The sequence below is a fragment of the Streptomyces sp. NPDC058239 genome (assembly GCF_042882185.1).
Taxonomy (GTDB): domain Bacteria; phylum Actinomycetota; class Actinomycetes; order Streptomycetales; family Streptomycetaceae; genus Streptomyces.
On record NZ_JBHVWS010000003.1, the window covers coordinates 285,185 to 341,829 of the forward strand.

The 56,645-nt window shown below is 70.5% G+C and carries 52 protein-coding genes and 1 pseudogene (1 of these 53 cut by a window edge); 38 read left to right on the forward strand and 15 right to left on the reverse strand.

Annotated elements, in window-relative coordinates:
• From ACFVYE_RS06280 to ACFVYE_RS06315, 8 genes are all read left to right on the forward strand, one after another.
• Window positions 1-243: the final stretch of an urease subunit alpha gene (locus ACFVYE_RS06280; protein ID WP_389604334.1), read on the forward strand. It extends 1,443 nt beyond the left edge of the window; 243 of the gene's 1,686 nt are visible here — the last part of the coding sequence; its start codon lies off the left edge, out of view; its stop codon occupies window positions 241-243.
• A 19-nt stretch (window positions 244-262) separates the two neighbouring features.
• Window positions 263-2,005 carry an amidohydrolase gene (locus tag ACFVYE_RS06285; protein WP_389604336.1) on the forward strand — a complete coding sequence of 581 codons (1,743 nt, stop codon included), beginning with the start codon at window positions 263-265 and terminating at the stop codon, window positions 2,003-2,005.
• The gene (locus ACFVYE_RS06290) at window positions 2,002-3,324 is read left to right on the forward strand and encodes an MFS transporter (RefSeq protein WP_383974779.1); all 1,323 of its coding nucleotides are present in this window, start codon (window positions 2,002-2,004) and stop codon (window positions 3,322-3,324) included. Before ACFVYE_RS06285 ends, ACFVYE_RS06290 begins: the two co-directional genes overlap by 4 nt.
• 138 nt (window positions 3,325-3,462) lie before the next feature.
• Window positions 3,463-4,626 carry an ATP-binding protein gene (locus tag ACFVYE_RS06295; RefSeq protein ID WP_383974782.1) on the forward strand — a complete coding sequence of 388 codons (1,164 nt, stop codon included), beginning with the start codon at window positions 3,463-3,465 and terminating at the stop codon, window positions 4,624-4,626.
• Window positions 4,627-4,772: 146 nt separating this feature from the next.
• Window positions 4,773-5,900, forward strand: coding sequence for a phenylalanine--tRNA ligase subunit alpha (pheS, locus tag ACFVYE_RS06300; protein WP_383974786.1), 1,128 nt, complete (start codon window positions 4,773-4,775; stop codon window positions 5,898-5,900).
• Window positions 5,900-8,413, forward strand: a complete 2,514-nt coding sequence (pheT, locus tag ACFVYE_RS06305) for a phenylalanine--tRNA ligase subunit beta (protein WP_383974789.1) — start codon at window positions 5,900-5,902, stop codon at window positions 8,411-8,413. Before pheS ends, pheT begins: the two co-directional genes overlap by 1 nt.
• 350 nt (window positions 8,414-8,763) lie before the next feature.
• Entirely contained in the window at window positions 8,764-10,113 is a 1,350-nt protein-coding gene (locus ACFVYE_RS06310; protein ID WP_389604340.1) for a transcriptional regulator, read from the forward strand.
• Between the two features lie 87 nt (window positions 10,114-10,200).
• Window positions 10,201-10,731: an NUDIX domain-containing protein gene (locus ACFVYE_RS06315; protein ID WP_383974794.1), complete on the forward strand. Its 531-nt coding sequence runs from the start codon at window positions 10,201-10,203 to the stop codon at window positions 10,729-10,731.
• Between the two features lie 96 nt (window positions 10,732-10,827).
• On the opposite strand, the gene ACFVYE_RS06320 is transcribed toward ACFVYE_RS06315, so the two are convergent.
• Window positions 10,828-11,688 carry a 3-hydroxybutyryl-CoA dehydrogenase gene (locus ACFVYE_RS06320; RefSeq protein ID WP_383977379.1) on the reverse strand — a complete coding sequence of 287 codons (861 nt, stop codon included), beginning with the start codon at window positions 11,686-11,688 and terminating at the stop codon, window positions 10,828-10,830.
• Window positions 11,689-11,905: 217 nt separating this feature from the next.
• On the opposite strand from ACFVYE_RS06320, the gene ACFVYE_RS06325 reads away from it, so the two are divergent.
• The gene (locus tag ACFVYE_RS06325; protein WP_383977399.1) at window positions 11,906-13,168 is read left to right on the forward strand and encodes a glycoside hydrolase family 10 protein; all 1,263 of its coding nucleotides are present in this window, start codon (window positions 11,906-11,908) and stop codon (window positions 13,166-13,168) included.
• A 107-nt stretch (window positions 13,169-13,275) separates the two neighbouring features.
• On the opposite strand, the gene ACFVYE_RS06330 is transcribed toward ACFVYE_RS06325, so the two are convergent.
• Entirely contained in the window at window positions 13,276-13,485 is a 210-nt protein-coding gene (locus ACFVYE_RS06330) for a DUF1918 domain-containing protein (protein ID WP_266362966.1), read from the reverse strand.
• 86 nt (window positions 13,486-13,571) lie between these two features.
• Window positions 13,572-14,510 (reverse strand): DMT family transporter, encoded by a 939-nt coding sequence (locus ACFVYE_RS06335; protein ID WP_389604343.1) that lies wholly within the window; start codon window positions 14,508-14,510, stop codon window positions 13,572-13,574.
• On the opposite strand from ACFVYE_RS06335, the gene ACFVYE_RS06340 reads away from it, so the two are divergent.
• The 5 genes and pseudogenes from ACFVYE_RS06340 (at window position 14,509) to ACFVYE_RS06360 (ending at window position 18,316) form a co-directional block, all read left to right on the forward strand.
• Complete coding sequence (locus tag ACFVYE_RS06340) at window positions 14,509-15,978, forward strand: PLP-dependent aminotransferase family protein (RefSeq protein ID WP_383977385.1); 1,470 nt, start codon at window positions 14,509-14,511, stop codon at window positions 15,976-15,978. The genes ACFVYE_RS06335 and ACFVYE_RS06340 overlap by 2 nt on opposite strands.
• A gap of 205 nt (window positions 15,979-16,183) precedes the next feature.
• Window positions 16,184-16,234, forward strand: a pseudogene (locus ACFVYE_RS06345) (GNAT family N-acetyltransferase); the annotation flags it as partial.
• 16 nt (window positions 16,235-16,250) lie between these two features.
• Complete coding sequence (locus ACFVYE_RS06350; RefSeq protein ID WP_383977402.1) at window positions 16,251-16,421, forward strand: hypothetical protein; 171 nt, start codon at window positions 16,251-16,253, stop codon at window positions 16,419-16,421.
• Between the two features lie 61 nt (window positions 16,422-16,482).
• Window positions 16,483-17,058, forward strand: coding sequence for a histidine phosphatase family protein (locus ACFVYE_RS06355; RefSeq protein WP_383977387.1), 576 nt, complete (start codon window positions 16,483-16,485; stop codon window positions 17,056-17,058).
• Window positions 17,059-17,140: 82 nt separating this feature from the next.
• Window positions 17,141-18,316 (forward strand): serine hydrolase domain-containing protein, encoded by a 1,176-nt coding sequence (locus ACFVYE_RS06360; RefSeq protein WP_389604345.1) that lies wholly within the window; start codon window positions 17,141-17,143, stop codon window positions 18,314-18,316.
• A gap of 77 nt (window positions 18,317-18,393) precedes the next feature.
• Here ACFVYE_RS06360 and ACFVYE_RS06365 read toward each other — a convergent pair whose 3' ends face one another.
• The 3 genes from ACFVYE_RS06365 to ACFVYE_RS06375 form a co-directional block, all read right to left on the reverse strand.
• On the reverse strand, window positions 18,394-19,134 hold the full coding sequence (locus ACFVYE_RS06365; RefSeq protein ID WP_389604347.1) for a Clp protease N-terminal domain-containing protein: 741 nt from the start codon (window positions 19,132-19,134) through the stop codon (window positions 18,394-18,396).
• A gap of 83 nt (window positions 19,135-19,217) precedes the next feature.
• A complete protein-coding gene (locus ACFVYE_RS06370; RefSeq protein ID WP_389604349.1) occupies window positions 19,218-19,718 on the reverse strand; it encodes a hypothetical protein in 501 nt (166 codons plus the stop codon).
• A gap of 127 nt (window positions 19,719-19,845) precedes the next feature.
• A complete protein-coding gene (locus ACFVYE_RS06375; protein ID WP_383968002.1) occupies window positions 19,846-20,343 on the reverse strand; it encodes a peptidylprolyl isomerase in 498 nt (165 codons plus the stop codon).
• Between the two features lie 168 nt (window positions 20,344-20,511).
• Here ACFVYE_RS06375 and ACFVYE_RS06380 point away from each other — a divergent pair, with 168 nt between their 5' ends.
• Window positions 20,512-22,371, forward strand: a complete 1,860-nt coding sequence (locus ACFVYE_RS06380) for a glycoside hydrolase family 15 protein (protein WP_389604460.1) — start codon at window positions 20,512-20,514, stop codon at window positions 22,369-22,371.
• A gap of 190 nt (window positions 22,372-22,561) precedes the next feature.
• Here the strand turns inward: ACFVYE_RS06380 and gap are convergent, their stop codons facing one another.
• On the reverse strand, window positions 22,562-23,560 hold the full coding sequence (gene gap, locus ACFVYE_RS06385; protein ID WP_383968004.1) for a type I glyceraldehyde-3-phosphate dehydrogenase: 999 nt from the start codon (window positions 23,558-23,560) through the stop codon (window positions 22,562-22,564).
• A gap of 101 nt (window positions 23,561-23,661) precedes the next feature.
• The gene (locus ACFVYE_RS06390) at window positions 23,662-24,618 is read right to left on the reverse strand and encodes a GlxA family transcriptional regulator (RefSeq protein ID WP_389604352.1); all 957 of its coding nucleotides are present in this window, start codon (window positions 24,616-24,618) and stop codon (window positions 23,662-23,664) included.
• A gap of 213 nt (window positions 24,619-24,831) precedes the next feature.
• Between ACFVYE_RS06390 and argC the strand changes: the two genes are divergently transcribed.
• The 5 genes from argC to ACFVYE_RS06415 are packed head-to-tail and all read left to right on the forward strand — an operon-like array spanning window position 24,832 to window position 29,650.
• Window positions 24,832-25,860, forward strand: coding sequence for an N-acetyl-gamma-glutamyl-phosphate reductase (gene argC / locus ACFVYE_RS06395; protein WP_383968010.1), 1,029 nt, complete (start codon window positions 24,832-24,834; stop codon window positions 25,858-25,860).
• The gene (gene argJ / locus ACFVYE_RS06400; protein ID WP_383968013.1) at window positions 25,857-27,011 is read left to right on the forward strand and encodes a bifunctional glutamate N-acetyltransferase/amino-acid acetyltransferase ArgJ; all 1,155 of its coding nucleotides are present in this window, start codon (window positions 25,857-25,859) and stop codon (window positions 27,009-27,011) included. Before argC ends, argJ begins: the two co-directional genes overlap by 4 nt.
• Entirely contained in the window at window positions 27,008-27,910 is a 903-nt protein-coding gene (gene argB, locus ACFVYE_RS06405; protein ID WP_383968015.1) for an acetylglutamate kinase, read from the forward strand. The genes argJ and argB overlap by 4 nt, the downstream gene beginning before the upstream one ends.
• Window positions 27,907-29,103 carry an acetylornithine transaminase gene (locus ACFVYE_RS06410; protein WP_383968016.1) on the forward strand — a complete coding sequence of 399 codons (1,197 nt, stop codon included), beginning with the start codon at window positions 27,907-27,909 and terminating at the stop codon, window positions 29,101-29,103. Before argB ends, ACFVYE_RS06410 begins: the two co-directional genes overlap by 4 nt.
• Before the next feature lie 10 nt (window positions 29,104-29,113).
• Window positions 29,114-29,650, forward strand: coding sequence for an arginine repressor (locus ACFVYE_RS06415; protein WP_327276208.1), 537 nt, complete (start codon window positions 29,114-29,116; stop codon window positions 29,648-29,650).
• Between the two features lie 23 nt (window positions 29,651-29,673).
• Here the strand turns inward: ACFVYE_RS06415 and ACFVYE_RS06420 are convergent, their stop codons facing one another.
• Window positions 29,674-30,375, reverse strand: a complete 702-nt coding sequence (locus tag ACFVYE_RS06420; protein WP_383968018.1) for a L,D-transpeptidase — start codon at window positions 30,373-30,375, stop codon at window positions 29,674-29,676.
• Between the two features lie 56 nt (window positions 30,376-30,431).
• Complete coding sequence (locus ACFVYE_RS06425; RefSeq protein WP_389604356.1) at window positions 30,432-31,031, reverse strand: pyridoxamine 5'-phosphate oxidase family protein; 600 nt, start codon at window positions 31,029-31,031, stop codon at window positions 30,432-30,434.
• Between the two features lie 266 nt (window positions 31,032-31,297).
• Between ACFVYE_RS06425 and ACFVYE_RS06430 the strand changes: the two genes are divergently transcribed.
• The 4 genes from ACFVYE_RS06430 to ACFVYE_RS06445 all read left to right on the forward strand — a co-directional run bounded on the left by ACFVYE_RS06430 (window position 31,298) and on the right by ACFVYE_RS06445 (window position 36,088).
• Window positions 31,298-32,491 carry an argininosuccinate synthase gene (locus ACFVYE_RS06430; protein WP_383968024.1) on the forward strand — a complete coding sequence of 398 codons (1,194 nt, stop codon included), beginning with the start codon at window positions 31,298-31,300 and terminating at the stop codon, window positions 32,489-32,491.
• A gap of 88 nt (window positions 32,492-32,579) precedes the next feature.
• Window positions 32,580-34,013, forward strand: coding sequence for an argininosuccinate lyase (gene argH, locus ACFVYE_RS06435; protein ID WP_389604358.1), 1,434 nt, complete (start codon window positions 32,580-32,582; stop codon window positions 34,011-34,013).
• 125 nt (window positions 34,014-34,138) lie between these two features.
• Window positions 34,139-35,110 carry an aldo/keto reductase gene (locus tag ACFVYE_RS06440; protein ID WP_389604360.1) on the forward strand — a complete coding sequence of 324 codons (972 nt, stop codon included), beginning with the start codon at window positions 34,139-34,141 and terminating at the stop codon, window positions 35,108-35,110.
• A gap of 78 nt (window positions 35,111-35,188) precedes the next feature.
• On the forward strand, window positions 35,189-36,088 hold the full coding sequence (locus ACFVYE_RS06445; RefSeq protein WP_383968033.1) for a sigma-70 family RNA polymerase sigma factor: 900 nt from the start codon (window positions 35,189-35,191) through the stop codon (window positions 36,086-36,088).
• A gap of 27 nt (window positions 36,089-36,115) precedes the next feature.
• Here the strand turns inward: ACFVYE_RS06445 and ACFVYE_RS06450 are convergent, their stop codons facing one another.
• Window positions 36,116-36,640, reverse strand: coding sequence for a hypothetical protein (locus ACFVYE_RS06450; RefSeq protein ID WP_383968035.1), 525 nt, complete (start codon window positions 36,638-36,640; stop codon window positions 36,116-36,118).
• 82 nt (window positions 36,641-36,722) lie between these two features.
• On the opposite strand from ACFVYE_RS06450, the gene ACFVYE_RS06455 reads away from it, so the two are divergent.
• Together ACFVYE_RS06455 and ACFVYE_RS06460 are read left to right on the forward strand one after the other, a co-directional pair.
• On the forward strand, window positions 36,723-37,274 hold the full coding sequence (locus ACFVYE_RS06455; RefSeq protein WP_389604362.1) for a TetR/AcrR family transcriptional regulator: 552 nt from the start codon (window positions 36,723-36,725) through the stop codon (window positions 37,272-37,274).
• The gene (locus ACFVYE_RS06460; protein WP_389604364.1) at window positions 37,271-38,815 is read left to right on the forward strand and encodes an MFS transporter; all 1,545 of its coding nucleotides are present in this window, start codon (window positions 37,271-37,273) and stop codon (window positions 38,813-38,815) included. Before ACFVYE_RS06455 ends, ACFVYE_RS06460 begins: the two co-directional genes overlap by 4 nt.
• Before the next feature lie 102 nt (window positions 38,816-38,917).
• Here the strand turns inward: ACFVYE_RS06460 and ACFVYE_RS06465 are convergent, their stop codons facing one another.
• Window positions 38,918-39,589, reverse strand: a complete 672-nt coding sequence (locus ACFVYE_RS06465; RefSeq protein WP_327366338.1) for a lysophospholipid acyltransferase family protein — start codon at window positions 39,587-39,589, stop codon at window positions 38,918-38,920.
• Between the two features lie 234 nt (window positions 39,590-39,823).
• On the opposite strand from ACFVYE_RS06465, the gene ACFVYE_RS06470 reads away from it, so the two are divergent.
• From ACFVYE_RS06470 to ACFVYE_RS06480, 3 genes are all read left to right on the forward strand, one after another.
• Window positions 39,824-41,002, forward strand: coding sequence for a glycerophosphodiester phosphodiesterase (locus ACFVYE_RS06470; protein ID WP_383968042.1), 1,179 nt, complete (start codon window positions 39,824-39,826; stop codon window positions 41,000-41,002).
• A 94-nt stretch (window positions 41,003-41,096) separates the two neighbouring features.
• Entirely contained in the window at window positions 41,097-41,660 is a 564-nt protein-coding gene (locus ACFVYE_RS06475; RefSeq protein WP_383968045.1) for a sigma-70 family RNA polymerase sigma factor, read from the forward strand.
• A 36-nt stretch (window positions 41,661-41,696) separates the two neighbouring features.
• Complete coding sequence (locus tag ACFVYE_RS06480) at window positions 41,697-42,200, forward strand: GNAT family N-acetyltransferase (protein WP_383968048.1); 504 nt, start codon at window positions 41,697-41,699, stop codon at window positions 42,198-42,200.
• Between the two features lie 25 nt (window positions 42,201-42,225).
• Here ACFVYE_RS06480 and ACFVYE_RS06485 read toward each other — a convergent pair whose 3' ends face one another.
• Window positions 42,226-42,663, reverse strand: coding sequence for a hypothetical protein (locus tag ACFVYE_RS06485; protein WP_383968051.1), 438 nt, complete (start codon window positions 42,661-42,663; stop codon window positions 42,226-42,228).
• Window positions 42,664-42,665: 2 nt separating this feature from the next.
• Window positions 42,666-43,025, reverse strand: a complete 360-nt coding sequence (locus ACFVYE_RS06490; RefSeq protein ID WP_383968054.1) for a hypothetical protein — start codon at window positions 43,023-43,025, stop codon at window positions 42,666-42,668.
• 92 nt (window positions 43,026-43,117) lie between these two features.
• On the opposite strand from ACFVYE_RS06490, the gene ACFVYE_RS06495 reads away from it, so the two are divergent.
• The 9 genes from ACFVYE_RS06495 to ACFVYE_RS06535 all read left to right on the forward strand — a co-directional run bounded on the left by ACFVYE_RS06495 (window position 43,118) and on the right by ACFVYE_RS06535 (window position 54,965).
• Complete coding sequence (locus ACFVYE_RS06495; RefSeq protein WP_383968057.1) at window positions 43,118-43,765, forward strand: HAD family hydrolase; 648 nt, start codon at window positions 43,118-43,120, stop codon at window positions 43,763-43,765.
• Window positions 43,766-44,161: 396 nt separating this feature from the next.
• Entirely contained in the window at window positions 44,162-45,223 is a 1,062-nt protein-coding gene (locus ACFVYE_RS06500; protein ID WP_383968060.1) for a methionine ABC transporter ATP-binding protein, read from the forward strand.
• On the forward strand, window positions 45,220-45,891 hold the full coding sequence (locus ACFVYE_RS06505) for a methionine ABC transporter permease (RefSeq protein WP_383968063.1): 672 nt from the start codon (window positions 45,220-45,222) through the stop codon (window positions 45,889-45,891). Before ACFVYE_RS06500 ends, ACFVYE_RS06505 begins: the two co-directional genes overlap by 4 nt.
• Before the next feature lie 73 nt (window positions 45,892-45,964).
• Complete coding sequence (locus tag ACFVYE_RS06510; RefSeq protein ID WP_383968066.1) at window positions 45,965-46,831, forward strand: MetQ/NlpA family ABC transporter substrate-binding protein; 867 nt, start codon at window positions 45,965-45,967, stop codon at window positions 46,829-46,831.
• A gap of 102 nt (window positions 46,832-46,933) precedes the next feature.
• The gene (locus tag ACFVYE_RS06515; RefSeq protein WP_383073787.1) at window positions 46,934-47,620 is read left to right on the forward strand and encodes a GNAT family N-acetyltransferase; all 687 of its coding nucleotides are present in this window, start codon (window positions 46,934-46,936) and stop codon (window positions 47,618-47,620) included.
• A 107-nt stretch (window positions 47,621-47,727) separates the two neighbouring features.
• Complete coding sequence (gene cbiE / locus ACFVYE_RS06520) at window positions 47,728-48,966, forward strand: precorrin-6y C5,15-methyltransferase (decarboxylating) subunit CbiE (RefSeq protein ID WP_383968070.1); 1,239 nt, start codon at window positions 47,728-47,730, stop codon at window positions 48,964-48,966.
• Window positions 48,967-49,299: 333 nt separating this feature from the next.
• A complete protein-coding gene (gene cobT / locus ACFVYE_RS06525) occupies window positions 49,300-52,539 on the forward strand; it encodes a nicotinate-nucleotide--dimethylbenzimidazole phosphoribosyltransferase (RefSeq protein ID WP_389604370.1) in 3,240 nt (1,079 codons plus the stop codon).
• Window positions 52,540-52,792: 253 nt separating this feature from the next.
• Entirely contained in the window at window positions 52,793-54,046 is a 1,254-nt protein-coding gene (gene cobA, locus ACFVYE_RS06530) for a uroporphyrinogen-III C-methyltransferase (RefSeq protein ID WP_389604372.1), read from the forward strand.
• Window positions 54,047-54,146: 100 nt separating this feature from the next.
• The gene (locus ACFVYE_RS06535; protein ID WP_383968079.1) at window positions 54,147-54,965 is read left to right on the forward strand and encodes a TrmH family RNA methyltransferase; all 819 of its coding nucleotides are present in this window, start codon (window positions 54,147-54,149) and stop codon (window positions 54,963-54,965) included.
• Between the two features lie 4 nt (window positions 54,966-54,969).
• Here the strand turns inward: ACFVYE_RS06535 and ACFVYE_RS06540 are convergent, their stop codons facing one another.
• Complete coding sequence (locus tag ACFVYE_RS06540) at window positions 54,970-56,292, reverse strand: serine/threonine-protein kinase (protein ID WP_383968082.1); 1,323 nt, start codon at window positions 56,290-56,292, stop codon at window positions 54,970-54,972.
• Between the last annotated feature and the right edge of the window lie 353 nt (window positions 56,293-56,645).

Here is a 56,645-nt window from a genome sequence, read left to right on the forward strand (position 1 = left end):
CGGATCTTCGTCGCCGAGGCCGCGCTGGCGGACCGGGCCGCCCGGGCGGCGCTGCCCAAGGGACTCACCTACGCGCCGATCCGCGGCTCCCGCGGCCTCACCCGCGCCGACATGCTCCACAACACCGCGACCCCGCACGTCCTGGTGCCCCGCGAGCCGGCACCGGTCCTGGTCGACGGCGTCCCCACCACAACCCCCGCCGCCGACGCCGTGCCGCTCGCCCAGCTGCACCACCTCGCCTGAGCCCGAAAGACCCTCGCCCGTGAAACTCGATCTGCTGGTCCGCAACGCGAACATCCTGACCCTCGACGACGCCCGGCCCACCGCCCGCACCCTCGGTGCCCTGCACGGCCGCATCGTCGGGCTCGACGAGGAGGTCGAGCACCTCCCCGCCGCACGGGTCATCGACGCGGGCGGTGCCACGGTCGTGCCCGGCTTCAACGACGCCCACTGCCACACCGCGTGGTTCGGCCTCACCCTCACCCAGCTCGACGTCTCCGGCGCACGGACCGTCGACGAGGTGTACGACGCCGTGGCCGAGTACGCCGCCACGCTGCCCGGGGACGCCTGGGTGATCGGCGCCGGACTCGACCACAACCGGACCGGCGGGCGCTACCCGCACCGCGACGCCCTCGACCGGGCCGCGGGCGGCCGACGGGTGTGGCTGAAGCACACCTCCGGGCACGCCTGCGTCGTCAACACCCCGGTGCTGCGCCTCGCGGGCATCCTGGCCGGCGGCTTCACCGATCCGGACGGCGGGGTCGTCTCCCGCGACGAGGACGGCCGGCCCGACGGACTCCTGGAGGAGACCGCCCAGCGCCTCGTGCAGCGGCACGTGCTCCCGTACCCCGTGGAGACCGTCGCCGACGCCGTCGGAGCCGCCACCCGGCACTACCTCACCGAAGGCATCACCAGCTTCACCGAGGCCGGCATCGGCGGCGGCTGGATCGGCCACACCCCGGTCGAACTCGCCGCCTACCAGCTCGCCCGCGACACCGGCAGACTCCACACCCGCGCCCAGCTGATGGCCGCCTCCGACGTCCTGCACCCGCTGGTCTCGCACATCGACGACGGCATCGGCCTCGGGCTCGACCTCGGGATGCGCACCGGCTTCGGCGACGACCGGCTCTCCCTGGGGCCCGTCAAGATCTTCCTGGACGGCTCCCTGCTCGGGCGGACCGCCGCCGTCACCGAACCCTTCTGCGGCTGCCCGCACAACGAGGCAGAGGCGGCCAACCCCACCGGATACCTCCAGAACGACGCCGACGCCATGACCGAAACCGTCGTCGCCGCCCACCGCTCCGGCTGGACCGTCGCCGCCCACGCCATCGGCGACCGGGCCGTCGACCTCGCGCTCGACGCATTCACCCGCGCTCAGCGCGAGCTCCCGCGCCCCGGCGTGCACCACCGCATCGAACATGCCGGAGTGGTCCGCCCCGACCAACTCGGCCGGTTCGCCGAGCTCGGCGTGATCCCCGTACCGCAGCACAACTTCCTGCCGGCGTTCGGCGACGCCATGGCCGAGTCGCTCGGCGCGCAGCGCACGGCCTGGTCCTATCGGCTGCGCTCGCTGCTCGACCTCGGCCTGCCCGTACCCGGCAGCTCCGACCGGCCCGTCGCCCCCGGAGCCCCGCTGCCCGCCATCCAGGCCATGGTCCAGCGGCGCACCGGCTCGGGCGCCGTGTACGGGCCCGACGAGCGCGTCCCGGTCCTCGACGCCCTGCGCGCCTGGACCGAGGGCTCCGCCCGCGCCACCGGCTTCGGCGGCCGCAAGGGACGCCTCGTCCCCGGGCAGCTCGCCGACCTCACGATCCTCGACGCAGACCCGCTCCGCACCGATCCGGACCGGATCGGCTCGCTCCAGGTCCTCGCGACCGTCGTGGACGGCGATCCCGTCCACGACCCGCACGGCCTCGCGGCCCAGGCCGCCCCCCTCACACCCGTACAGCCCGTTCCCCCGTCCCCTCAAGGCCACCAGGCCCTCCGTCCCCAGGAGAACGTGTGAGCTCGCCCGACATCAAGGACATCCGGCGACTGCTGATCGCCGCCTTCACCGGCACCGCCCTGGAGTGGTACGACTACTTCCTCTACGGCACCGCCGCCGCCCTGGTCTTCAACCGGCTCTTCTTCCCCGAGCTGGACCCGGCCGTGGGCACCATCGCGTCCTTCGTCACCTTCGCCGTGGGCTTTGTCGCCCGGCCCATCGGTGCGGCCGTTTTCGGTCACATCGGAGACCGCTACGGCCGCAAGGTCGCCCTGATCATCACCGTCGTGATGATGGGCGTCACCACCGGCTGTATCGGCCTGCTGCCCAGCTACGCCACCATCGGCATCTGGGCCCCCGTCCTGCTCGCACTCCTCCGCTTCCTGCAGGGGATCTCGGTCGGCGGTGAGTGGAGCGGCGCCATGCTGCTCACGCTGGAGCACACGCCGAAGGAGAAGCACGGCAGCTACTCCTCGATCCCGCAGCTCGGCTCGCCCGTCGGCACCCTGATCTCGTCCGGCGCGTTCGCCCTCGTCGGGATGCTGCCCGACGACTCCTTCTACTCCTGGGGCTGGCGCCTGCCGTTCCTCGCCGCGTTCCCGCTGCTCGGCTTCGCGCTCTACATGCGGCTGCGGATCGAGGAGTCGCCGGTCTTCCACGCGATGCTCGCCGACGCCGAGAAGAACGGCCCGAAGCCCGCACCGCTCATCGAGGCGTTCCGCCGCACCTGGGGCCGCATGATCATCGGCATCGGCGCGGCCCTGCTCGGCGTCGGCGGCTTCTTCCTGATGACCACGTTCATCATTTCGTACGGCACCGACGAGCTGGGCATCGACAAGTCCGTGATGCTGAACGCCACCGTCATCGGCTCGATCGTCGAGATCGTCGTGCTCGTCGTGGCGGGGCGGATCGCCGACCGGATCGGCGCCTGGACGGTCTGTGCCATCGGCGGCCTCATCACGATGGCCGTCGCCTTCCCGGCCTTCTGGCTCGTCGACACCGGCAAGCCCGCACTGGTCTACCTCGGGGTGGGGCTCGGGATCGGCGCACTCTCCATTCCGTACGCCCCCATCGGCGCCGTGGTCTCCGGAATGTTCCCCGAGGCGTTCCGCTACAGCGCCGTCGCGATGTCCTACAACCTCGCGGGCGTCGTGGCCGGATTCGTACCGCTGCTCGCCACCTCGCTGACCGGCGCGGCGAACGGTGCCTCGTGGGGTGCGGCCCTGCTCCTGATGGTGATCGCGGCCTGCACGGCCGCCGGATCGTTCGCTTCCGGATCGCTCATGAGGCGTGAACGGGCGGCCAGGCCGGCCGGTGACCGCGTCGAGGTCGCCGTCTGACCGACGCCACGCCCCGTACCCCGCCGAACGGCGGACCGCAGCAGTGCGCCCCCGCAGGGTGTCGCTCCGTCACCGACGACTAGTAGGGTGACGAACTCGGGGGCCCACTGCACCGGTTCGAGAGGTGGGGTACGGGATATGGCTGTCGGCATGAGCAGGCCGCGCGAGACACACGCGGCCGTCGTGCGCGCCGGTGAAGGCCCCGGCACGGCGGGCGAACCGGCCGAAGGGCCGGACCTCGGACCCGTCGATGCGACCGTCGATCCCGACGACCTCCCCGACGGCCTGGTCATCGCCGACGAGACCGGCCGGGTCATCTGCTTCAACTCCGCGGCCGCCCGGATCACCGCCGTGCCCCGGGCCGCCGCTCTCGGCCGCCCCCTGGAGCACGCGCTGCCGCTGGAGGACCTCAAGGGCCGCCGCTGGTGGGCGCTGACCGATCCGTACGGCGGCCTCGCCACCCGGGTCGGTCAGCCCGAGCGCAATCTGCTGCTGCCCGGCGGCCGCGAGGTCCTGGTCTCCGCACGGTACGTACGAGAGCACCCGACCGGTCCCGTACGCCGTCTGGTGATCTCGCTGCGCGGCACCGAGGCCCGCCGCCGCACCGAGCGCAGCCACGCCGAGCTGATCGCGACCGTCGCCCACGAGCTGCGCTCCCCGCTGACCTCCGTCAAGGGCTTCACAGCGACCCTCCTCGCCAAGTGGGAACGGTTCACCGACGACCAGAAGCGCCTGATGCTGGAGACCGTCGACGCCGACGCGGGCCGCGTCACCCGGCTCATTGCCGAACTGCTCGACATCTCCCGGATCGACTCCGGCCGGCTGGAGCTGCGACGGCAGCCCGTGGACCTCTCCGCCGCCGTCGAACGCCACATCCAGGCCCTCACCGCGAACGGCCAGACCCCCGACCGCTTCCTCGTCCGTACCTGCCAGCCGCTGCCCGCGGTCTGGGCCGACCCGGACAAGGTCGACCAGGTGCTCGGCAACCTGCTGGAAAACGCGGTGCGCCACGGCGAGGGAACCGTCACCATTGAAGTCGCACCCGCACCCGCGAAGAGCGACGAGAAGGGAACGGCCGTCACCGTGAGCGACGAAGGCCCCGGCATCCCCGAGGAGTCGATGGGCCGTGTCTTCACCCGCTTCTGGCGGGGGAGCAAGCGCGGCGGTACGGGCCTGGGCCTCTACATCGTCAAGGGCATCGTCGAGGCGCACGGCGGCACGATCACGGTCGGCCGCGGTCCCGGCGGCGGCGCGGAATTCCGATTTATTCTGCCCGTGAGCACGCCGGCCTACCTGGTCTGAGCAGCCCACGGGCCTCCCACACATCCTGTGACCCTTAGACTCGACCTTTGGCACCTTTGCGTCCTCCAGTCGTCGAGCGGGGCCATGGGGGTCCGGGGGTATTCCCCGGTAAGCGCAGTACCAGCCAATCGGAAGCACGGGAAGAGATGTCGGCACCGAACAAGTCGTACGACCCAGTCGAGGTCGAGGCACTGAAACCGGAAGAGATCGAGCGCATGCGGGACGAGGCGTTCGCCGCCTTCGCCGCCGCCGGTGACCTCGACGCGCTCGCCCAGGCGAAGACCGCGCACACCGGTGGTACCTCGCCCCTGTCGCTCGCCAACCGGGAGATCGGCGCCCTGCCGCCGCAGGCCAAGGCCGAGGCGGGCAAGCGCGTGGGCCAGGCCCGCGGCGCCGTGAGCAAGGCCCTCGCCGCCCGTCAGGCGGAGCTGGAGGCCGAGCGGGACGCCCGCGTGCTGGTCGAGGAGGCGGTGGATGTCACGCTGCCCTACGACCGCATCCCGGCCGGCGCCCGCCACCCGCTGACGACCTTCATGGAGCGTGTCGCGGACGTCTTCGTGGCCATGGGCTACGAGGTCGCGGAGGGCCCCGAGGTCGAGGCGGAGTGGTTCAACTTCGACGCCCTGAACTTCGTGCCCGACCACCCGGCCCGGCAGATGCAGGACACCTTCTTCATCCAGGGCGCCGACGGTGCCAGGAACGACGAGTCCGGTGTCGTGCTGCGTACGCACACCTCGCCGGTACAGGCCCGCACCCTGCTCGACCGTGAGCCCCCCGTCTACGTCGTCTGCCCCGGCCGCGTCTACCGCACCGACGAGCTCGACGCGACGCACACCCCGGTCTTCCACCAGATCGAGCTGCTCGCCATCGACGAGGGCCTCACCATGGCCGACCTCAAGGGCACCCTCGACCACATGGTCCAGGCGCTCTTCGGCCCGGACATGAAGACCCGGCTCCGGCCGAACTTCTTCCCGTTCACCGAGCCGTCCGCCGAGATGGACATGGTCTGCTACGTCTGCCGCGGCGCCTCCGTCGGCAACCCGGACCGCCCCTGCCGCACCTGCGGCAGCGAGGGCTGGATCGAGCTCGGCGGCTGCGGCATGGTCAACCCCAAGGTGCTCATCGCCTGCGGTGTCGACCCCAAGAAGTACAGCGGATTCGCCTTCGGGTTCGGCATCGAACGGATGCTGATGTTCCGCCACAACGTCGAAGACATGCGAGACATGGTCGAGGGTGACGTCCGGTTCACCCGGCCGTTCGGGATGGAGATCTGATGCGCGTCCCGCTTTCCTGGCTGCGGGAGTACGTCGACCTGCCGGCGACGGAGACCGGCCGTGATGTACAGGCCAAGCTCGTCGCCGTGGGTCTGGAGGTCGAGACCGTCGAGCAGATCGGTGCCGGCCTCAAGGGCCCGCTGGTCGTCGGACAGGTACTGACCATCGAGGAGCTGGAGGGTTTCAAGAAGCCCATCCGCTTCTGCACGGTCGACGTCGGCAACGCCAACGGCACCGGCGAGCCGCAGGAGATCGTCTGCGGAGCCCGTAACTTCTCCGTCGGCGACAAGGTCGTCGTGGTCCTCCCGGGCGCCGTCCTGCCCGGCGACTTCGCGATCGCCGCACGCAAGACGTACGGCAAGACCTCGCACGGCATGATCTGCTCCACCGACGAGCTCGGCATGGGCGACGACGGCACGCACGGCATCATCGTGCTGCCGCCGGAGCACGAGGTCGGCACCGACGCGATCGAGCTGCTCCAGCTCGTCGACGAGGTCCTCGACATCGCCGTCACGCCGGACCGCGGCTACTGCCTGTCCATGCGTGGCGTCGCCCGCGAGACCGCCATCGCTTACGGGCTGCCGCTGCGCGACCCGGCCCTTCTCGACGTGCCCGCGCCGAACGCGTTCGGTTACCCGGTCAAGGTCGCCGACCCGATCGGCTGCGACAGGTTCACCGCGCGCACCGTCGTCGGCCTGCAGTCCGAGGCACGCTCCCCGATCTGGCTGCAGCGCAGGCTGCAGAAGGCCGGGATGCGCCCGATCTCGCTCGCCGTCGACATCACCAACTACGTGATGCTGGAGCTCGGCCAGCCGCTGCACGCCTACGACCGCACCCGCATCGACGGGCCGATCGGGGTGCGCCGCGCCCAGCAGGGCGAGAAGCTCACCACCCTCGACGGCACGGTCCGCGTCCTGGACGCCGAGGACCTGGTCATCACCGACAACCGCGGGCCGATCGGCCTCGCGGGTGTCATGGGCGGAGCCAACACCGAGATCGCGGACGTCCGGGAGGACGCGCACAGCACCACCGAGGTCGTCATCGAGGCCGCGCACTTCGACGCGATCTCGATCGCCCGGACCGCGCGCCGCCACAAGCTGTCCTCCGAGGCGTCCAAGCGCTTCGAGCGCGGCGCCGACCCGCAGGCCGCGGCCGCCGCCGCACAGCGCACCGTCGACCTGCTGGTGCTGCTCGCCGGCGGCACCGCCGAGGCCGGTGTCACCGAGGTGGCCGCCCCCTCCGCACCGCGCACCATCGCGATGCCCGCGGACCACCCCGACCGGGTGGCCGGTGTCGCCTACGGCCGCGAGACCGTCGTACGCCGCCTCCAGCAGGTCGGCTGCGACGTCTACGGGCAGGACGAGCTCCTCGTCACCGTGCCGTCCTGGCGGCCCGACCTGAGCGAGCCGAACGACCTCGCCGAAGAGGTCATCCGTCTCGAGGGTTACGAGAACCTCCCGTCCACCCTCCCGACGCCGCCGTCCGGCCGCGGGCTCACCGACCGTCAGCGGCTGCACCGCAGGATCGGCCGGGCGCTCGCCGGAGCCGGCTACGTCGAGGCGCTGAACTACCCGTTCATCGGCGACGCCGTGCTCGACCAGCTCGGGATCGACTCCGACGACGCCCGCCGCCGTACGGTCGAGCTCGTCAACCCGCTCTCCGACGAGGAGCCGGCGCTGCGCACCACGCTGCTGCCGGGCCTGCTCGGCGCACTGCGGCGCAACGACGGCCGTGGCAGCCACGACCTCGCGCTCTTCGAGACCGGCCTGGTCTTCAGGCCGACCGGCAGCGAGACGAAGGCCGTACGGCTGCCCGTCGACCGCCGTCCCACCGACGAGGAGATCGCGGGGCTCAACGCCACGCTGCCGCGTCAGCCGCGCCGCGCCGCGGTCGTCCTCGCGGGCGCCCGCGAGCAGGCCGGCTGGTGGGGCAAGGGCCGCCCGGCCGACTGGGCGGACTCCATCGAGGCCGCTCGTACGATCGCCCGTGAGGCGGGCGTCGAGGTGACCGTCCGGAGCGACCAGCACGCGCCGTGGCACCCGGGCCGCTGCGCCGCGCTGTACGTCACGGTGAACGGCGAGGAGACCCTCTTCGGGCACGCCGGTGAGCTGCACCCGCGCGTCATCAAGGAGCTCCACCTGCCGGAGCGCACCTGCGCCATGGAGGTCGAGCTCGACGTCCTGGAGCAGGCCGTCGACGGTGCGCTCCGGGCGCCCCGGATCTCCGCCTTCCCGGTGGCGACCCAGGACGTCGCGCTGATCGTCGCCGAGAGCGTCCCCGCCGCCGAGGTGGAGCACGCGCTGCGTGCGGGCGCGGGTGAACTCCTCGAATCGCTGCGGCTGTTCGACGTCTTCACCGGCGACCAGATCGGTGCGGGCCGCAAGTCCCTGGCGTACGCGCTGCGCTTCCGCGCGGCGGACCGCACGCTGACCGTGGACGAGGCCACGGCCGCCCGCGACGCGGCGGTGGCCCTGGCCGCCGAGCGGACGGGCGCGGTGCTGCGGGGCGCGTAGCCCCTCATGCGGCACACATCATGAAAGAGGGGCGTATCCGCTGACCGGATACGCCCCTCCTGTGCTCGCCGAGCGGCACAGAACCGCTCGCGGGCGTTGCCCGCACCGTCCGCGCCGCCACGGAGTGTCGGGCAGGTCGGCGGAGACGGACGGTGCGGGTGCGGGTCGTCGACTGTACGAGGGGGAGCAGACGACCCGGCCGCCTCTTGCGAGACGACTGATTCAACCGATCCGAGCACCGGCGCAGCAGAGTGCGCAGCGGGACAGTTCGGGCATTGCGTTCACACCCCGTGTGAATCGTGCTCCACTGGTGCGACACGCCTCGGCGTGCCGAATCACCGGAGGGGCAAATGGGGGCAACGGAGCCCAACATTCTGCTGGAGGCCCTGATCGGGGAGGCCGGCGTCTCCCGGGCGGGCCTCGCCGCGCACATCAACCGGGCCGGCCGTTCCCGCGGACTGTGCCTGCGGTACGAACACACCGCGGTGGCACGGTGGTTGAAAGGGCAGCGCCCGCGCGGCCAGGTGCCGGACCTGATCTGTGAAGTGCTCGGGAGCCGGCTGAACAGGTCTCTTTCGCTGGACGACATCGGCATGGCGACCCCGGGCGCCGGCACGGCCGTGCCCGGATCCACGCTCACCGGATTCGTCGAGCGGGCCACCGCGCAGTGGCGTTCCGACGACCAGCAGCGCCCGCACATACTCGCCGCGGCCGCCGTCACGGGCACCACCGCGGTGATGCCCGTCTGGGAGTGGGAGAACCCGCCGGAGGACGTCGACGTCTCCCGCAGCGGCCCGACCCGGGTCTGCGTGGCCGACATAGTGACCCTGCGCGCGGCCCGTGCCCACTACGAACTGATGTACCGCAGGGCAGGCGGAATCGCGACCCGTTCCCGCATCGTCGGCTTCCTCAACACAGGGACCGCCCCGCTGCTGCGCGGCAGCTACAGCGACGCGATGGGGCGCCAACTGCACCGGGCGACGGGCGGGCTGGTGGCGGTCGCGGGCATCTGCGCCTACGACTCCGACGCGCACGGGCTCGCCCAGCGCTACTTCCACCAGGCACTGCGGCTGGCCAAGGCGAGCGGCGACCGGGGGCTCGGCGGCTATGTGATCGCCCTGCTGGTCAACCAGTCGCTGTTCCTCGCCGACTACCGGCAGTCGGTGGCCTTCGCGCAGGCGGCGCTACGGGCCGCCGGCCGGCACATCACTCCCGCGCTGGCCGCCGATCTGTACGCGATGCAGGCCAAGGCGTACGCCCGGATCGGCGACGCCACAAGCGCCCTGGAGTGCGTCCGGCGCGCCGAGTCGGAGGCCGGACGCATCCGGGCGGGCCATGAACCGGACGAGACGGGGTACGTCCAGCCGGGCCTGGTCGATGTGCAGGTGGCCGAGGCCCTGCTCAGCCTCGGAGATCTGCCGGGAGCCAGGGAACACGCGGTGACGGCCGCGCGGACCCCTGCGCACGACCGGGGCCGGGTGCACCGGCTGGCCATGCTGACCCATATCGAGCTGCGTCAGGGCGAGGCGGACCGGGCGGCGGCCACGGCCGTGGAGATGGCGGAGCGGGCCAGGGGCATGGAGTCGCAACGGCTGCGCGACCGGCTGCGTGCGGTGCGCGAGGATCTGATCGCGAGCGGCTGCGCCGACGCGGGGCGGGCCGCCGAACTGATCGACGGGGCGTTGCGCGTACCGCTGTGAGTTCGGACCCGCGGGTACCGGTACGTTCCCCTCCGGTCCGGCTCCTGCTGCGATGTTGTCACCTACTTGTCGGAAGGTGGCAAAACTGTGCAGTGGACGAATCTGAACGAGCAAACCGTGTATGAGAACCGCTGGTTCCGGGTCAACCTGGCGGATGTGCTCATCCCCGACGGCCGTCATCTCGACCACTACCTCATCCGGCTCCGCGCCGTCGCGGCGGCCACCGTCGTCAATGAGGCCAACGAGGTACTGCTGCTCTGGCGGCACCGGTTCATCACCGACAGCTGGGGCTGGGAACTCGCCGCCGGCGTCGTCGAGGACGGCGAGGACATCGAAGCGGCTGCCGCCCGGGAGATGGAGGAGGAGACCGGCTGGCGCCCCGGACCGCTGCGTCCGCTGCTGACCGTGGAGCCGTCGAACGGCCTCACCGACGCCCGGCACCACCTCTACTGGTCCGAGGAGGCCATCTGGACCGGCCACCCCAGCGACGACTTCGAGTCCTCGCGCCGCGAGTGGATACCGCTCAAGCTGGTGCCCGACATGATCGCCCGTGGCGAGGTCCCGGCTGCGGGCATGGTGGCGGGGCTGATGATGCTCCATCACTTACGGCTGGGATGAAACCCCCGGAACCGAGGCCGGGACGAAGCTCCCGGAACCATGAACGGGGCCGGCCGGGGGTTTCCCGGCCGGCCCCGTGCGGGCACGAGAGACGGATCAGGAGTACGGGTAGAAGCCCGAGCCCGTCTTGCGGCCGAGCCGGCCCGCGTCCACCATCCGCTGAAGCAGCGGGGGAGCGGCGTACAGCGGCTCCTTGAACTCCGCGTACATCGAGTCGGCGACCGAGGCCACGGTGTCCAGACCGATCAGGTCGGAGAGCTTGAGCGGGCCCATCGGGTGGGCGCAGCCGAGCTCCATGCCGTTGTCGATGTCCTCACGGCTGGCGATCCCCGACTCGAACATCCGGATCGCGGAGAGAAGATACGGAATCAGCAGCGCGTTGACGACGAAGCCGGAGCGGTCCTGGGCGCGGATCGGGTGCTTGTCGAGCACGTCCTGCACCAGGGCCTCGGCGCGCTGCACCGTCTCGTCGGACGTCGTCAGCGCGGGAATCAGCTCGACGAGCTTCTGCACCGGGGCCGGGTTGAAGAAGTGGATGCCGATGACCCGGTCCGGGCGAGAGGTCGCCACGGCCAGCTTCACCAGCGGAATGGACGAGGTGTTCGAGGCGAGGATCGCGTCCTGCCGGGTCACCACCTGGTCGAGCACCTGGAAGATCTCGGTCTTGACCTGCTCGTTCTCCACGACGGCCTCGATGACGAGATCGCGGTCGGCGAACTCTCCGAGGTCGGTGGTGAAGCTCAGACGAGCCAGTGTCTCGTCGCGCTCCTCCGGAGTGATCTTGCCGCGTTCGGCGGCCTTCGAGAGGGAGTTGTGCAGCCGGGTGCGGCCGATCTCCAGCGCCTCGCCGGTGGTCTCGGCCACCTTGACCTCAAGACCGCTGCGGGCGCACACCTCCGCGATACCCGCGCCCATCTGGCCACAGCCCACCACTCCGACGCGTGCAATGTCGGCCATAGAGTCCGTCACCTCGTGCCTTTCGCTGTTCTCCGTGTCGCAGGTTCCCGTCTGATTCCGGTGCCCCGCCCCGACCCCCCGACGTTACTCCGCGACCCACGGGTCATTGCGGTCCGGGGCGGGCATGCTCTGCGTTACGCCCGGATACCGGGGCGGCGGACGAGGACAGAGAGACGGCAGGTGCAACGAAATGCGGCAAATGGCCAGAAGAGGCTTTGTGGCAGGTGCGGCCGGGGTGGTCGCAGCGGTGGTGAGCACAATCACCACGGCCGGTGATGCCGTCGCGCTCCCTTCCCAGCAGGCCCGCACCGGGCCGGCGGACACAGCGCCGCGCAAGGGTCACCATGTGGCGCGGCGCGAGCTGCGCGGCATGTGGGTCGCCACCGTCGCCAACATCGACTGGCCCTCCGCGCCCGGTCTGACAGCGGCCGCGCAGGAGGCCGAGCTGATCGCGTACCTCGACGAGGCCGTCGACCGGCGGCTGAACGCCGTGATCCTCCAGGTCCGGCCGACGGCCGACGCCCTCTGGCCCTCGCCCTACGAACCGTGGGCCCAGTACCTCACCGGGGTGCAGGGCAAGGACCCCGGCTGGGATCCGCTGGGCACGGCCGTCCGTGAGGCGCACCGCCGCGGGCTCGAACTGCATGCCTGGTTCAACCCGTACCGGGTCGCCAACCACACCGATCCGTCCCGCCTGGTCGCCACCCACCCCGCCAGGCTGCACCCCGACTGGGTCCTGCCGTACGGCGGGAAGCTCTACTACAACCCCGGAATCCCCGAGGTCCGCCGCTTCGTCCAGGACGCGATGCTCGACGCGGTCCGCCGCTACGACATCGATGCCGTGCACTGGGACGACTACTTCTACCCGTACCCGGTGGCCGGGCAGGTCTTCGACGACGACGCCACGTACGCGAAATACGGTGCGGGCTTCCCGGACAAGGCCGCCTGGCGGCGCGACAACACCGACAAGCTGGTGCGCGAGACGGCCGAGCGGATCAAGAGGATCAAGAAGAACGTCCAGTTCGGGATCAGCCCGTTCGGTGTGTGGCGCAACGCCGCGACCGACCCGCTCGGCTCCGACACGAAGGCGGGTGTGCAGACCTACGACGATCTGCACGCCGACACCCGCGGCTGGGTCGAGAAGGGCTGGATCGACTACATCTGCCCGCAGATCTACTGGAACATCGGCTTCGCCGCCGCCGACTACGCCAAGCTGCTGCCCTGGTGGGACGCGGTCGTACGGGGCACGGGCGTCGATCTGTTCGTGGGCGAGGCGCTCTACAAGGCCGGTGACCCCGCCCAGCCCGCCGCCTGGCAGGACCCGGCCGAACTCTCCCGGCACCTCGACTTCGCCGCCGCCTACGACCAGGTGCGCGGCCACGTCTACTTCTCCGGCAAGGACGTGGTCACGGACCGGATCGGAACCATGGACCGGGTGGTGGCCGACCACTATCGCAACAGGGTGCGCCCACCCCGCTGACAGAAGAAGCGGAGTGGACGCACCGGGTGTTGTGGGCGGGCTGCCAGGAACTGGTCGGCCCGCCCGGGGCCCGGGAGGTGAAGAGCAGTGCCGTCCGCCGAAGGCCGCTACGGAGTCTCCGGCGCCTGCTTACGGACTCTGTGCTGTACGACGCTGTCGGGACCGGGCGAAATCAGGTGTTCGTGTCCGTCCTCGGAGCGGACGCGGTACGGGGGAGTGCCCCCGGCCCCGAGCACTTCGAGGATCTCTGCGACCTGGTCGTGCTGTCCCACGGTCCTGCCGTGCGTCAGCAGCCGGTCGCCCGCGTGTGCCTCCATCTGGAGTGACCTCCTCACGGGTGGCGGTCCTTGTCGACAAGTCTATGACCGAAAAGTGACTTCGCCCGGTGGGAGGTACGTGGTTCTCACCCCGGACGCCGGGCGCGCCCCGTCCGCTGGGTGGCCGCGATGCAGACGAGCACCGCGATTGCCGCCACCGGCGCCGCCGTCGAGACCTCTTCGCCGAGCAGGAGGAACGACCACACCAGTGTCAGCAGCGGCTGTGCGAGCTGAAGCTGGCTGGCCCGCGGAACCCCGATCTCCGCCATCCCGCGGTACCAGACGTACAGGCCGATGAAGGTGGACCCGGCCGCCACCCAGACCAGTCCGATCACTCCGTGCGCGGTCAGCCGCACCGGCTCCAAGGGCAATGCGATGGCCGCCCCCGCCGCCGCGAGCGGCAGGGCGAGAATCAGAGCCCAGCCGACCACCTGCCAGCCCGGCATGACCCCGGCCAGCCTGCCGCCTTCGGTGTATCCCGCCGCGCACACCAGCAGCGCGCCGAACAGATACAGATCACCGCCGGACAGCGCACCACCGCTCTCCTGCACGGTGAACGCGATCACCACGGCCGCCCCGGCGAGCGCCGCGATCCAGAAGGCGCGCGGCGGCCGCGCCCCGGTCCGCAGTGAGGAGAACACCGCGGTGGTCAGCGGCAGCAGCCCCACCACGACAGCTGCGTGCGAGGTCGTCGACGTCTGCAGCGCCAGCGTCGTCAGCAGCGGGAAGCCGACCACCACACCGGCGACGACGACGAGGAGCCCGGCCCAGTGCCTGCGGTCCGGCACCGGAACACGGCCCGCCAGCAGCACAGCACCCGCGATCGCGGCGGCGAGCAGGGTGCGCAGCGCCACCAGCGACCAGGGGCCGAAGCTCTCCAGTCCCCAGGCCGTGGACGGGAAGGTCAGCGAGAAGGCGACGACACCGAGCCCGGCGAGAGTCACGCCACCGCGGTTCGCCGTACCGGCCGTCGATGAGCCAACCGCTATCGTGGTTCCGGGAGTAGCGCTATCCTTAACTTTCATGCAAGAGCGTAGCAGCGTCGCTGAACTCGTTGATTCTCTCCGCGGCGAACTGAACCGCTACCCACCAGGTGGAAAGCTGCCGTCCAGCCGCGCCCTCGTGGAGCGCTTCCGGGTCAGCCCCGTCACCGTCTCCCGGGCCATTGCCCAGCTCGCCGCCGAGGGGCTCGTCGTCACCCGCCCCGGCTCCGGCGCCTTCCGGGCGAAGCCCCGTACCGATGTGCCCCCGCCGGGCGACACCTCCTGGCAGGAGATCTCCCTCAGTGGCGACGGCGGCCCCGAAGCGGTGCCGCGTACCGTCGACGCCTCCGGTGTCCTGGTCACACTCACCGCACCGCCGCCCGGCGTCATCGAGCTCAACGGCGGCTACCTCCACTCCTCGCTCCAGCCGGAGCGGGCGCTCGCCGCCGCCCTCGCCAGGGCCGGCCGCCGCCCCGGCGCCTGGGGCCGCCCGCCCACCGACGGTCTGACCGAACTGCGTGCCTGGTTCGCCCGGGAGGTCGGGCCCGCGCTCGGCGCCGCCGACGTACTCATCACCGCGGGTGGCCAGAGCGCCCTGGCCACCGCACTGCGCGCCCTGGCCCCGCCCGGCGCCCCGGTCCTGGTCGAATCGCCCACCTACCCGGGCATGCTGGCCGCCGCCCGAGCCACCGGACTGCGGCCCGTACCGGTACCCGTCGACGCCGACGGTGTGCGGCCGGAGCTGCTCGCCGATGCCTTCCGGGCCACCGGCGCCCGCGTCTTCGTCTGCCAGCCGCTCTTCCAGAACCCGACCGGTGCGGTCCTCGCCCCCGAGCGGCGCGGCGAGGTCGTGCGGATCGCCCGTGCGGCGGGAGCCTTCGTCATCGAGGACGACTTCGCCCGCCGCCTGGTCCACGACGACGCCGGGCCACTGCCCGCACCTCTGGCCGCCGACGACCCCGACGGTGTGGTCGTCCATGTCTGCTCCCTGACCAAGGTCACCTCGCCCAGCCTGCGGGTGGGCGCGCTCGCCGCCCGCGGCCCGGTGCTGGGACGGCTGCGCGCCATTCAGATCGTCGACAGCTTCTTCGTGCCCCGGCCGCTCCAGGAGGCCGCGCTCGAACTGGTCGGCTCCCCGGCATGGGGTCACCATCTGCGTTCGGTGTCGACCGAGCTGAGAAACCGGCGTACTGCCATGACGACGGCCCTGCGGCAGGAACTGCCCGCCCTCGCGCTCCCGCACATCCCCGCGGGCGGCGGCAGCCTGTGGCTGCGCCTGCCGGACGCGGAAGCCGGTACGGACGAGTCCGCGGTGGTCTCGGCGGCCCTGCGCGCGGGCGTGGCCATCGCACCCGGCCGCCCGTACTTCTGCGCCGAACCCCCTTGCCCGCAGATCCGGTTGAGCTTCGCCACGGTCGCCGGGGCGGCCGAGATCGCCGAGGGGGTCCGACGCCTGCGCACCGCCTGCGACGAAGTCCTGACCGGCTTGGGGGATGACCTCCGGCCGTGAACGGCGACATGCCGCAGCAGTGTCACGAGATCTCGTCCGACCCGACCCGTCCCGTCCGGACGCGGCCCGTATCCACCGCCGGCTCTCCACCGACGCCCGCTGGGCCCTCGGGCGCACCCGCGAGCACCGGGACGGGGCCATCGCCGGATCGCTCAACTCCGGCGCCCACGACGTCGACTCGGGTGATCAGATCGGCTTCGCCCGGATGGTGACCGACTTCGCCACCTTCGCCTGGCTCTGCGATGTGTACGTCGACCGCTCGGCCCGCGGTCATGGCGTCACCGCACAGATGGTCACCACCGCGCGCGACCATCTGGCCCCTGGCCCCCACCGGTATCCGCGGGTTCACGCTCGCCACCGAGGACGTCCACGGGGTCTACGAGAAGGTCGACTTCAAGCCACTGGAGGACTCGCACACGCGGATGTGCATCCGGATCGGCTGAGCCGGAAGCGCTTGCGAAGGCCCTCTTGACCCGCGTGGCGTTGGGATCCACGATCACCGCCATGACTGTTCGAGTCTCGCTCGTCGCCGCGGCGCGCAGCTCCGCCCTGCTCGCCGAGCGCTTCGACGACGACCGGCCGCTCGACCACGCCGGCTGGCACGAGGTGCAGCTTGCCGCACACGCCCTGGTGCCCCTGGGCGCAGCCGAACTGCGCTACTGCTCACCGACCCCACGCAGCCGCGCCACCGGCGAGGCGCTCGGTTACGCCCCGCTCGTCCAGCCCGCCCTGCGCGACTGCGACATGGGCCGCTGGCGCGGCTGCACCCTCGCCGATGTCGCGGCACGCGAACCCGCGGCCGTCGACGCCTGGCTCGCGGACCCGCGCTCCGCCCCGCACGGCGGTGAACCGCTGCTCGCCTTCATCTCGCGGGTAGGGGGCTGGCTGGACACCCGCCCCGCATGCGACGGCGCCATCGTCGCCGTCGCCGAACCGGCAGTCGTCCGGGCCGCCCTCGTCTATGCGCTGGGGGCCCCGCCGTCGACGTACTGGAACGTCGACGTCCGACCGCTGTCCACGGTCACGCTCGCCGGTGGGCCCGGCCGCTGGAGCCTCAGGCTCGAAGCGGGGGCCCGCTGAACGGCCGCCTCTCGTGGGCGCATGAGGCCTTCCCGCCGGTCCGACCAGTCGGTATGTTGCGTACCCACTGAGTCCCACAGGCATGTCCCAGGCGAGGGAGGCCACCGTGCCGCAGATCCACGGCCACTGCGACGACCGATTCTCCGCGGTGCGCACCGCGTTCGAAGCGAACTTCCGGGAGCGCGACGAACTGGGCGCGGCCGTGACCGTACTGATCGGCGGAGAGCCGGTCGTCGACCTCTGGGGCGGCTGGGCCGACGCCGCCCGCAGCCGCCCCTGGGAGCAGGACACCCTGGTCAACGTCTGGTCCACGACCAAGGGCCCGACCGCCCTCTGCGCCCACATTCTCGCCGACCGGGGCCTGCTCGACCTCGACGCCCCGGTTGCCGCGTACTGGCCGGAATTCGCCGCGGCGGGCAAGGAGGCCGTGCTCGTACGCCAGCTGCTCTCGCACCGCGCGGGGCTGGCCGGGCTGCGCGAGCCGCACACCCTGGCCGAGCTCTACGACTGGGACCTGACCACCGCCCGGCTTGCGGCGACCGAGCCCTGGTGGGAGCCCGGCACACGGTCCGGCTACCACGCCCTCACGTACGGCTTCCTGGTCGGCGAGTTGGTCCGGCGGATCACCGGTCTGCTGCCGGGTGAGTTCCTCCAGCAGGAGGTGACCGGTCCGCTCGGCATCGACTTCACTGTGGGGCTTCCCGAGAAGGAGGCGGGCCGCGTCGCCGAACTCGTCGTCGCGGAGACCGGCGCACGTCAACAGGCCGCGCTGTTCGCGCAGATGGAACCCTTGGCCGTCGCCACGCTGCTCAACCCGCCCACGGGTGCTGCCGCCGCCAACACCCCGCAGTGGCGGGCGGCCCAGATCCCCGCGGCCAACGGCCACGGCACCGCCCGCGCCGTTGCCGCGCTGTACGGGATCTTCGCCGGACGGGGCAGGTCGGGCGACCGGCGGATCCTCTCCGAGGAGGCCGTCGAGCGTGTCCGCGAGGGACAGGGGTCCTGCCGCGACCTGGTACTCGGCGCGGGCATCGGCCATGACACGGAGATCGCGCTCGGGCTGTGGCTGAGCGGCCCCGAGGGCTCCTACGGTCCCAACCCGCGGGCCTTTGGCCATGACGGCGCGGGCGGCTCCTGCGGCCTCGCCGACCCGGAGGCCGGTCTCGCCCTGGGCTACGTGATGAACCGGATGGGCCACCGGATCTCCGACGATCCGCGCAAGACGGCCCTGATCGAGGCGGTGTACGGGGCACTGTGACCGGCCGACGCGCGAAGGCCGGCACCGGATGACCGGCACCGGCCTCCGCCGCGCACACCCCGGACGGGCAGCTTCGGTCAGGCCTCCTTGTCCGAGGCGGCGATGAGCGTGAGGGCCTCGGCGATGCCCGTCTCGGCGGTCGCCTTGTCGATGCCGAGGTCCGTCAGCACACCCGCGCCGTCCTCCTGCTCCAGCAGGGCGAGCAGGATGTGTTCGGTGCCGATGTAGTTGTGGCCCATCCGCAAGGCCTCCCGGAACGTCAGCTCCAGTGCCTTGCGGGCCCCGGGGTCGAACGGGATGAGGTCCGGCAGCTCGTCGACCCCGGCCGGCAGAGCCTCGGTCGCGGCCTGGCGGACGGCCTCCAGCGTCACGCCCTGGGACTTGATGAACGCGGGGCCCAGTGCCTCCGGCTCGGCGAGCAGTCCCAGCACCAGGTGCTCGGTGCGCACCTCGTTGTTGCCTGCGGCGCGGGCCTCGTTCTGCGCGGTCATCACGACGTTCCTGGCCCGTTCGGTGAAGCGGCCGAACCCTTGGCTGGGGTCCAGGTCCGAGGGCTCGCCGGGGTCCTTGGAGACGAACCGCTTCTGGGCCGCCTGCCTGGTCACCCCCATGCTCTTCCCGATCTCCGTCCAGGAAGCGCCCGAGCGTCGGGCCTGGTCCACGAAGTGCCCGATGAGATGGTCGGCCACATCGCCGAGGTGGTCCGCGGCGATGACCGCGTCGGAGAGCTGGTCGAGGGCGTCGGTGTGGACCTTTTTGATGGCCTCGATCAGGTCATCGAGGCGTACGGGATTGGTTGGGCGTACAGGTTTCACCATGTGTCAACTGTAGGTTGACACGCCTCCACTGTCAACTGTCAGTTGACAGTGGAGGCGGTGAAATCCGTGCCACTGGCGCGGGATCACCAGAACGCCGTACAGAAGACGCATGCCTCCCAATGGGCCGGCGCGCACAGGACGCGGTGCCGTAGGCACGAGGCCATGACGGCTTCCTCCGGGCCGGGAAAGGGGAAGCCGCCGCTCGGCCGCTCCACGCCGGCCGGATCGAATGCCTCGACCATCTCCCGGTACTGCCGCAGACAGCCCTCGGCGAAGGGCGGCTCGTAGTCCAGTTCGTCCCACCGGTGCCTGCGCAGCGCGAGATCGAGCACCCGCAGGACGAAGTCCTTCGCAGCCGCCTGCTCGTGCGGGGAGCGGCCCCAGTCGACGTCCTCCAGATCGAACCCGACCACCCCGCGCCCGATGACGCTCTGGTCCTGCCAGGTCAGCAGAGTGGCGAAGCGGTACTCCCAGGCGCTGTCGGCGAGATCGGACACGGCCAGCATGAGCACATCGACGAAGACGTCCGTGCCCCCGTTGGACATGGACAGACTGCGGCCCCCGCCGTGAAAGACGTTCCCCATCCGAACACCGTACCGAGCCGAATCGCGCGGCCGGCCGTGGCCGTCCCTCTCCGGCCGGATACGACGGAGCGCGCCGTCCGACGGAGTACGTCGGACGGCGCGCTCATTCAGCGGTTCCGTGTGCGGGTCAGAGGACGCCGCTGTCCGCGATGGTGATCTGCGCCTGGGGCCGGCCGCTCTGCGAGCCGAGGGCCTCGATCTTCTTGACCAGGTCCATGCTCTCCTGGTTGTCGACCTCACCGAACACCACGTGCTTGCCGTCCAGCCACGACGTCACGATGGTCGTGATGAAGAACTGGGAGCCGTTGGAGTCGGGGCCGCTGTTGGCCATGGAGAGCAGGCCCGGCTTGGTGTGCGCGAGCTTGAAGTTCTCGTCCGGGAACTTCGCCCCGTAGATGCTCTTGCCACCCGTGCCGTTGCCCCGGGTGAAGTCGCCGCCCTGCAGCATGAAGTCGGGGATGACCCGGTGGAAGGACGATCCCTTGTAGCCGAAGCCCTTCTCGCCGGTCGCCAGCGCGCGGAAGTTCTCCGCGGTCTTGGGAACGACGTCGTCGAACAGTTTGAACGTGATCCGCCCAGCGGGCTCGTCATTGATGGTGATGTCGAAGTAAACCTTGCTCGTCATGGAACCATCCTGACATCGATGCGCTCGGCGCCGACGGGCGGGCACGGTGCCGGGCCCGTCGGCGTGGCAGCGGGGGTGGACACCGCGGCGCCCGCTTCCGCTGTCCTGCACGTCGACGACTGGTTAGGGTGAAGAGGGGGCGCAGGCTCAGGGAGGTCCGATGTGACTGTGGATCCCAACGCGAGCGCCGGGACGTTCAGTGCTTTCGACGCATCCCCGGGTGTCGGCGCGCCCCGCTATCTGCCGGTCGCCGAGCACGGCCTGATCGGCGATCTGCGCAGCGCGGCGCTGGTGGACACCAACGGCACCATCGACTGGTACTGCTGCCCGCGCTTCGACGCACCCAGTGTCTTCGCCTCGATCCTCGACGCCGACCGCGGCGGGTATTTCGAGCTCGCGGCGGATGCCCCGACACGTACCAAGCAGTTCTACTTCCCCGACACCAATGTGCTGATCACCCGCTTCTTCGCGGAGGACGGGGTCGGCGAGGTCCAGGACTTCATGCCGGTACTCGACGATTCGCGCGAGGCCGACCGGCACCGTCTGATCCGGCGCGTGGTGTGCGTCCGCGGATCGTTGCCGTTCCGCGCCCGTGTGGCCCCCCGTTTCGAGTACGGGGCGCAGCCGCACACCGTGCACGTACAGCATGGCCAGGCGGTCTTCGAATCGCCCTCGCTCACTCTCGCGCTGACGTCGAGTGTGCCGCTCGAGGTCGCCGGCCAGGACGTGTGGTCGCTGTTCAAGCTGCACGAGGGCGAGTCCGCGGTCTTCGCCCTCGACCGGGTCGGCGGCGACGTGGTACCCCGCTTCTGCCCGCTGTCGGAGGCGGAGCAGCAGTTCAACGCCACCGTCGGGTACTGGCGGCATTGGCTGTCCCGGTCGCGGTACCGCGGTCGCTGGCGGGAGATGGTGCACCGCTCCGCCCTCACCCTGAAGCTGCTCACCTACGCCCCGACCGGCGCCATCATCGCCGCGCCGACCACCAGCCTGCCCGAACGCATCGGGGGCGAACGCAACTGGGACTACCGCTACGTATGGATCCGTGACGCAGCGTTCTGTGTGTATGCGCTGCTCAGGCTCGGCTTCACCGAGGAGGCCGAGGCGTTCATGGGCTTCCTCACCGAGCATGTCCGTCTCGAAGAAACCAGGGAGACCGGCCCGCTGCAGATCATGTACGGCATCGACGGGCGCCGTGAGCTGCCCGAGCGCGAGCTGACCCATCTCGAGGGCTACCTGGGCTCGGCTCCCGTACGCGTCGGCAATGGCGCCGTCCACCAGTTGCAGCTGGACATCTACGGGGCGCTCATCGACGCCCTGTATCTCTACGACAAGTGGGGGCAGCCCATCTCCAGTGCGCACTGGGACAGCATCAGCGAGCTGGTCGACTGGTTGTGCGACCACTGGGACCAGCCCGACCAGGGGATCTGGGAGACCCGCAGCGGGCGCAAGAACTTCCTCTACTCGCGATTGATGTGCTGGGTGGCCATCGAGCGCGCCATGCGGCTGGCCCGGCATCGCGGCCTGCCCGTCGACATCGTGCGGTGGGGGCGGGCCCGGGATGCGATCTATCGCCGGATCATGCGCCACGGCTGGTCCGACGAGCGGCACGCCTTCGTCCAGTACGAGGACGGCCACGTCCTGGACGCGTCCCTGCTGATGATGCCGCTGGCGAAGTTCGTCTCCCCGACCGACCCGAAGTGGCTCAGCACGCTGGACGCGCTGGGCGAGGACCTGGTGTCGGACTCGCTGGTCTACCGCTACGACCCGCAGGCCAGCCCGGACGGGCTGCGGGGCGATGAGGGCACGTTCTCGATCTGCTCGTTCTGGTACGTCGAGGCGCTGGCCCGCGCCGGCCGCCTGGACGAGGCCCGACTCGCGTTCGAGAAGATGCTCACGTACGCCAACCACCTCGGTCTGTATGCGGAGGAGATCGGCCACACCGGGGAGCAGCGCGGGAACTTCCCTCAGGCCTTCACCCACCTGGCGCTGATCAGCGCGGCCTTCGGTCTCGACCGTGCGCTCGGCTAGGGCGTGAGTTCAGGTACCCGTGCAGAGCTTGATCGTCGCTGCCGTCGTCGGAGAGGAATGGCCGGGGACGGAGACCAGACGCACGCCGATGTGACCGAGCGTTCTGGTTGGCCCGACTGGTCAACCAGAACGCTCACAGGAGGTGCTGGGCGTCGCGGTCGCCGGAGGTGGGGTACCGCCCTGGCGTCGGTCAGCGGGTGGCGAGGAGTTCGAGCGTATCGATCACGCGGTTCGAGAAGCCCCACTCGTTGTCGTACCAGGCGACCACCTTGACGTGGCGCCCGTCGACGCGGGTAAGGGCCGAGTCGAAGATCGACGAGGCCGGATTGCCCGTGATGTCGGAGGACACGAGCGGGAAGTCCGAGTACTCGAGGATGCCGGCGAGCGGCCCATCCGCCGCGGTGCGGTACGCCGTCAGCACGTCGTCGCGCGTCACGTCACGGGCGACGGTCGTGTTGAGCTCGACGATCGATCCCACCGGAACCGGCACACGGATCGAGTCGCCCGACAGCTTGCCTTCCAGGTTCGGCAGCACCAGACCGATCGCCTTGGCGGCGCCCGTCGTGGTCGGCACGATGTTGACAGCGGCGGCTCGCGCGCGACGGGCGTCACGGTGCGGACCGTCCTGAAGGTTCTGCTCCTGCGTGTAGGCGTGCACCGTGGTCATGAAGCCGTGCTCGATCCCGGCGAGCTCGTCGAGTACCGCGGCCAGCGGTGCGAGCGCGTTGGTCGTGCACGAAGCGTTCGAGACGATCGTGTGCACGGTCGGGTCGTACGCGTCGGTGTTGACACCGAATGCCAGCGTGACATCGGCGCCGTCCGACGGCGCGCTGACCAGGACCTTCTTCGCGCCCGCATCGAGGTGGGCGCGGGCGGCCTCGGCCGACGTGAAGCGGCCGGTCGCTTCGAGGACGACATCGACACCGAGTTCGGCCCACGGCAGCTGCGCCGGTTCGCGCTCCGCGAGCACCTTGATGCGACGGCCGTCGACAACGAGGGCGTCCCCGTCGGCGGTCACCGGGCGACCGAGCCGGCCGGCCGTCGTGTCGTAGGCGAGCAGTCGTGCGAGGGTGGCGGGCTCCGTGAGGTCGTTGACGGCGACGACCTCGAGGTCGCTGTCGCGTTCGAGCAGCGCGCGCAGCACATTGCGTCCGATGCGGCCGAATCCGTTGATGGCGATGCGAGTCATGAGTGGTGTCCCTTCGGTTCGCCACCAGGCTCGCTCGCGGCACCCGCCGGTGACAGTGGCGGGATCGCCACGGTTCAAAAGGATCACGCCAAGCAGCGGGGCTACTCGCCCTGGGCGAAGGTGCGCCGGTACTCGCTCGGCGTGGTGCCGAGGATGCGATGGAAGTGCAGCCGCAGATTCGTACCGGTGCCGAGACCGACGTCGGCGGCGATCTGCTCGACGCTCCGCTGCGAACGCTCGAGCAGTTCGCGGGCCACGTCGATGCGGGCGCGCATGACCCACTGCATCGGCGTGTACCCCGTGTCCTCGACGAAGCGTCGCGAGAACGTGCGCGGCGACGCCGCCGCATGCCGGGCGAGCGTTTCAAGGGTGAGGGCCTCGCCGAGCCGGTGCAGCGCCCACTCCCGGGTGGCGGCGAACCGCTCGCCGAGCGGCTCGGGCACGCTGCGCGGCACGTACTGCGCCTGACCGCCGCTGCGGTAGGGGGCTGCGACCAGTCGCCGCGCCGCGTGGTTCGACGCGGCCACCCCGAGATCGCCGCGCAGAATGTGCAGGCACAGGTCGATGCCCGAGGCGGCGCCGGCCGACGTCAGCACGCTGCCCTCGTCGACGAACAGAACGTTCTCGTCGACCTGAACGAGCGGATGCTTCGCCGCGAGTGCCTGCGTGTAATGCCAGTGCGTTGTGGCGCGCTTGCCGTCGAGCAGGCCCGTGGCGGCGAGCGCGAAGGCGCCCGTCGAGATGGCGGCGAGCCGCGCGCCCCGATCGTGGGCGCCGGTCAGCGCATCAACGACGGCCTGCGGCGGGTCGTCGCGGTCCGGGAACCGGTAGCCGGGGACGAAGACGATGTCGGCCCACTCAAGTGCGTGGAGGCCGTGGGCGACGTAGTACGACAGGCCGTCGCCACCGGTCACGAGACCGGATTCCGCGCCGCACACCCGCACCTCGTACGGCATGCTCGCGCGGGTCGAGAACACCTGCGCGGGAATACCGACATCGAGCGGCTTCGCACCTTCGAGCACGAGGACGGCGACGTGATGCGGGGATGGGGCAGGCACGGGGAAAAGGGTACGCGGGGGTGCGGGGGCGCATCGGCCCGGTTCCGGAAGCCGGGCAGGTCCGCCGGGGGTCTCGGCTCACCTGCGGGCCGGCTCAACCGCTCACGGGCCACCTGAAGAACTCGGTCACACGCACGTCGGAGTGTGAATCGGAGGTCTTTGCATAAAAGTGCATTGCTGCGTATAGTCATGCCATCGACGAGGAGGATTTCGATGGTGGTACGTGCAGCAGTGGCAGGGGCGAGCGGATACGCCGGTGGGGAGCTGCTCCGTCTCCTGCTGGTCCACCCCGAGGTCGAGATCGGGGCCCTCACCGCCAATTCCAACGCGGGGCAGAAGCTCGGTGCGCTGCAGCCGCATCTGCGGCCGCTCGCCGACCGTGTACTTCAGCCGACCACGCCCGAGGTCCTCGCCGGGCACGATGTCGTCTTCCTCGCCCTTCCGCACGGGCAGTCCGCCGCCGTCGCCGAGCAACTCGGTGACGAGGTGCTCGTGGTCGACATGGGCGCCGACTTCCGGCTCCGGGACGCAGCGGACTGGGAGAAATTCTACGGCTCGCCGCACGCCGGGACCTGGCCGTACGGTCTGCCCGAACTTCCGGGAGGGCGCCCGGCGTTGGCGGGGTCCAAGCGTATCGCGGTGCCCGGCTGCTACCCGACCGCCGTCTCTCTCGCGCTCTTCCCGGCGTACGCCGCTCACCTGGCCGAGCCCGAGGCCGTGATCGTCGCCGCGTCCGGTACCTCCGGGGCGGGCAAGGCGGCCAAGCCACATCTGCTCGGCTCCGAAGTGATGGGCAACATGTCCCCGTACGGCGTCGGCGGGGTCCACCGGCACACACCCGAGATGATCCAGAACCTCAGTGCCGCAGCCGGTGAACCGGTCACGGTCTCCTTCACGCCGACCCTGGCGCCGATGCCCCGCGGCATCCTCGCGACGTGCAGCGCGAAGGCGAAGCCGGGCGTGAGCGCCCAGACCGTCCGTGACGTGTACGAGAAGGCGTTCGCCGAGGAGCCGTTCGTCGACCTGCTCCCCGAGGGGCAGTGGCCCGCCACAGCGTCCGTCCACGGTTCCAACGCCGTACAGATCCAGGTCGCTCACGACGAGGCGGCAGGCCGGATCATCGTCATCAGCGCGATCGACAACCTCGCCAAGGGCACCGCCGGCGGTGCCCTGCAGAGCATGAACATCGCCCTCGGACTTCCCGAGGACACAGGTCTTTCCACGATCGGAGTCGCACCGTGAGTGTCACGGCAGCACAGGGTTTCTCGGCGGCGGGCATCGCCGCGGGAATCAAGGAGAGCGGTAACCCGGACCTGGCCCTCGTGGTCAACCACGGTCCGCGTCGCTGCGCCGCGGGCGTCTTCACCTCCAACCGCGTCAAGGCCGCCCCCGTCCTCTGGTCGGAGCAGGTGCTCAAGGGCGGCGAGGTCAGTGCCGTCGTTCTCAACTCCGGTGGTGCCAACGCCTGTACGGGCCCGCAGGGCTTCCAGGACACTCACGCCACCGCGGAGAAGGCTGCCGAGGTCCTCACCGGTCACAGCGCGGGCGAGATCGCGGTCGCATCGACCGGGCTGATCGGCACGCTGCTTCCGATGGACAAGCTGCTGCCCGGCATCGAGAAGGCAGCGGCCGCCCTCAGCGAGCACGGCGGCGAGAAGGCCGCCATCGCGATCAAGACCACCGACACCGTCCACAAGACCGCCGTCGCGGGCGGCGAGGGGTGGACCGTCGGCGGTATGGCCAAGGGCGCGGGCATGCTCGCCCCGGGTCTCGCCACCATGCTGGTCGTCCTCACCACCGACGCCGACGTGGAGGCGCCGGCGCTGGACACCGCACTGCGTGCCGCCACCCGCACCACCTTCGACCGGGTCGACTCCGACGGCTGCATGTCGACCAACGACACCGTGCTGCTGCTGGCCTCCGGCGCGAGTGGGATCACCCCGGAGCAGGACGAGTTCGCCGAGGCCGTACGGACCGTCTGCGCCGACCTCGCCCGGCAGCTCATCGGTGACGCCGAGGGCGCCTCCAAGGACATCCGGATCGAGGTCGTCAACGCCGCGACCGAGGACGACGCCGTCGAGGTGGGCCGGTCCATCGCCCGTAACAACCTCCTCAAGTGCGCCATCCACGGCGAGGACCCCAACTGGGGCCGGGTCCTCTCCGCGATCGGCACGACGAAGGCCGCCTTCGAACCGGACCAGCTGAATGTCGCCATCAACGGCGTATGGGTCTGCAGGAACGGCGGCGTCGGCGAGGACCGCGACCTGGTCGACATGCGCTACCGGGAAGTGAAGATCACCGCAGACCTGGCCACCGGCACCGAGTCGGCCGTCATCTGGGCCAACGACCTCACTGCCGACTACGTCCACGAGAACAGCGCGTACAGCTCATGACCACGGCGCGGAAGCACACCGCACTCCCGAAGGCGCAGATCCTCATCGAGGCGCTGCCCTGGCTGACCCGGCACAACGGCAAGACCGTCGTCATCAAGTTCGGCGGCAACGCCATGATCGACGAGGAGCTGAAGGCGGCCTTCGCCCAGGACGTCGTCTTCCTGCGCCAGGCCGGCCTCAAGCCCGTCGTCGTGCACGGCGGCGGCCCGCAGATCAGCGCCCAGCTCGACAAGCAGGGCCTGGTCAGCGAGTTCAAGGCCGGTCTGCGCGTCACCACGCCCGAGGCGATGGACGTCGTACGGATGGTGCTGGCCGGACAGGTCCAGCGCGAGCTCGTCGGCCTGCTCAACCAGCACGGCCCGCTCGCCGTCGGCATGACCGGCGAGGACGCCCACACGATCACCGCCACCCGGCACAGGCCGACCATCGACGGCGAACTCGTCGACATCGGCCGGGTCGGCGAGATCACCGCCATAGACACCGGGGCGATCCAGGCGCTGCTGGACGACGGCCGGATCCCCGTCGTCTCCTCCATCGCACGCTCCGCCGACGACAACCACGTCTACAACGTCAACGCCGACACCGCGGCCGCCGCACTCGCCGCCGCGCTGAACGCCGAGACGCTGATGGTCCTCACCGATGTCGAGGGCCTCTACGAGGACTGGCCCAACAGCGACGACGTGATCAGCCGCCTCACCGCCACCGAGCTGGAGAAGCTGCTTCCCGAGCTGTCCAGCGGCATGGTCCCGAAGATGCAGGGCTGCCTGCACGCCGTACGCAACGGCGTCGAGACCGCCCGTGTCATCGACGGCCGGGTCCAGCACTCGATCCTGCTGGAGATCTTCACCGACGAAGGAATCGGCACGATGGTCGTGCCCGACGCACAGGGGGAGTCATGAGCAACCAGGAGCTCTCGCAGCGCTGGCAGCACGCGCTGATGGACAACTACGGCACACCCCGGCTGTCCCTCGTCCGAGGCGAAGGCGCCCATGTGTGGGACGCCGACGGCACCGAGTACCTCGACTTCGTCGGCGGTATCGCCGTGAACGCCCTGGGACACGCCCACCCCGCCGTCGTCGAGGCCGTATCGGCCCAGATCGCCTCCCTCGGCCATGTCTCCAACCTCTTCATCGCACCGCCGCCCGTCGCCCTCGCCGAACGGCTGCTGCAGCTCTTCGGCCAGGGCGGCAGGGTCTATTTCGCCAACTCGGGTGCCGAGGCCAACGAGGCCGCCTTCAAGATCGGCCGGCTGACCGGGCGGACCCACATGGTCGCCACCGACGGCGGCTTTCACGGCCGGACCATGGGCGCACTCGCGCTGACCGGTCAGCCCTCGAAGCGCGAGCCCTTCGAGCCGCTGCCCGGCGATGTCACACATGTCCCGTACGGGGATGCCGAGGCGCTGCGGGCCGCCGTGACCACCGACACCGCGTTGGTGATCATTGAGCCCATCCAGGGCGAGAACGGTGTGGTCGTGCCGCCCGAGGGCTACTTGGAGGCCGCCCGGGAGATCACCCGGGCGACGGGCACCCTGCTCGTCCTCGACGAGGTGCAGACCGGTATCGGCCGCTGCGGCCACTGGTTCGAGCACCAGGCCCACCAGGGTGTCGAGCCGGACATCGTCACCCTCGCCAAGGGCCTCGGCGGCGGACTGCCGATCGGCGCGACCGTCGCGTTCGGTCCGGCGGCCGATCTGCTGAAGCCGGGCCAGCACGGCACGACGTTCGGCGGCAACCCGATCGCCTGCGCCGCAGGTCTCGCCGTCCTGGACACCCTGGCGGCCGATGGTGCCCTGGACCGGGTGAAGCGGCTCGGCGAGAAGATCCGGGACGGCGTGGAGGGTCTCGGGCACCCGTTGGTCTCCCACGTCCGTGGCTCCGGGCTGCTGCTGGGTATCGTGCTCACCGAGCCCCTCGCACCTCAGGTGCAACAGGCGGCTCAGGGAGCCGGAATCCTGGTGAACGCACCCGCCCCCGATGTCCTGCGGCTCATGCCGCCGCTGATCATCGGTGACACGGAGGTCGACGCGTTCCTCCAAGCGCTGCCCGGTGCTCTCGACGCGGCAAAAGGGGACGGACGATCCGGAGAATGAGGCGACGACGATGACCGAGGCGCAGGAAACCGAGCACGGCGGGCCGTCCGTGCCGCAGACCCGCACGGCACGCCACCGCCGGATCGTGGACATCCTGAACCGGCAGCCGGTGCGCTCTCAGAGTCAGCTGGCCAAGCTCCTCGCCGACGACGGGCTGAGCGTCACCCAGGCGACGCTCTCCCGCGACCTGGACGAGCTGGGCGCGGTGAAGATCCGCAACACCGGCGGCGAGCTGATCTACGCGGTGCCGAGCGAGGGCGGTTTCCGCACCCCGCAGGCACCGCTGGGCGAGTCCGCGAAGGAGGAGCGGATGCGGCGCCTCTCCGCCGAACTGCTCATCTCGGCGGAGGCCTCGGCCAACCTCGTGGTGCTGCGTACGCCTCCGGGCGCGGCCCAGTTCCTCGCCTCGGCCATCGACCAGGCCGAACTCCAGGACATCCTCGGGACCATCGCGGGTGACGACACACTGATGCTGATCAGCCGTGACCCGGCGGGCGGTCAGGCGCTCGCCGACCACCTGCTGCGACTGGCCCAGAACGAGCGCTGAACGGCCGGGGCACACCGCGTCCGTCAGTAGCGCGTGATCGCGGTCGGGCCCGAACGGGTCCCGATCGCGATGTGCGGGCTGCGGGCCGGGTCCGCCCAGTCGAGAATCCGGTCCATCGCGGCCGCCGGTACGGAGACACAACCGGCGGTCGCACCACGCCCGTTGACGTGGAGGAAGATGCCGGCGCCACGTCCCCGTACCGGCCGCTCGTAGTTGAAGCCGATGACGAGCGCGCGGGCGTACTGGGTCGGATACGCGGCCAGGTGCTCCGACTCGCCCGCCCGGCAGTCCGCGGGCCGCGGTTCCACCCAGCGGTTGTAGGCCCGCGCCTCGGTGTCCTCGCACCACCACGACCGGCTGTTGACCCGGCGGTACGGGTATACGGTGCCGGCCGGTGCCGCCTTGATCCCGAAGGCGTACGGCAGGTCGTACAGGCCGGTGGGTGTGGTGTCGGTGCCCTGCTTGCGCGACGTCCCCTCGGACAGGCCCTTCGCACCGAACCGGGCCGGTGCGGACCCGCCCTTCACCCAGATGCCCCGGCGCAGATTCCACCAGGTGACGGTGCCCGTCGTAGAACCCTTGGCCGGGGCCTCGGCCGTGATCAACTGGGTACCACCGCCGGTGTCGGCCATCCGTCCAGGGAGAGCCGGCGCCACGGCGGGCCGGGCCGCGACCGAGCCCGCCAGCGCGAGCAGTACCGAACCGATCACCAGAGATCTGCGCATGTCCCGGACGCTAGACCGTCCGGCGGCGTGTCACCCCCGGACCTGCTCCGTACGGCTCAATCCCATTCCGCGCGCGGCATGGCCGGCAGCGGGAGCGGCAGCCCCGGCAGCCCGTCGATACTCGTCGCGACGTGGTCCTTCTTCTCGAAGTAGACACTGAGTGAAGCGTCGTCCTCACGGGCGAAGCGCTGGGCGTGCAGTGGCCGGTCCTCGTCGTACGACATGAAGGGCACGGCAAATCCACAGGTGTCCCGGATCAGCTCGGCCTTCACCACGATGATGGCGCGCAGCCCGTGCGGGCCGGGGTCCACGGCGGGGAAACGGGCGAGCAGCGCGCCGAACCGCGGATCGTCACGGAAGACCGGCTCACCGCGACCGTGCACCCGCACGATGTTCGGCGGCCCCTGGAAGGCGCACCACATCAGCGTGATGCGCCCGTTCTCGCGGAGGTGGGCGACGGTCTCCGCATTGCTGCCCGCGAAGTCCAGATAGGCCACGGTCAGTTCGTCGATGACGGCGAAGGAGCCGCTGACCCCTTTGGGGGAGAGGTTGACCGTGCCCTTTCCGTCCAGCGCCGCGGTCGCCGTGAAGAAGATGTGCTGCTCTTCGATGAAGGTCCTGATCCGTCCGTCGATACGCTCGTACGTTTTACCCATGGCGGCCATTGTCGTCGCCGGCTCCGGTGACGGCGGGCCAATTCCAGCTGGTGGGACGCCGGTGCAGGCCTGCCGCGCGCAGTAGTCGCCGAGCCGCCGCACGCCCCGCGCGTGGCCGGTCCTGTGCCGTGCGGATGCGCAGCCACTCCCCGGGGAATCCGCCCGAGCACGGGCCCTGTGACACGCCGCCCACCTGCGCCTTTGACAAAACATACGGAGCACTGCATAGTTATGCCTATCAGTGATTGCACCGTAAGGAGAAACCCGTGACCGAGCGCGTCGTACTCGCCTACTCGGGCGGCCTTGACACCTCCGTCGCCATCGGCTGGATCGCCGAGGAGACGGGCGCCGAGGTCATCGCCGTTGCAGTGGATGTCGGTCAGGGCGGCGAGGACCTGGACGTCATCCGTAAGCGCGCGCTCGCCTGCGGTGCAGTCGAGGCCGAGGTCGCGGACGCCAAGGACGAGTTCGCCGAGGAGTACTGCCTCCCGGCGATCAAGGCCAACGCCCTCTACATGGACCGCTACCCGCTGGTCTCGGCCCTGTCCCGGCCGACCATCGTCAAGCACCTCGTCGCCGCCGCCAACAAGCACAACGCCGGCATCGTCGCCCACGGCTGCACCGGCAAGGGCAATGACCAGGTCCGCTTCGAGGCCGGCATCTCCGCGCTCGGCCCCGACCTGAAGTGCATCGCCCCGGTCCGTGACTACGCGATGACCCGGGACAAGGCGATCGCCTTCTGCGAGGAGAAGAATCTCCCGATCGCGACCACCAAGAAGTCCCCGTACTCCATCGACCAGAACGTCTTCGGGCGTGCCGTCGAGACGGGCTTCCTGGAGGACATCTGGAACGCGCCGATCGAGGACATCTACGAGTACACCGAGAACCCCGCCACCCCGCGCGAGGCCGACGAGGTCGTCATCTCCTTCAAGGAGGGCGTGCCCGTGGCCGTCGACGGCAAGCCCGTCACGGTCCTCCAGGCGATCCAGCAGCTCAACCAGCGGGCCGGCGCCCAGGGCATCGGCCGGATCGACATGGTCGAGGACCGTCTCGTCGGCATCAAGTCCCGCGAGGTGTACGAGGCCCCGGGCGCCATCGCACTGATCACCGCCCACCAGGAGCTGGAGAACGTCACCGTCGAGCGCGAGCTGGCCCGCTACAAGCGGCAGGTCGAGCAGCGCTGGGGCGAGCTGGTCTACGACGGCCTGTGGTTCTCGCCGCTCAAGCGCGCCCTGGACGGCTTCATCAACGAGGCCAACCAGCACGTCACCGGTGACATCCGGATGACCATGCACGCGGGCCGCGCCGTCGTCACCGGCCGGAAGTCCAGCGAGTCGCTGTACGACTTCAACCTCGCCACCTACGACTCGGGCGACACGTTCGACCAGTCCAAGGCGCAGGGCTTCATCGAGATCTTCGGCCTCTCGTCGAAGATCGCCGCGAAGCGTGACCTCGCCTGATCCCCAGTAGTTACGTCACCGCCTCCCCGACCCTCCGTGCGGGGAGGCGGCTGCACATCCATCCCCTTGTTCTTCCGAGGAGCACGCAGTGAGCAACGGCAACGGCAACAGCGACGTACGCCTCTGGGGCGCCCGCTTCGCCGACGGTCCGGCCGAGGCGCTGGCCAAGCTGTCCGCCTCCGTCCACTTCGACTGGCGGCTCGCGCCGTACGACATCGCCGGCTCCCGCGCCCACGCGCGAGTGCTGAACAAGGCGGGACTGCTCACCGAGGACGAGCTGAACCGCATGATCGCCGGTCTCGACCAGCTCGAAGCCGATGTCGCCGACGGCTCGTTCACCGGCACCATCGCCGACGAGGACGTCCACACCGCGCTGGAGCGTGGCCTGCTGGAGCGCCTCGGCCCGGACCTCGGCGGCAAGCTGCGCGCCGGACGGTCCCGGAACGACCAGATCGCCACGCTCTTCCGGATGTACCTGCGCGACCACGCCCGGATCATCGGCGGTCTGATCGCCGAGCTGCAGGACGCCCTGGTCGGCCTCGCCGAGGCGCACCCGGACGTCGCGATGCCCGGTCGTACGCATCTGCAGCACGCCCAGCCGGTGCTCTTCGCCCATCACGTCCTGGCCCATGTGCAGTCCCTCTCCCGGGACGCCGAGCGGCTGCGGCAGTGGGACGAGCGGACCGCCGTGTCCCCGTACGGCTCCGGCGCGCTCGCCGGCTCCTCGCTCGGGCTCGACCCCGAGGCGGTCGCCGCGGACCTCGGCTTCGAGCACGGCTCCGTCGCCAACTCCATCGACGGAACGGCCTCCCGCGACTTCGTCGCCGAGTTCGCGTTCATCACCGCGATGATCGGTGTCAACCTCTCCCGGATCGCGGAGGAGGTCATCATCTGGAACACGAAGGAGTTCTCCTTCGTCACCCTGCACGACGCCTTCTCCACCGGCTCCTCGATCATGCCGCAGAAGAAGAACCCGGACATCGCCGAGCTGGCCCGTGGCAAGTCCGGCCGGCTGATCGGCAATCTGACGGGCCTGATGGCCACGCTGAAGGCCCTCCCGCTCGCGTACAACCGCGACCTCCAGGAGGACAAGGAGCCGGTCTTCGACTCCTGCGACCAGCTCGAAGTCCTGCTGCCCGCCTTCACCGGCATGATGGCCACGCTCACCGTCAACCGCGAGCGCATGGAGGAGCTGGCCCCGGCCGGCTTCTCGCTCGCCACCGACATCGCCGAGTGGCTGGTCAAGCAGGGCGTTCCGTTCCGCGTCGCGCACGAGGTCGCGGGCGAGTGCGTCAAGGAGTGCGAGCAGCACGGCATCGAGCTCGACGAGCTCACCGACGAGCAGTTCGCGAAGATCTCCGAGCACCTCACCCCCGAGGTCCGCACGGTCCTCAATGTGGCCGGTGCGCTCGCGTCCCGCAGCGGCCGCGGCGGTACGGCCCCGTCGGCCGTGGCCGTACAGCTCACCGAGGTCAAGGCCGACCTGGCCGTCCAGCAGGCGTGGGCCACCGCGAAGAACTGACGGCGCAGAACCGGCAGCGCCGAGGGCGAGTCGAGGCGGGGAGCGGCCGTACGCTCCCCGCCTTTCACTTTTCCCGGGCTGAGTTACGTTGACGGGGAGCGCACCCGATCGACGAGGAGCCCACGATGCCTTTCGCCAGGCTGGCCACAGCGACTACTCCGACCGCCCACATCGGGCTCGGCCTGGCAGCGGTCGGCAGGCCCGGCTACATCAACCTCCACCGCGACCGCGATCTGCCCGCTGACCGCAGTGTCGAGGCGCTGCGCGAGCGCACCCACGAGCTGCTGGATGCCGCGTACGCGCAGGGCGTCCGCTACTTCGACGCGGCCCGCTCCTACGGCCGTTCGGAGGAGTTCCTCGCCGAGTGGCTGACGGCGCGCCCGGAAGTGCGCGATGTCGTCATCGGCAGCAAGTGGGGCTACACCTACACCGCCGACTGGAGCGTCGAAGCCGAGGCACACGAGGTCAAGGACCACAGCCTCGCCATGTTCGAACGCCAGCGCGCAGAGACCGACGCGCTGCTCGGCGACCGCCTCGACCTCTACCAGATCCACTCCGTGACCGCCGACAGCCCGGCCCTCACCGACAAGGAGCTGCACGCACGGCTCGCCGCACTCGCCGCGGAGGGGGTCAGCGTCGGCCTGTCCACGAGCGGACCCGCCCAGGCCGACGCCATCCGGGCTGCTCTTGCCGTCACCGTCGACGGCGAGCCGCTCTTCCGTACGGTCCAGGCCACCTACAACGCCCTGGAGACCTCGGCCGGAACAGCGCTCGCCGAGGCCCATGACGCCGGGCTCACCGTGATCGTCAAGGAAGCCATGGCCAACGGCCGGCTCGCCGGAACGGAAGCCCCCGCCGTTGTCCGGGAGATCGCCGCCGAGGCCGGCCTGGGCAGTGACGCGATCGCCCTGGCGCTCGTACTGCACCGGCCGTGGGCCGGTGTGGTGCTCTCCGGTGCGGCGACCGTCAACCAGCTCGTCGGAAACCTGCACGCGGCCGTCGTCGACCTCGACGAGGAGCGGCGCGCCAGGCTCGATGCGCTCGTGGAGGAGCCGGAGGCGTACTGGCGTCACCGCGCCGGGCTGCCGTGGAGCTGAGCGGGCGCGCCCGGCCTGTCACATCTACGGGATCCGGTTCGTCATCGCATTGACGGAACACTACGGAGGAATGTGACTGTGGACGGAATCGAGTTCCTGGCAGAACGCTTCGAGGAGAACCGGACTCAGCTGAAGGCCGTGGCCTATCGGATGCTCGGCTCGGCGAGCGAGGCGGAGGACGCAGTCCAGGAATCCTGGATCCGGCTCAGCCGCTCCGACAGCCGGGCGATCGAGAACCTGGGCGGCTGGCTGACGACGGTCGTCGGGCGGGTGTGTCTGGACATGCTCCGCTCACGCCGCTCCCGCCGCGAGGAGCACCTCGATACCCGGGCACCCGAGGCACACGCCCCCGAACCGGCGCTCGGCGCTCAGCCGGATGCCGATCCCGAGCAACAGGCCCTGATGGCCGACTCGGTCGGTCTCGCGATGCTGGTCGTCCTCGAAACGCTCGACCCCGCCGAGCGGCTCGCCTTCGTACTGCACGACATGTTCGCCGTGCCCTTCGACGAGATCGCCCGCATCGTGGACCGCACCCCGGCCGCGGCCCGGCAGCTCGCCAGCCGGGCCCGCCGCCGGGTGCAGGGGGTGGACCCGGATCCGGACCCCGATCTCACCCGCAAGCGCGAGGTCGTCGACGCCTTCCTGGCCGCCGCCCGCGGCGGTGACTTCGAGGCCCTCGTCGCCGTGCTCGACCCTGACGTGGTGGTGCGTTCCGACATCGGCGCCGGTGGTGTCGGTGCGCCGTCCCTGGTGCGGGGCGCGGCGTTCGTGGCCCGTCAGGCGATGATGTTCGCGCCGTTCGCCCAGTCGTCGCAGCCGGCACTGGTCGACGGGAACCCGGCCGTCATCTCCACGCGCGAGGGCCGGCGGTTCTCGGTCATGATCTTCACGATCGCGCGGGGGAAGGTCGTCGAGATGTCCGTGATCAACGATCCGGCCCGCCTCCCCGACCTGGATCTCACCGTCCTCAACGACTGACCCCGGGCGGGCGGCCGTACCGCGGGCTCAGGGGCCGCCGCCCCGGCGGCCGTCCGCCCACTCGGCCAGCTTCTCGAAATCGGCCGGCAGCAGTCCGATCCGCGGGTCGATCCACATCAGCAGCGTCTCGGCCGCCCCCTGCCCCGCGATCCACTCCCGGTCCTGCTCGGCGATCTCGTCGTCGACCCAGGCGAACGGCCGGCCGGCCGCGTACTCCACGATGTACTGCGTCTTCCAGTACGTACCGTCCGGTGCGCCACCATGCATCGACGGCCAGTCGATGTACGGCAGCGGGGGCAGCCCGAGCCGCGGCCCGATCCACTCGTTGGCCTCGTCCTTCCAGGTCGTCGCCCAGATCAGTTCGTAACGGGCGGCGAGGGCCAGCAGCGCCTGGCCGTGTCCCGGGTTGAGCAGGACGGGCAGCGGCGTCCCGTAGTCCCACCCCGTCGGCCGCATCAGATACAGCGCATAGCCGTCCGGGACCCGGCGGCGCATCAGTGCCGCGTACGGATTGAGCGGACCGTCGATGTCGATCAGCAGCAGCGGCTTCATGCCGACATAGTCCTCTCTCCCTTCGACAGACGTCGACGCCTTCAATGAGACATTCGTGTCTCATATGGTTTATCGTTGTCTCATGACTCTCGACCGTGAGCAGGTGCTGCGCAGTGCCGCCGCCCTGCTGACCCGTAAATCGACCGCCACCATGGACGAGGTCGCCAAGGCCGCAGGCATCGGCCGCGCAACCCTGCACCGGCACTTCGCCGGACGGGACGCCCTGGTCAAAGCGTTGGAGAACCTGGGAATCCAGGAGTTCGAAGCGGCCCTGGACGCCGCCGCGCTCGACGAGGGGAACTGCGAGGAGGCGCTGCGCCGACTCGTCGCGGCCGTCGAGCCGAGCGCCGGACTGCTCTCCTTCCTCGTCACCGAGAATCAGCTCTTCGAGGGCGACGAGGTGAACGAAGGCTGGAACCGGCTCGACGCCCGGGTCTCCGCCCTCTTCCGGCGCGGCCAGGAGCGCGGCGAGTTCCGGATCGACCTCACCCCCGCCTGGCTGACCGAGGCCTTGTACGGACTCGTCTCCGCCGGCGCCTGGACCGTCCAGGTGGGCCGGGTCGCCGGGCAGGACTTCCAGTACATGATCGTCGAGTTGCTGCTCGGCGGCGCACGCCGGAGCGTGGAGCAATGAGCAGTCTCGAACAGCACGCGGAAACCTCTCAGGAACTGCGCCGTCCGGGGCGGTGGATCGCCCTGGCCGTCCTCGTCCTCGCTGTGCTGCTCGTGGCCGTGGATGCCACAGTTCTCGGCCTCGCCACCCCCTTCCTCACCGAGGACCTCAAGCCGTCCGGCACCCAACTGCTGTGGATCGGCGACGTCTACTCCTTCGTCATCGCCGGACTCCTCGTCTCCATGGGCAGCCTCGGCGACCGCATCGGCCGCAAGAAGCTGCTGCTGATCGGTGCCGTCGCCTTCGGCGCGGTATCGGTGCTCAATGCGTACGCGAGCACGCCCGAGATGATGATCCTGGCCCGGGCACTGCTCGGTGTCGCCGGTGCCACCCTGATGCCGTCCACGCTCGCCCTGATCCGCAACCTCTTCCACGATCCGCGCGAGCGCAGCCTCGCCATCGGTATCTGGGGAGCCATGGCCTCCGCGGGTGCGGCCGTCGGCCCGGTCGTCGGCGGTTTCCTCCTGGAGCACTTCTGGTGGGGCTCGGTCTTCCTGATCAACCTGCCGGTCATGGCCGTCCTCGTGGTCGTCGGCATCAAAATGATCCCCGAGTCGAAGAATCCGGCACCGGGCCCGTGGGACCTCGTCAGCGTGGCGCTCTCCTTCATCGGCATGCTCGGAGTCGTATACGCCATCAAGGAGTTGGCCGCGCACGGTGCGGGCTGGGAGGTCGCCGTCGCGGGCATCGGCGGCCTGGCCGCGCTCTGCTGGTTCGTACGCAGGCAACTCACGCTCCCCGCACCCCTGCTGGACATGCGGCTCTTCCACCACCGGGGCTTCTCGGGCGCGGTCCTCGCCGATCTGCTGACCATCCTCGGCCTGTCCGGGCTGGTCTTCTTCCTCTCCCAGTTCCTGCAGCTGGTACAGGGACGCGGGCCGCTGGAGGCCGGACTCGCCGAACTGCCCGCAGCCGTCGGTGCGGTCACCGCGGGTCTGATTGCCGGCCTGGCAGCCCGGCGCTACTCGGTGCGGTCGGTGGTTACCGGCGGTCTCGGGGCGATCGGCCTGGCGCTCGCCGCGGTCACCCTGATCCACAAGGAGACCGCCTATCCGCTGATCGGCGTGGTGCTGCTGGTCGTCGGCGTCGGTGCGGGCTTCGCCTTCACCGTCACCTCCGATGTGATCCTCTCCAGCGTCCCGAAGGAGCAGGCGGGATCCGCGGGTGCGGTCTCCGAGACGGCGTACGAACTCGGCGCGGCCCTCGGCATCGCTCTGCTCGGCTCCATCGTCACCGGCGTCTACCAGGACTTCGCCACGCCGAAGGGCGTTCCGTCCGCCAACGCCGCAGCGGCCCATGAGTCGCTGGGCGGCGCCGTCGAAGCGGCCCACGGCCTTCCGGCGCAGCAGGCGAGCGCGCTGGTCTCCGTGGCACAGGAGTCGTTCGTCGACGGACTGCGGCTCGCGGCGGGTATCGGGGCGGCGGTCCTGCTGGCGACGGCCGTCGCCGCCTGGTTCCTGTTGCGCGGTCAGAAGCTGGAGGACGGCATCGTCCACCAGTAGCCGCCCGCGCCTTGGGCCGTACGAGTTGTGATGACATACGCAAGGGCCCGTACCACCAACCGGGGTACGGGCCCTTCCGTATGTCCTGCGCCGCGCCTCAGCTCACGCGGCCTTGGCCTTCGTCGCATACATGTCGACGTACTCCTGACCCGACAGCCGCATCACCTCGGCCATCACGGAGTCGGTCACCGCCCGCAGCACATAGCGGTCGCGGTCCATGCCCTCGTAGCGGGAGAACTCCATCGGAGCACCGAAACGGACCGTCACCTTGCCGGGACGGGGCAGACCGGCACCACCGGGCTGCAGCTTGTCCGTACCGATCATCGCGAACGGCACCACCGGTGCACCCGTCATCAGTGTCAGCCGGGCGATGCCCGTACGGCCCCGGTAGAGGCGGCCGTCGGGGGAGCGGGTGCCCTCCGGGTAGATGGCGAACGCCTTGCCCTCCTCCAGCACCCGACGGCCCGTCATCAGCGCCGCGACACCACCGCGGCCGCCGTCCCGGTCCACCGGGATCATGCCGCAGCCCGTGAAGAACCAGGCCATCGCCCGGCCCTTGAGCCCCTTGCCCGTCACGTACTCGTCCTTGCCGATGTAGTAAACCGGCCGGTCGCAGCAGATCGGCATGATCATCGAGTCGATGAACGTCAGATGATTGCCCGCGAGGATCACCGGACCGTCCCCGGGAATGTTCTCCACACCCTCCACCTGGGGGCGGAACATCAGACGCAAGATCGGTCCGAGCACTGCCTTGATGAGTGCGTGTCGGGACAACGGTTCCTCCGGTGTAGTGGCCGGGCCGGCCGGGGCGCGGGATCGTGACGGTCCATGCAGGTGAGGACGATACTCGCGGGTACTCGCCCCTCGCACATCGGGTTCATCGAGTGGATACGCAGTGTTGACGTGTGTTTCCGCCAAGTTCGTCCAGGAGCTGCTCCTACGACGGTACGACTCCATACGCTCGGGCCTCGCCCGACAGGTGCGAGACATCACACGCGAGGAGCATTCATGACAGAGCGCGCGCAGACAGGTCCCGGCCGCAGAACCCTGCTGGGAGCGGGGGCCGCCGTACTGGGCACGGCCGCCCTCGGACTCGCCGGTGGACCGGCCGACGCCGCCGGGAACGCCTCCGAGCGGTCCGGCGGCCACGGCGGGGGCCACGGCTTCCGCCTCGACCTGCCGGTGCCCACCGTCATAGGACACCGCGGCACCAGCGGCTACCGGCCCGAGCACACCCTCGGCTCCTACCAGCTGGCCCTCGACATGGGTGCGCACATCATCGAGCAGGACCTGGTGCCGACCAAGGACGGCCATCTCGTCTGCCGTCACGAGAACGACATCACCGCCACCACCGATGTCTCCGCCCACCCCGGGTTCGCGAGCCGCAAAACCACGAAGAAGGTCGACGGGGTCTCCCTCACCGGCTGGTTCACCGAGGACTTCACTCTCGCCGAGCTGAAGACACTTCGCGCCAAGGAGCGCATCCCCGGCACCCGTCAGAAGAACACGCTCTACGACGGCCGCTGGGAGGTCCCCACGTTCGAAGAGGTGCTCCAGTGGGCCGACCGCGAGGGCCGCAAGCGCGGCAAGCCGGTCTGGCTGTACGTCGAGACCAAGCACCCCACCTACTTCCGCGGCCTCGGCCTCGGACTCGAGGAGCCCCTCGCCAAGCTGCTGCGCCGCTACAACCGCCACCGCAAGCAGTCGCCGCTCATCCTCCAGTCCTTCGAGCCCGGCAGTATCCAGCGGCTGGCAGGCCTCGTCTCGACCCCGCGCGTCGTACTGCTCTCCGGCGCGGGCGAGCGGCCCTGGGACTTCGTGACGTCCGGCGATCCTCGTACCGTCGCCGACCTGGTGAAGCCCGAGGGCCTGAAGTGGATGGCGTCCTTCGCCCAGGGCATCGGACCCACCCTGGACCTGATCATTCCCAAGGACGCCTCGGGCCGGCTCACCGCACCGACACCCCTGGTGAAGGACGCGCACGCCCAGGGCCTGGTCCTTCACCCGTACACCCTGCGCAACGAGAACTCCTTCCTGCCTGCCGACTTCCGACGCGGCACGGACCCCAACGCCTACGGTGACGCATTCGGTGCGTTCCAGGCGTACTTCGCGACGGGAATCGACGGGATCTTCTCTGACAACCCGGACACCGCTCTTCTCGCTGCGGCGGACTTCGCCGCGAAGTGACACCGGCGTCAGCACCCGGCCGGGGCGTGCCCCGGTCGGGTGGTGCTCGCCGAGTACGGCAACCGGCCGTCGGTACAGGTGCGTCGGCCGGGGCATGACGCTTCTCGATCTCGCCCCCGCGGGGACCGCCGCCCCTGCGGCCGTCGTCCATGCCCTGTATCCACTGGTGAGCGCCGAGGCCACGGCCGAGGCGGCCGCCTCGGCAACGGGCGCGGCGATCGAACCCGCCGATCTCGAACAGGCCGTCTGGCTACGGCTGCTGGAGCGGCTCGCGCAGGGCGGGCCGCCGGTGGACACGGCGCGCTGGGTGCGCAACGCCGTACGCGCGGAGGCCCGCAGGGCCCGCCGTACCGCCCGGCGTGAACGCCCCTACCGTGACGAGACCTCCGCAGATCCGGCCGGCTGCCCGGAGCGGATCGCCGTCGGCGCCGACGAACGCCGGGCGCTGCGCGCCGCGGTGGACCGGCTGCCCGGCCGGTGCGCCCGGCTACTGGCGGCGATGCTCGCGCCCGGTGATCCCACCTACCGGGAAATCGCAGGGAAGTTGGGTATGTCACAGGGGAGTTTGGGTCCGATCCGTTCCCGATGCCTTGGATGTCTGCGCAGAATGCTCGCGGCGGAGGTTGTAGCTCCTGAACTGCGGGGAAAGGAGCGTTAGACAACCGGTGGATCAGGTGGGCGGAGGCATGCGCACATGGGCATGAGCGTGATCATCTCGGCGGCGACGGCACAGGACGCCGAACAGATCTTGAAACTTCAGTACCTCTGCTTCCAGGGCGAGGCGGAGCTGTACGGGAACTACCTGATCGACCCGCTCGTCCAGACCCTCGATTCGGTGCGCGCGGAGATCGCCACGAATCTGGTGTTCGTGGCGCGGCTGGGGGACGAAGTCGTCGGTTCGGTCCGTGGATCCACCGATCAGGACGGCACCGGGCAGATCGGGAGGCTCTGCGTCCACCCGCGGCTCCAGGGGCACGGGCTCGGCGCCCGGCTGCTGCGGGCCGCCGAGTCGGGACTCGTCGACGAGCGGTCGGCCACTCGCTTCCGGCTGCACACCGGCCATCGCAGCGAGAGCAATCTGCGGCTCTACCGGCGGGCGGGTTACGCCCCTGTGGGCAACGAGACAGGTCAGGACGGCGTCCGGATGATCCTGCTGGAGAAGGACGCGACCGCTCCCGCCTATGTGGCCAGCGCGTAGGGCCGGTTACGCGTTCCCGCCCGGCCTACGCGCTCTTCGCCCGGCGCAGCCACATCATCCCGGTGATCGGCAGGATCACCGGGATGAACAGGTAGCCCATGCCGAAGTCGGACCAGACGGTGGCGTCCGCGAACGCCGAGGGCTCCACCATCGTCCAGGTCCCCACGACCAGCACACCCAGGAGCTCGGCGGCGCAGCACACCAGCGCCGACCTGCGTGCCTTCTCGCCCCCGCGCACCAGTGAGTACGTGATGAATCCGTACACGAGGGCGGCGACGGCCGACAGCACGTATGCGAGCGGCGCCTTGTCGAAGTCCAGGATCATCTGGACGATCGAGCGGGAGGCCGCCGCGACGGTGAACACCCCGTAGAACCAGACCAGTACCCGGCCGGGGCCGGTGCCGAGGTCGAAGGGCTGCTTCTCGCCCGTGGCCGCTGCGGGGGTGCGATCGGTGTCGGTCACGGTCAGTTTCCCCAGATGTCGTAGAGCCGTACTTCGAGGACGGCCAGCACGACCGCGCCCGCCGCCACCGTCACCGAACCCCATCGGGTCCGCTCGGTGAGCGACAGGAAACCGGCCGCGGGCACGGCGAGGAAGGCTCCGGTCAGATACGCGATGAAGATCGTCATGCCCTGCTCGGGCCGTTCGCCCCGGGACAGCTGCACGATGCCCACCACCAGCTGGGCCAGCGCCAGCAGCGAGACCACTGCCATCCCGATGAAGTGCCAGTCCTTGGTCGGCTGGTCCCGGTATGCGGCGAATCCGCACCAGGCGGCGAGGGCGAGCGCGGTCACGGCGACCGCGGCCGTCAGGGCGTCAAGCATGAGGTGAGGGTATTACGGACCAAAAGGCCCCCTGCGTGCGCCCCCGTACCCGGAGGGCATGGCCCGAGGGCAAGGCCCTAGTGTCGATGCACATGAGGATCCGTGCCGAAGCCCTGCTGTTCGACAACGACGGAACACTGCTCTCCTCGATGGAGTCGGTGTACCGCTGCTGGACCCGGTGGGCCCACGAGTACGGGATCACGGCGGAGGACTTCCAGGGCGTCGAACTGCACGGCCGGACGGCCGGAGAGATCATCGCCGAGCTGCTTCCCGCGGACCGGGTCGACGGGGCCCTGACCCGTATAGAACAGCTGGAGGTCGAGGACGCCCCCGGCGGAGTCCTGATCCTGCCCGGCACCAAGGAACTGCTCGGTGCGCTGCCCGCGCACCGCTGGGCCGTCGTCACCTCCGCCACCCGGCTGCTCGGCGAGGCCCGGCTGCGCGAGGTGGGGATCGACTTCCCCGTGATGATCGCCGCCGAGGACGTCACCCGGGGCAAGCCCGACCCCGAGCCCTACCTCCTGGCCGCCGCGCGCCTCGGCGTCGACCCGGCCCGCTGTGTGGTCTTCGAGGACGCCCCCGCCGGGCTGCGGGCCGGACGGGCGGCAGGCATGAAGACCGTGGCCTTGGCCACAACGCACGACCGTTCCGAACTGGACGCGGATGTCGTCATCGATGACCTCTCCGCCATATCGGTGCAGGTCACAGCCCAGGGAGTGGAAATCACGGCGGTCGGCTGAACCGGCTTGCACCGCCATCCACGGCTGTCCGCTATTCGGACAGGCGGGCCGGGCGGAACGTTACGTCTGTTTTACTTGGGCCATGACCACGACGAGCAACCGCATCCTTGCGACCGAGGCGATCACGACGCCCGGTGCTCGTTGTATGTGTCGAATGCGCGCCTTCTGAGGGCCCCCGCCTGAGCCTCGCGCCCCGAAGCGAGACCGAGCCCGAGCCGTCCGCACCCGGCGGAACGAGCCTGCCCGAGCACCGCTGTCCCGGCCACCCGCCGCAGCCGGCCGTGCCGAGACCCCCGCTTGGAACGTCCGATCGAAACGTCCAAACAGTCTCATCAGACGAATGCCCCGTGCCCGGCGGACACCGCGCCGCGCACTCGACAGTGACGGAAAACCCCTGTGATCACCACTTCGGGCCTCACGAAGGTCTACCAGTCGCGCGGCCGCGAGGTCACCGCCCTGGACGGCGTCGACCTGCACGTCCGTGAGGGCGAGGTGTACGGCGTCATCGGACAGAGCGGCGCCGGAAAATCCTCCCTCATCCGCTGCATCAACCTCCTGGAACGCCCCACCTCCGGCACCGTGACCGTGGCCGGCCAGGACCTCACCGCCCTCGCGGGCCGGGGCCGCCGGGCCGGCAAGGAGCTGCGCGAGGCGCGCAGCCGCATCGGCATGGTCTTCCAGCACTTCAACCTGCTGGCCTCGCGAAACGTCCAGGACAACGTCGAACTCCCGCTGGAGATCCTCGGTGTCTCCGGCAAGGACCGCTCCCGCAAGGCCCTCGAACTCCTCGGCCTGGTAGGCCTCGCCGACAAGGCCAAGGCCTACCCCGGCCAGCTGTCCGGCGGACAGAAGCAGCGCGTCGGCATCGCCCGCGCGCTCGCCGGAGACCCCAAGGTGCTGCTCTCCGACGAGGCGACCTCCGCCCTCGACCCCGAGACCACCCGCTCCATCCTCCAGCTGCTGCGCGACCTCAACCAGCAGCTCGGCCTGACCGTCCTGCTCATCACGCACGAGATGGACGTCGTCAAGACGATCTGCGACTCGGCCGCACTGATGCAGAAGGGGCGCATCGTCGAGTCGGGCACCGTCGGTGAACTGCTCGCCACCCCCGGCTCCGAACTGGCCCACGAGCTGTTCCCCGTCGGCGGTACGGCCTCCGGCCCCGATCGCACGGTCGTCGACGTCACCTTCCACGGGGAGGCCGCCACCCAGCCGGTGATCTCGCAGCTCTCCCGTACGTACAACATCGACATCTCGATCCTGGGCGCCGCGATGGACACCGTCGGTGGCAACCAGATCGGCCGGATGCGCATCGAGCTGCCCGGCCGTTTCGAGGAGAACGTCGTCCCGATCGGCTTCCTGCGAGAGCAGGGCCTGCAGGCCGAGGTCGTGGAGCACGACGCCGCCTCCATCCCCGTACAGACCCCCGCCCCGCTCACCAAGGAGGTGGCGAAGTGACCTGGTCCGAAATGCAGCCGCTGCTCACCCAGGGAACCGTCGACACCCTTTACATGGTGCTCTGGTCCGCGGTCGTCACCGTTCTCGTGGGGCTGCCGCTCGGCGTCCTGCTGGTCCTCACCGACAAGGGCGGACTGCTCCAGAACACCCCGGTGAACAAGGTCATCGGCGTGATCGTGAACATCGGCCGCTCGCTGCCGTTCATCATCCTGCTGATCGCCCTGATCCCCTTCACCACCTGGGTCGTCGGCACCTTCATCGGCCCGACCGCGATGATCGTGCCGCTCGCCGTCGGCGCCATCCCGTTCTTCGCACGGCTCGTCGAGACGGCCGTCCGCGAGGTCGACCACGGGCTCGTCGAGGCCGTCCAGTCGATGGGCGGATCCATCCCGACGATCGTGCGCAAGGTGCTGCTGCCGCAGGCACTGCCCTCGCTCATCTCCGGCATCACCACCACCGTCATCGTGCTCATCGGCTACTCCGCGATGGCCGGTGCGGTCGGCGGCGAGGGGCTCGGCTCCAAGGCCGTGACCTACGGATTCCAGCGCTTCGACAACCAGTTCATGCTCATCACCGTCGCGCTGCTGATCGTCATCGTGACCGTGATCCAGCTGATCGGCGACGGAGCCGTACGCCTGCTGGCCCGCCGGGGCCGCACCACCACCTGAGACTTCCTCTCCGCTCAAGCCCGAACTCCTTGTCCGGGCGCACCACCCTCACCACCAGAAAGAGGCACTTTTCGTGCGTAAGAACATCAAGATCACCGCAGCTGCCGCCGCCACCGCCGCCCTGGCCTTCGGCCTCACCGCCTGCGGCACGTCGTCCGACCCGGCCTCCAAGAGCGAGACCGGCGCCAAGGCCGACACCTCCAAGACGCTCGTCGTCGCCGCGTCCCCGACGCCGCATGCCGACATCCTGAACTTCGTCAAGAAGAACCTGGCGGCCAAGGCGGGCCTCAAGCTGGAGGTCAAGGAGTTCACGGACTACGTCCTGCCGAACACCGCCACCGAGACCGGCCAGGTCGACGCCAACTTCTTCCAGCACCAGCCGTACCTCGACGACTTCAACAAGAAGAACAACACCCACCTCGTCTCCGTCGGCACCGTCCACCTGGAGCCCCTCGGCCTCTACTCCAAGAAGGTCAAGGCCATCGGTGACATCAAGTCCGGCCAGACCATCGCGGTGCCCAACGACACCACGAACGAGGGCCGCGCCCTCCAGCTGCTCGCCGAGAACGGTCTGATCACCCTCAAGTCCGGTGTCGGCACCGACGCCAAGCTGAGCGACATCACCGACAAGAAGGGCCTGGAGTTCAAGGAGCTGGAGGCCGCAACCGTCCCGCGCGCCCTGAACGATGTGGACGCCGCCGTCATCAACGGCAACTACGCCATCGAGGCCGAGCTCAAGCCCGCCAAGAACGCCCTGGCGCTGGAGAAGGCCGACGGCAACCCGTATGCCAACATCATCGCCGTGAAGAAGGGCAACGAGAAGGACGCCCGCGTTCAGAAGCTCGTGAAGCTCCTCCACTCCGACGAGGTCAAGAAGTTCATCGAGGACACCTACCAGGGCTCGGTCATCCCGGCCTTCGGTACCGCCGCCAAGTCCTGACACCCGCACGGAGTTTGTCCGACGAGCCCCGCGCACCCCACCAGGGGGGCGCGGGGCTCCGTCGTACGGACCCGCCCATGCACAACGCCGGCCCGATGCTGCATGCTGTGCCTTTACACGGTCTTCGGCATGGAGCTGCGCATGACTTCCACCTTTCCGGACATCTCCATCAGCACGGATCGGTTGGTGCTGCGCCCCTTCGACATGGCGGACATCCCCGCGTACATCGAGATGATGAACGACGAACTCGTCACCGCCTGGACCGAAGCCCCTCACCCCTACACCCAGGTCGACGCCGAACGCTGGGTCCGCAGGATCGCACCCGCACAGCGCACCACGGGCGACGGCATCGTCTTCGCCGTCACCGAATTCCTCACCCAGCGACTCGTCGGCTCGGTCCGCCTGCGCAACACCGACTGGCGCACCCTCGCCACCGAGGCCGCGTACATCACCGCCCCCTGGGCACGCGGCGAGGGATATGCCACCGAGTCCGTGCTGGCGCTGGCCCAGTGGCTCTTCCGCGACCAGGGCTTCGAACGCATCGAGCTGCGTACCGCCGCCGACAACACCGCCTCCCAGCAGGTCGCCCAGAAGCTCGGCTGCATCAGCGAGGGAGTGCTGCGCAACGCCCGCATAGCGCGTACCCGGACCGAGAACGGCACAGACGGCGGCTGGACCGACATCAGGACCGACCTGATCGTCTGGGGCCTGCTTCCCGAGGACCTCGAAGGGGTCGCCGAGCAGCTTGCCGACGCGGGCGGCTACGGCGCCTACAACGACTGGAACTGACCCCTCGAAGGGGTCCTGGCGCCGTACTGGTGCGGACCGGGTACTCTCACCCTGCCTGCTCCTCACGAACATCCCCACCTGCGACAACTCCAGGAGACTGACGACAGATGGCCGATCGGGTCACCGTGATCGGCTGGGACGGCTCGCCACTGACCGGAGCGGCCACGGCCGCCCTCTCGGCTGCCACGCTCGTCGCCGGAGCCGCCCACCACCTCGCACTCCCCGAAGTCCCGGCCAACGCCGAACGGATCCGCCTGGGCTCCATCGACCTGGCCGCCCGCCGGATCGCCGGACACCGCGGCAGCGCCGTGGTCCTAGCCGACGGAGACCCCGGCTTCTTCGGGGTCGTGCGCAATCTCCGCGCGCCCGAGCACGGCCTCGAGGTCGAAGTGGTGCCCGCCGTGTCCTCCGTCGCCACCGCGTTCGCCCGCGCCGGGATGCCGTGGGAGGACGCCCAGATCGTCGTCGCCCACCCCCGCACCCTGCGGCGCGCCGTCAACGTCTGCCGCGCCCACCACAAGGTCGCCGTACTCACCTCGCCCGGCGCCGGCCCCGCCGAACTCGCCCTGCTCCTCGAAGGCGTCCACCGCACCTTCGTCATCTGCGAGGAACTCGGCACCGCACGCGAACAGGTCAGCGTCGTCACATCCGAAAAGGCCGCCGACCACGTCTGGCGCGACCCCAACGTGGTCATCGTCATCGGTGGCGGCCCCGAACCGCAGGCCACCGGCGCCTGGATTGCCGGCCGTCACCCCGCCTACCCCCGTGGCGTACGAGGCTGGGCACTGCCCTCTCAGGCATACCCGGGCGGCGCCACGGACGCCGGGGACGAGAGCGGCGAGGGCGAGTCCCCGGGGCTGCGCGCCGCCCAACTGGCCCGCCTGGGCCCCCGCGCCGGAGACCTCCTGTGGGACATCGGCTCCGGCAGCGGGGCCCTGGCGGTGGAGGCCGCCCGTTTCGGGGCGGCGGTCCTGGCGGTCGACAGCGACCCGGTGGCCTGCGCCCGCACCGCGGCGTCGGCCCGGTCCTTCGGAGTCCAGCTCCAGGTCGTCGAGGGCCGGGCACCCCATGTGCTGGAACGGCTGCCGGAGCCCGATGTCGTACGGATCGGGGGCGGGGGAGTCCCCGTCGTCACCGCCGTCACCGAGCGCCGGCCCGAGCGCATCGTGACCCATGCGTCGACGCGCGACGAGGCCGAGGCACTCGGCGCGGCACTCACCGGGAACGGTTACACCGTCCGGTGTTCGCTCCTCCAGTCCGTCGAACTCGACACGGCCGCTTGGTCGGAGCGCGAACGCTCGGTCGTGTTCCTGCTCTCGGCGCTGCGTTCGGACCTCGCCCCCTGACCCGGTCGGCGTACAGCGCGAGGTAGGCTGGCCGATCGTTGCACCGCGGCTGGACGTTCGTCGCTTCGTTCGTCAATGTCCGGAAAAGGGGATCGTTTTGGCCCCCGTTGTGGTACGGCAGAACCGGGGGATGCGCGACGTGGCGCAGTCCACAGCGGGCCGTGGCGAAATGACCTGCCGCGGCGGCGAACGGCCGCGAGAATGCAGTATGTCCGCGACCGTTTCGTGCCGCGCGGCGCGCCCGCTCGTTCTTGTTGACGAGCGCCGGCGTGCCGTGGTCGGGCGTCCCGGGCGATGGGCCGAAGGAGCACTGACGATGGGCGAGGGGTACGCATGAGTGACACCGGCCAGATCCCGGTTGAGGGACTGCCGGAGAACGCAGGCATGGTGGAGCAGCCGGGCGTCGCCGCCCCGGATGCATACACCTACCTCGCTCCCTCCGAGCATGTGTCCGAGGACGACGATCTCCTGCTGATGCCGAGCCCCCAGGGCGCCTGGGGCGACCCGCAGGCGGTACCGGCCCCCGGCCAGTACCCCGAGGGCGCCGCCGCGCAGGCGCTGCTGCCCGAACAGGGCACCTACCAGGCCCAGCCCCCGGCACACGCGGTCCACTCCCAGCCGGTCGGCGAGGCTCCCACGCAGCCCCAGGGGCCCGTGCAGGTGCAGGAACCCGTCCAGGCGCAGGTCGCGGACGCATACGCCTACGCCGCACAGCAGCCGGTGGCCGAACCCCTGCCCGAGACCGGCCAGGGGACGCACGAGACCGGTGGCCGCGACTCCGGTTCGGTCGACCTGAGGGGCGTACGCATCCCGTCGCCCACCCCGGCTCCCGCCACGGCAGCGCAGACCCAGGCCCCGGTGCGCCGACCGCTGCATCGCGGTCCGGTCGCGGCAGACGGCGGGCCGTCCTACGGCGGAACACCGAGCGGCGGTGTGGTCCGCTCGCTCGCCGACCGCGGACCGGCGGGCGCGCCCCAGGCGCAGGCCCAGACCCAGGTCCCCGCGCGGCACGCCGGACCGCCGACCACCGGGCCCGAGTACTTCGAGATGCCGGTTGATGAGGCGGCCGAACTGCCCGGCCCGCAGCTCGGTGAGATCCTGCCGCAGGGCGGGGTCCCCTGGTCGGCCGAGGCGCCGCAGCCGGTCGTTCCCCCGGTGACGGCAGAAACGGTCGTGCCGGAGCCGGTCGCCGAGCCGGTACCGGCGGCACAGCCGGTGCAGGTCGCTCCGGTAGTGGTGCCGGAGGCCGTGAGCGCTCCCGAGGCCGATGCGGCAGCGACCACTGCCGAGACTCCCTTCGAGGTTCCGGCGGAGGTTCCTGCCGGGGCACAGGCAGAGGCTGTGTCCGAGGTGCCTGCCGAAGCCGCTGTCGTCGCATCGCAGGACATCGCGGAAGCCGCTCCCATGGGCCAGTTCGTGCCCGTGGACGGTTCGGTGCCGACGACCCCGCACCTCGCCCCGACCCCCGTCGTGGAGCAGGCCGCGGAAACCGAGCCCGAGCCCGAGCGCGTGGTGTTCGCGATGGAGCCGGTCCAGCCCGCTCAGCCCGAGGCCGCCGAGGCCGCGGAAGTGGTCGGGACCGCCGAGAACGTCGCGCCCGCCGAAGCTCCTGAGCCGATCCCCGCGCCCTTCCCCGAGGCCGAGGTTCTGATGGTGGCCGAGCCGGAGCCCGAACCGGTCCCGGAGGTCATCGAGACCCCGGACATCACGGCCCCCACGGACAGTGCAGAGGCCACGGAGGCCGCGCCCGTGGAGTCCGTACAGCCCGAGCCCCAGCTCCAGGCCGAGGAAGCGGAAGTTCCCGAGGCGTCCGAGTCCGAAGAGACCGGGGCTCCCGCCTCCGCGCCCGCCCCCGGGTACGACGATGCCGAGCGCGAGGCAGTCCTGCGGGTCATGCGCGAGCGCCGCGACATCCGCAACGGCTTCCGCAGCGACCCGATTCCGCACGAGGTCCTGCTCCGCGTCCTCGAAGCCGCGCACACGGCGCCCAGCGTCGGCCACTCGCAGCCCTGGGACTTCGTCGTCATCCGCTCGGCGGAGACCCGTCGCTCCATGCACGAACTGGCACAGCGTCAACGCGACGCCTACGCCAAGTCGCTTCCCAAGGGCCGCGCCAAGCAGTTCAAGGAACTGAAGATCGAGGCCATCCTCGACACACCGGTCAACATTGTCGTCACCGCCGACCCCACCCGCGGCGGCCGCCACACCCTCGGCCGTCACACCCAGCCGCAGATGGCCCCGTACTCCTCGGCGCTCGCCGTCGAGAACCTGTGGCTCGCCGCCCGCGCCGAGGGCCTCGGCGTCGGCTGGGTCAGCTTCTTCGACGAGCGTGAGATGGTCCGCGCCCTGGGCCTGCCCGAGCACCTCGAAGTCGTCGCGTACCTCTGTGTCGGTTACGTCGACGAGTTCCCCGAGGAGCCCGAGCTGATGCAGGCGGGCTGGTCCAAGCGCCGCCCGCTGTCCTGGGTCGTCCACGAGGAGACGTACGGCCGCCGCGCACTGCCCGGCGAGGAGCCGCACGACCTGCTGCAGGAGACCATCTCCAATATCCGTCCGCTGGACGCCAAGGCGCTCGGCGAGGCATGGGAACGCCAGAAGCGGATGACCAAGCCCGCTGGTGCGCTCGGCATGCTGGAGATCATCTCCGCGCAGTTGTCCGGACTCTCCCGGATGTGCCCGCCGCCGATCCCTGAGCCCGCGGCTGTCGCGATCTTCGCGGGTGACCACGGGGTGCACGCCCAGGGCGTCACGGCCTGGCCGCAGGAGGTCACCGGCCAGATGGTCGCCAACTTCCTCGGCGGCGGCGCGGTCTGCAACGCGTTCGCGGCCCAGGTCGGCGCCGAGGTGTGCGTGGTCGACGTCGGCGTGGCGATGGAACTGCCCGCGACCCCCGGTCTCCTTCCTCGCAAGGTGCGCGCCGGAACGGCCGACTTCACGACCGGCCCGGCCCTCACCCGCGAAGAGGTCCTCGCGGCCATCGAGGTCGGCATCGAGACCGCCCGCGATCTGGTCGCGGCAGGCAACAAGGGCCTGCTCACCGGTGAGATGGGCATCGCCAACACCACGGCGTCGGCCGCACTGATCTGTGTCTACACGGGGATGGACCCGGCCGAGGTGACCGGTCGCGGTACCGGCATCAACGACGAGATGCACGCCCGCAAGGTCGACGTGGTCCGCCGGGCCCTCGAACTCCACCAGCCCGACCCGGCAGACCCGATCGGTGTCCTGGCATCGGTCGGCGGCCTCGAACACGCGGCGATGGCCGGCTTCCTGCTGGGTGGTGCCTCGCTCCGCACGCCCGTCATCCTCGACGGCGTGAGCGCGGGTGCCGCGGCCCTGGTCGCCCGGGCGATCGCCCCCGAGGCCCTCGCCGCCTGCATCGCCGGACACCGCAGCGCCGAGCCCGGCCATGTCGCCGCGCTCAACAAGCTGGGCCTGCGCCCGCTGGTCGACCTCGACCTCCGCCTCGGCGAGGGCACGGGTGCGCTGCTGGCGCTGCCGATCGTGCAGAGTGCGGCGCGGGCGATGCACGAGGTGGCGACGTTCGACTCGGCGGGCGTCACGGAGAAGTAGCCCTTCCACCGGCCCCCGCTCCTCAATCACCGACGGGCCTTCTTTCCGGCCTCGCCGGTGTTTGAGGCGCGGGGTCCGGGACGGAGCCCCGGTTACGGGAAAGGGCGGGCAGGGGAACAAGCCTGCCGCAGGTGCCCCACGCACCCCCGCACCCCACCCCGTATCGTGGACCCCGCCCCACAAACCCGCACGTCACAGCCGCTCCACCGCCGCAGCGGCCCGCACCCCGCACCTTACGAGGAGCCGCATCGTCATGGCCGAGCACGCCGATCACCCTGCGTACCCCGTCGGACTGCGTCTCAGCGGCCGCCGAGTAGTCGTGGTCGGCGGCGGCCAGGTCGCCCAGCGCCGCCTCCCCGCGCTCATCGCGGCAGGCGCCGACATCGTCCTCGTATCGCCGGCCGCGACCCCGTCGGTCGAGGCGATGGCCGACGCCGGCGAGATCCGCTGGGAGCGCCGCCCGTACGCCGACGGGGACCTGGCCGACACCTGGTACGCACTCATCGCGTCCGACGACGCCGCGGCGAACGACGCCGCCTCCGCCGAGGCCGAGCGCACCCGCACCTGGTGCGTCCGCAGCGACAACGCCGATGCCGCCACCGCCTGGACCCCGGCCACCGGCCGCAGCGAGGGTGTGACCGTCGCCGTCCTCACCACCGACACCCACGGCCGCGACCCGCGCCACTCCGCCGCCGTCCGCGACGCCATCGTCGAGGGCCTGCGCGACGGCACCCTCGCCGCACCCCACCACCGCACCCGGACCCCCGGTGTCGCCCTGGTCGGCGGCGGCCCCGGCGACCCGGACCTGATCACGGTGCGCGGCCGCCGCCTCCTCGCCGAGGCCGACGTCGTCATCGCAGACCGCCTCGGCCCGCGCGACCTGCTCGACGAACTCCCGCCGCACGTCGAGGTGATCGACGCCGCGAAGATCCCGTACGGCCGCTACATGGCCCAGGAGGCGATCAACCAGGCGCTCATCGAGCACGCCAAGGCGGGCAAGGCCGTCGTGCGGCTCAAGGGTGGCGACCCGTTCGTCTTCGGCCGCGGCATGGAGGAGGCCCAGGCGCTCGCTGCCGAAGGCATCGCCTGCACCGTCGTCCCCGGCATCTCCAGTTCGATCTCCGTGCCCGGCGCGGCCGGAATCCCCGTCACCCACCGCGGTGTGGCCCATGAGTTCACCGTCGTGAGCGGCCATGTCGCCCCCGACGACGAGCGCTCGCTGGTCGACTGGCCGGCTCTCGCCCGACTGCGCGGCACGCTCGTGCTCCTGATGGCCGTCGACAAGATCGGCGCCATCGCCCGTACCCTCATCGCCCACGGCAAGGCCCCCGAGACCCCGGTCGCCCTGGTCCAGGAGGGCACCATGGCAGCCCAGCGCCGGGTCGACGCAACGCTCGCGACCGTCGCCGAACGGGCCGTAGCCGAAGACGTGCGTCCCCCGGCCGTCATCGTCATCGGCGATGTCGTCGCGGTCGGCACGAACTCCGTATCGCTCCCCGCCGAATAGCCGGCGCGAGCGCCACCCGCACCCCGCCGAGTAACCAGCGGTAACGGATCTTCTCCCAAGCCGTTGGCACCACACACCCGGACAAGGCAGTATCAAACCCGTGGCTGATCTCATCACCGTCGACGACCCCGACGACCCCCGCCTGCGCGACTACACCGGACTGACCGATGTCGAACTCCGGCGCAGGCGAGAGCCCGCCGAGGGCCTCTTCATCGCCGAGGGCGAGAAGGTGATCAGACGCGCCAGGCACGCCGGGTACGAGATGCGGTCGATGCTGCTCTCGGCGAAGTGGATCGATCTGATGCGCGACGTCATCGACGAGGTCCCGGCCCCGGTGTACGCGGTCACTCCCGAGCTCGCCGAGCGCGTCACCGGTTACCACGTCCACCGCGGAGCCCTCGCCTCGATGCAGCGCAAACCGCTGCCGACGGCCGACGAACTGCTGGCGACGACCCGCCGGGTGGTCGTCATGGAGGCCGTCAACGACCACACCAACATCGGGGCGATCTTCCGTAGCGCCGCCGCCCTCGGCATGGACGCCGTGCTGCTCTCCCCGGACTGCGCCGACCCGCTCTACCGGCGCTCCGTCAAGGTCTCGATGGGCGCGGTCTTCTCCGTTCCCTACGCCCGTCTCGACACCTGGCCCAAGGCCCTGGAGACCGTACGGGAAGCGGGCTTCGAACTTCTCGCGCTGACCCCGGACGAAAAGGCCAGCAGCATCGACGAGGCGGCACCGCACCGGATGGACAAGGTGGCGCTGATGCTCGGCGCCGAGGGGGACGGACTGTCCACCCAGGCCCTGGTCGCCGCCGACGAATGGGTGCGCATCCCGATGGCGCACGGCGTCGACTCGCTGAACGTGGGAGCGGCCGCCGCGGTCGCGTTCTACGCGGTGGCATCGGGCCGCCCGCAGAACTGACCGCCTACCGAGGCTGCAGGCCCTGGCCCTCGCTCTGGGGCTGTGTCCGGCTCTCGCTCGTGCCCAGCCCGCGGGCCGGACCCTGGCAGCCCTGTGCCGCCGCGATGCCCAGCGCGACCAGCAGCGTGACCACGACGAAGACGACGAGCCGCTGCCGCAGCAGCCGCGGGTTGGCGGGACGCCGCCCCGTCGAAGTCTTACGGGCCCCGGGCCGCGTTCCCGGCCGGCCGTTCGTCCCGTTCGTGCCCTGCGGGCGCTTGCCGGACCGTGTTGTGTTGCGCGGCGGCTGATGCTGCTGAGGGCGCGAACCACCGGTGCGGGGCGACCCGGCCCTCGACGACGTGGCCTGTCGGCTGCTCTGAGGTTGCTTCTGCTTCTGCGGACGGGGTGCCGGAGGAGCCGTACGCCGGGTCTGCTGCTCGGTGTACGGGCCGTCGAGACGTCCGGTCGGCCGGTCCAGCTCCTGTGCCGAACGCTGAACGGGCGGACGGCTCTCGTGCAGACCCTGTGCCTCCCGCGCCGCGATCTCCTTGAGCCGCATGGAGAGTTGAAGCGTGCTCGGCCGCTCCTCGGGGTCTTTCGCCAGGCAGGCACTCACCAGCGGCGCGAGCGCATCGTGCACGTCGTACAACTGCGGTTCCTCGTGCACCACGCGGTACAGCATCACCTCGGAACTGCCGTGCCCGAAAGGCGAGTCGGCCGTCGCCGCATACGCCAGCGTGGCACCGAGCGAGAACACGTCCGTCGCGGGCGTCACGGCCGCGCCGCGCACCTGCTCGGGCGCCAGGAATCCCGGCGAGCCCACCGCCGTACCGACATGGGTGAGCGTGCTCGCCCCGGTCGCCCAGGCGATCCCGAAGTCGATGATCCGGGGGCCCTTGGGGGAGAGAAGGATGTTCGACGGCTTCAGGTCACGGTGGACGACACCGGCCTCGTGCACCGCCACCAGGCCCTCGGAGAGTGCCGCCCCGATCGAGGCCACCTCGGCCGCCGACAGCGGACCCTCCTCGGCCACCTTGTCGTGCAGCGAGGGCCCCGGGACGTACTGCGTGGCGAACCACGGGCGGTCCGCCTCCAGATCGGCGGCCACCAGACGCGCCGTACAGCCACCGCGGATCCGCCGCGCGGCGGACACCTCGCGCGCGAAGCGCGAGCGGAACTCCTGGTCCTCCGCCAGATCCGGACGGATCACCTTCAATGCCACCCGCTGGCCCCGCCGGTCCGAACCGAGATAGACGACACCCATGCCGCCCGCTCCGAGCCGCCGGTGCAGCCTGAACGAGCCGACGACACGCGGGTCCTCGCGCCGGAGCCGCATCATCGCCATGTCTGCCCATCCCCGCTGCCTGGTACGCCTGACGAGGCACAGCTTACGTACCCGGCGCCCGGGGCGCTCAGAGGCCGCGCCCTCGCCCGCCGATCGATTGTCAGTGCGCGGCACGGTCCATGACGGGCAGTGGGACCGCAGCCGGTGCCGCACCGAACGGTGTCGGGTCATCAAAGTGGTTGCGATGACGAGGGGTTGGAACTGTGGGGGGCTGCGGACCCGACGAGTGGGGGCGCGACACGGACCCCGCGGGGAGGGGGCCGCGGTGACCGGGGCGACGTACCCACGGCCCACGGCCGGGAGCCGCGGCGCGGGCGAGTGAGTGAAGTCACGGTCGCCGTCGCGCCTGCCGC

What these genes read in the sequence shown, in the direction of transcription:
- ACFVYE_RS06295 (WP_383974782.1), top strand. Translation starts at nt 3,463, where the DNA reads ATGGCTGTCGGCATGAGCAGGCCGCGCGAGACACACGCGGCCGTCGTG.
- pheS (WP_383974786.1), top strand. Translation starts at nt 4,773, where the DNA reads ATGTCGGCACCGAACAAGTCGTACGACCCAGTCGAGGTCGAGGCACTG.
- pheT (WP_383974789.1), top strand. Translation starts at nt 5,900, where the DNA reads ATGCGCGTCCCGCTTTCCTGGCTGCGGGAGTACGTCGACCTGCCGGCG.
- ACFVYE_RS06310 (WP_389604340.1), top strand. Translation starts at nt 8,764, where the DNA reads ATGGGGGCAACGGAGCCCAACATTCTGCTGGAGGCCCTGATCGGGGAG.
- ACFVYE_RS06320 (WP_383977379.1), bottom strand. Translation starts at nt 11,688, where the DNA reads ATGGCCGACATTGCACGCGTCGGAGTGGTGGGCTGTGGCCAGATGGGC.
- ACFVYE_RS06330 (WP_266362966.1), bottom strand. Translation starts at nt 13,485, where the DNA reads ATGGAGGCACACGCGGGCGACCGGCTGCTGACGCACGGCAGGACCGTG.
- ACFVYE_RS06340 (WP_383977385.1), top strand. Translation starts at nt 14,509, where the DNA reads ATGCAAGAGCGTAGCAGCGTCGCTGAACTCGTTGATTCTCTCCGCGGC.
- ACFVYE_RS06335 (WP_389604343.1), bottom strand. Translation starts at nt 14,510, where the DNA reads ATGAAAGTTAAGGATAGCGCTACTCCCGGAACCACGATAGCGGTTGGC.
- ACFVYE_RS06350 (WP_383977402.1), top strand. Translation starts at nt 16,251, where the DNA reads ATGGCGTCACCGCACAGATGGTCACCACCGCGCGCGACCATCTGGCCC.
- ACFVYE_RS06355 (WP_383977387.1), top strand. Translation starts at nt 16,483, where the DNA reads ATGACTGTTCGAGTCTCGCTCGTCGCCGCGGCGCGCAGCTCCGCCCTG.
- ACFVYE_RS06360 (WP_389604345.1), top strand. Translation starts at nt 17,141, where the DNA reads ATGTCCCAGGCGAGGGAGGCCACCGTGCCGCAGATCCACGGCCACTGC.
- ACFVYE_RS06365 (WP_389604347.1), bottom strand. Translation starts at nt 19,134, where the DNA reads ATGGTGAAACCTGTACGCCCAACCAATCCCGTACGCCTCGATGACCTG.
- ACFVYE_RS06370 (WP_389604349.1), bottom strand. Translation starts at nt 19,718, where the DNA reads ATGGGGAACGTCTTTCACGGCGGGGGCCGCAGTCTGTCCATGTCCAAC.
- ACFVYE_RS06375 (WP_383968002.1), bottom strand. Translation starts at nt 20,343, where the DNA reads ATGACGAGCAAGGTTTACTTCGACATCACCATCAATGACGAGCCCGCT.
- gap (WP_383968004.1), bottom strand. Translation starts at nt 23,560, where the DNA reads ATGACTCGCATCGCCATCAACGGATTCGGCCGCATCGGACGCAATGTG.
- argC (WP_383968010.1), top strand. Translation starts at nt 24,832, where the DNA reads ATGGTGGTACGTGCAGCAGTGGCAGGGGCGAGCGGATACGCCGGTGGG.
- argB (WP_383968015.1), top strand. Translation starts at nt 27,008, where the DNA reads ATGACCACGGCGCGGAAGCACACCGCACTCCCGAAGGCGCAGATCCTC.
- ACFVYE_RS06410 (WP_383968016.1), top strand. Translation starts at nt 27,907, where the DNA reads ATGAGCAACCAGGAGCTCTCGCAGCGCTGGCAGCACGCGCTGATGGAC.
- ACFVYE_RS06415 (WP_327276208.1), top strand. Translation starts at nt 29,114, where the DNA reads ATGACCGAGGCGCAGGAAACCGAGCACGGCGGGCCGTCCGTGCCGCAG.
- ACFVYE_RS06420 (WP_383968018.1), bottom strand. Translation starts at nt 30,375, where the DNA reads ATGCGCAGATCTCTGGTGATCGGTTCGGTACTGCTCGCGCTGGCGGGC.
- ACFVYE_RS06425 (WP_389604356.1), bottom strand. Translation starts at nt 31,031, where the DNA reads ATGGGTAAAACGTACGAGCGTATCGACGGACGGATCAGGACCTTCATC.
- ACFVYE_RS06440 (WP_389604360.1), top strand. Translation starts at nt 34,139, where the DNA reads ATGCCTTTCGCCAGGCTGGCCACAGCGACTACTCCGACCGCCCACATC.
- ACFVYE_RS06450 (WP_383968035.1), bottom strand. Translation starts at nt 36,640, where the DNA reads ATGAAGCCGCTGCTGCTGATCGACATCGACGGTCCGCTCAATCCGTAC.
- ACFVYE_RS06455 (WP_389604362.1), top strand. Translation starts at nt 36,723, where the DNA reads ATGACTCTCGACCGTGAGCAGGTGCTGCGCAGTGCCGCCGCCCTGCTG.
- ACFVYE_RS06460 (WP_389604364.1), top strand. Translation starts at nt 37,271, where the DNA reads ATGAGCAGTCTCGAACAGCACGCGGAAACCTCTCAGGAACTGCGCCGT.
- ACFVYE_RS06470 (WP_383968042.1), top strand. Translation starts at nt 39,824, where the DNA reads ATGACAGAGCGCGCGCAGACAGGTCCCGGCCGCAGAACCCTGCTGGGA.
- ACFVYE_RS06475 (WP_383968045.1), top strand. Translation starts at nt 41,097, where the DNA reads ATGACGCTTCTCGATCTCGCCCCCGCGGGGACCGCCGCCCCTGCGGCC.
- ACFVYE_RS06480 (WP_383968048.1), top strand. Translation starts at nt 41,697, where the DNA reads ATGGGCATGAGCGTGATCATCTCGGCGGCGACGGCACAGGACGCCGAA.
- ACFVYE_RS06490 (WP_383968054.1), bottom strand. Translation starts at nt 43,025, where the DNA reads ATGCTTGACGCCCTGACGGCCGCGGTCGCCGTGACCGCGCTCGCCCTC.
- ACFVYE_RS06495 (WP_383968057.1), top strand. Translation starts at nt 43,118, where the DNA reads ATGAGGATCCGTGCCGAAGCCCTGCTGTTCGACAACGACGGAACACTG.
- ACFVYE_RS06515 (WP_383073787.1), top strand. Translation starts at nt 46,934, where the DNA reads ATGCTGTGCCTTTACACGGTCTTCGGCATGGAGCTGCGCATGACTTCC.
- cbiE (WP_383968070.1), top strand. Translation starts at nt 47,728, where the DNA reads ATGGCCGATCGGGTCACCGTGATCGGCTGGGACGGCTCGCCACTGACC.
- cobT (WP_389604370.1), top strand. Translation starts at nt 49,300, where the DNA reads ATGAGTGACACCGGCCAGATCCCGGTTGAGGGACTGCCGGAGAACGCA.
- cobA (WP_389604372.1), top strand. Translation starts at nt 52,793, where the DNA reads ATGGCCGAGCACGCCGATCACCCTGCGTACCCCGTCGGACTGCGTCTC.
- ACFVYE_RS06540 (WP_383968082.1), bottom strand. Translation starts at nt 56,292, where the DNA reads ATGGCGATGATGCGGCTCCGGCGCGAGGACCCGCGTGTCGTCGGCTCG.